General features: G+C 68.1%; 44 protein-coding genes and 3 pseudogenes. 24 read left to right on the forward strand and 23 right to left on the reverse strand.

The window, feature by feature from the left end; all coding sequences use genetic code 11:
• Positions 1–87: 87 nt before the first annotated feature.
• A complete protein-coding gene (locus ABTZ94_RS11565) occupies positions 88–315 on the reverse strand; it encodes a hypothetical protein (RefSeq protein WP_351199928.1) in 228 nt (75 codons plus the stop codon).
• Entirely contained in the window at positions 312–524 is a 213-nt protein-coding gene (locus ABTZ94_RS11570) for a helix-turn-helix domain-containing protein (protein ID WP_351199930.1), read from the reverse strand. Before ABTZ94_RS11570 ends, ABTZ94_RS11565 begins: the two co-directional genes overlap by 4 nt.
• A gap of 339 nt (positions 525–863) precedes the next feature.
• On the opposite strand from ABTZ94_RS11570, the gene ABTZ94_RS11575 reads away from it, so the two are divergent.
• The 5 genes from ABTZ94_RS11575 to ABTZ94_RS11595 all read left to right on the forward strand — a co-directional run bounded on the left by ABTZ94_RS11575 (position 864) and on the right by ABTZ94_RS11595 (position 5,832).
• On the forward strand, positions 864–1,280 hold the full coding sequence (locus tag ABTZ94_RS11575; RefSeq protein WP_351199932.1) for a helix-turn-helix domain-containing protein: 417 nt from the start codon (positions 864–866) through the stop codon (positions 1,278–1,280).
• 16 nt (positions 1,281–1,296) lie between these two features.
• Complete coding sequence (locus ABTZ94_RS11580) at positions 1,297–1,689, forward strand: hypothetical protein (protein ID WP_351199934.1); 393 nt, start codon at positions 1,297–1,299, stop codon at positions 1,687–1,689.
• Positions 1,686–3,308: a recombinase family protein gene (locus ABTZ94_RS11585; protein ID WP_351199936.1), complete on the forward strand. Its 1,623-nt coding sequence runs from the start codon at positions 1,686–1,688 to the stop codon at positions 3,306–3,308. Before ABTZ94_RS11580 ends, ABTZ94_RS11585 begins: the two co-directional genes overlap by 4 nt.
• Positions 3,309–3,806: 498 nt before the next feature.
• Complete coding sequence (locus ABTZ94_RS11590; protein ID WP_351199938.1) at positions 3,807–4,643, forward strand: hypothetical protein; 837 nt, start codon at positions 3,807–3,809, stop codon at positions 4,641–4,643.
• Positions 4,644–4,719: 76 nt separating this feature from the next.
• Positions 4,720–5,832, forward strand: coding sequence for an XRE family transcriptional regulator (locus tag ABTZ94_RS11595; RefSeq protein WP_351199940.1), 1,113 nt, complete (start codon positions 4,720–4,722; stop codon positions 5,830–5,832).
• Between the two features lie 170 nt (positions 5,833–6,002).
• On the opposite strand, the gene ABTZ94_RS11600 is transcribed toward ABTZ94_RS11595, so the two are convergent.
• Together ABTZ94_RS11600 and ABTZ94_RS11605 are read right to left on the reverse strand one after the other, a co-directional pair.
• Complete coding sequence (locus ABTZ94_RS11600) at positions 6,003–6,164, reverse strand: hypothetical protein (RefSeq protein ID WP_351199942.1); 162 nt, start codon at positions 6,162–6,164, stop codon at positions 6,003–6,005.
• A 41-nt stretch (positions 6,165–6,205) separates the two neighbouring features.
• On the reverse strand, positions 6,206–6,364 hold the full coding sequence (locus ABTZ94_RS11605) for a PmrA (RefSeq protein WP_351199944.1): 159 nt from the start codon (positions 6,362–6,364) through the stop codon (positions 6,206–6,208).
• Between the two features lie 187 nt (positions 6,365–6,551).
• Between ABTZ94_RS11605 and ABTZ94_RS11610 the strand changes: the two genes are divergently transcribed.
• The 4 genes from ABTZ94_RS11610 (at position 6,552) to ABTZ94_RS11625 (ending at position 10,518) form a co-directional block, all read left to right on the forward strand.
• Positions 6,552–7,247 carry a HEAT repeat domain-containing protein gene (locus tag ABTZ94_RS11610; protein WP_351199946.1) on the forward strand — a complete coding sequence of 232 codons (696 nt, stop codon included), beginning with the start codon at positions 6,552–6,554 and terminating at the stop codon, positions 7,245–7,247.
• Positions 7,248–7,601: 354 nt separating this feature from the next.
• Entirely contained in the window at positions 7,602–8,732 is a 1,131-nt protein-coding gene (locus tag ABTZ94_RS11615) for a tyrosine-type recombinase/integrase (protein ID WP_351199948.1), read from the forward strand.
• Positions 8,732–9,058 carry a helix-turn-helix domain-containing protein gene (locus ABTZ94_RS11620; protein ID WP_351199950.1) on the forward strand — a complete coding sequence of 109 codons (327 nt, stop codon included), beginning with the start codon at positions 8,732–8,734 and terminating at the stop codon, positions 9,056–9,058. The genes ABTZ94_RS11615 and ABTZ94_RS11620 overlap by 1 nt, the downstream gene beginning before the upstream one ends.
• Positions 9,055–10,518 (forward strand): site-specific integrase, encoded by a 1,464-nt coding sequence (locus tag ABTZ94_RS11625; protein ID WP_351199952.1) that lies wholly within the window; start codon positions 9,055–9,057, stop codon positions 10,516–10,518. Before ABTZ94_RS11620 ends, ABTZ94_RS11625 begins: the two co-directional genes overlap by 4 nt.
• Positions 10,519–11,222: 704 nt before the next feature.
• On the opposite strand, the gene ABTZ94_RS11630 is transcribed toward ABTZ94_RS11625, so the two are convergent.
• Together ABTZ94_RS11630 and ABTZ94_RS11635 are read right to left on the reverse strand one after the other, a co-directional pair.
• Positions 11,223–12,482, reverse strand: coding sequence for an IS701 family transposase (locus tag ABTZ94_RS11630; RefSeq protein WP_351199954.1), 1,260 nt, complete (start codon positions 12,480–12,482; stop codon positions 11,223–11,225).
• A gap of 86 nt (positions 12,483–12,568) precedes the next feature.
• A complete protein-coding gene (locus ABTZ94_RS11635) occupies positions 12,569–12,724 on the reverse strand; it encodes a hypothetical protein (RefSeq protein ID WP_351199956.1) in 156 nt (51 codons plus the stop codon).
• Between the two features lie 136 nt (positions 12,725–12,860).
• On the opposite strand from ABTZ94_RS11635, the gene ABTZ94_RS11640 reads away from it, so the two are divergent.
• Both ABTZ94_RS11640 and ABTZ94_RS11645 read left to right on the forward strand, forming a co-directional pair.
• Positions 12,861–13,289, forward strand: coding sequence for a hypothetical protein (locus ABTZ94_RS11640; RefSeq protein ID WP_351199958.1), 429 nt, complete (start codon positions 12,861–12,863; stop codon positions 13,287–13,289).
• 160 nt (positions 13,290–13,449) lie between these two features.
• Positions 13,450–16,050 carry a DEAD/DEAH box helicase family protein gene (locus tag ABTZ94_RS11645; protein ID WP_351199960.1) on the forward strand — a complete coding sequence of 867 codons (2,601 nt, stop codon included), beginning with the start codon at positions 13,450–13,452 and terminating at the stop codon, positions 16,048–16,050.
• A gap of 30 nt (positions 16,051–16,080) precedes the next feature.
• Here ABTZ94_RS11645 and ABTZ94_RS37810 read toward each other — a convergent pair.
• The 5 genes and pseudogenes from ABTZ94_RS37810 to ABTZ94_RS11665 all read right to left on the reverse strand — a co-directional run.
• Positions 16,081–16,224: pseudogene (locus tag ABTZ94_RS37810) on the reverse strand (hypothetical protein); the annotation flags it as partial.
• 50 nt (positions 16,225–16,274) lie between these two features.
• Positions 16,275–16,694, reverse strand: coding sequence for a hypothetical protein (locus tag ABTZ94_RS11650; protein ID WP_351199962.1), 420 nt, complete (start codon positions 16,692–16,694; stop codon positions 16,275–16,277).
• Positions 16,691–18,769: a hypothetical protein gene (locus ABTZ94_RS11655; protein ID WP_351199964.1), complete on the reverse strand. Its 2,079-nt coding sequence runs from the start codon at positions 18,767–18,769 to the stop codon at positions 16,691–16,693. The genes ABTZ94_RS11650 and ABTZ94_RS11655 overlap by 4 nt, the downstream gene beginning before the upstream one ends.
• Positions 18,766–20,661 carry a hypothetical protein gene (locus tag ABTZ94_RS11660; protein WP_351199966.1) on the reverse strand — a complete coding sequence of 632 codons (1,896 nt, stop codon included), beginning with the start codon at positions 20,659–20,661 and terminating at the stop codon, positions 18,766–18,768. Before ABTZ94_RS11660 ends, ABTZ94_RS11655 begins: the two co-directional genes overlap by 4 nt.
• Complete coding sequence (locus ABTZ94_RS11665) at positions 20,645–22,105, reverse strand: tyrosine-type recombinase/integrase (RefSeq protein ID WP_351199968.1); 1,461 nt, start codon at positions 22,103–22,105, stop codon at positions 20,645–20,647. Before ABTZ94_RS11665 ends, ABTZ94_RS11660 begins: the two co-directional genes overlap by 17 nt.
• Positions 22,106–22,350: 245 nt before the next feature.
• On the opposite strand from ABTZ94_RS11665, the gene ABTZ94_RS11675 reads away from it, so the two are divergent.
• The 8 genes and pseudogenes from ABTZ94_RS11675 to ABTZ94_RS11710 all read left to right on the forward strand — a co-directional run bounded on the left by ABTZ94_RS11675 (position 22,351) and on the right by ABTZ94_RS11710 (position 31,846).
• Entirely contained in the window at positions 22,351–23,829 is a 1,479-nt protein-coding gene (locus ABTZ94_RS11675) for a site-specific integrase (protein WP_351199970.1), read from the forward strand.
• Positions 23,819–25,756 carry a hypothetical protein gene (locus ABTZ94_RS11680; protein WP_351199972.1) on the forward strand — a complete coding sequence of 646 codons (1,938 nt, stop codon included), beginning with the start codon at positions 23,819–23,821 and terminating at the stop codon, positions 25,754–25,756. The genes ABTZ94_RS11675 and ABTZ94_RS11680 overlap by 11 nt, the downstream gene beginning before the upstream one ends.
• Entirely contained in the window at positions 25,753–27,891 is a 2,139-nt protein-coding gene (locus ABTZ94_RS11685; RefSeq protein ID WP_351199973.1) for a site-specific integrase, read from the forward strand. Before ABTZ94_RS11680 ends, ABTZ94_RS11685 begins: the two co-directional genes overlap by 4 nt.
• Entirely contained in the window at positions 27,888–28,310 is a 423-nt protein-coding gene (locus ABTZ94_RS11690; RefSeq protein WP_351199975.1) for a hypothetical protein, read from the forward strand. The genes ABTZ94_RS11685 and ABTZ94_RS11690 overlap by 4 nt, the downstream gene beginning before the upstream one ends.
• A gap of 14 nt (positions 28,311–28,324) precedes the next feature.
• Positions 28,325–28,840, forward strand: a pseudogene (locus ABTZ94_RS11695) (magnesium chelatase subunit ChlI family protein); the annotation flags it as partial.
• On the forward strand, positions 28,837–30,081 hold the full coding sequence (dprA, locus tag ABTZ94_RS11700; protein ID WP_502967226.1) for a DNA-processing protein DprA: 1,245 nt from the start codon (positions 28,837–28,839) through the stop codon (positions 30,079–30,081). The pseudogene ABTZ94_RS11695 and the gene dprA, both read left to right, overlap by 4 nt.
• A gap of 242 nt (positions 30,082–30,323) precedes the next feature.
• Complete coding sequence (gene whiG, locus ABTZ94_RS11705) at positions 30,324–31,160, forward strand: RNA polymerase sigma factor WhiG (protein WP_093899085.1); 837 nt, start codon at positions 30,324–30,326, stop codon at positions 31,158–31,160.
• A gap of 119 nt (positions 31,161–31,279) precedes the next feature.
• Entirely contained in the window at positions 31,280–31,846 is a 567-nt protein-coding gene (locus tag ABTZ94_RS11710) for a TetR/AcrR family transcriptional regulator (RefSeq protein WP_351200008.1), read from the forward strand.
• Positions 31,847–32,061: 215 nt separating this feature from the next.
• On the opposite strand, the pseudogene ABTZ94_RS37815 reads toward ABTZ94_RS11710, so the two are convergent.
• Positions 32,062–32,544: pseudogene (locus tag ABTZ94_RS37815) on the reverse strand (M23 family metallopeptidase); the annotation flags it as partial.
• Between the two features lie 277 nt (positions 32,545–32,821).
• Between ABTZ94_RS37815 and rpsB the strand changes: the two are divergent.
• The 5 genes from rpsB (at position 32,822) to ABTZ94_RS11740 (ending at position 37,443) form a co-directional block, all read left to right on the forward strand.
• Positions 32,822–33,745, forward strand: coding sequence for a 30S ribosomal protein S2 (gene rpsB, locus ABTZ94_RS11720; protein ID WP_351199979.1), 924 nt, complete (start codon positions 32,822–32,824; stop codon positions 33,743–33,745).
• A 102-nt stretch (positions 33,746–33,847) separates the two neighbouring features.
• Positions 33,848–34,684 (forward strand): translation elongation factor Ts, encoded by an 837-nt coding sequence (gene tsf / locus ABTZ94_RS11725; RefSeq protein ID WP_351199981.1) that lies wholly within the window; start codon positions 33,848–33,850, stop codon positions 34,682–34,684.
• 159 nt (positions 34,685–34,843) lie between these two features.
• Positions 34,844–35,620 (forward strand): UMP kinase, encoded by a 777-nt coding sequence (gene pyrH / locus ABTZ94_RS11730; RefSeq protein WP_351199983.1) that lies wholly within the window; start codon positions 34,844–34,846, stop codon positions 35,618–35,620.
• A gap of 180 nt (positions 35,621–35,800) precedes the next feature.
• Positions 35,801–36,358, forward strand: coding sequence for a ribosome recycling factor (gene frr / locus ABTZ94_RS11735; protein ID WP_266783436.1), 558 nt, complete (start codon positions 35,801–35,803; stop codon positions 36,356–36,358).
• The gene (locus ABTZ94_RS11740; RefSeq protein WP_351199986.1) at positions 36,358–37,443 is read left to right on the forward strand and encodes a phosphatidate cytidylyltransferase; all 1,086 of its coding nucleotides are present in this window, start codon (positions 36,358–36,360) and stop codon (positions 37,441–37,443) included. Before frr ends, ABTZ94_RS11740 begins: the two co-directional genes overlap by 1 nt.
• Before the next feature lie 191 nt (positions 37,444–37,634).
• Here ABTZ94_RS11740 and ABTZ94_RS11745 read toward each other — a convergent pair whose 3' ends face one another.
• The 11 genes from ABTZ94_RS11745 to ABTZ94_RS11795 form a co-directional block, all read right to left on the reverse strand.
• Positions 37,635–38,891: a tyrosine-type recombinase/integrase gene (locus ABTZ94_RS11745; protein ID WP_351199988.1), complete on the reverse strand. Its 1,257-nt coding sequence runs from the start codon at positions 38,889–38,891 to the stop codon at positions 37,635–37,637.
• A gap of 78 nt (positions 38,892–38,969) precedes the next feature.
• On the reverse strand, positions 38,970–39,191 hold the full coding sequence (locus ABTZ94_RS11750) for a helix-turn-helix transcriptional regulator (RefSeq protein WP_351199990.1): 222 nt from the start codon (positions 39,189–39,191) through the stop codon (positions 38,970–38,972).
• Between the two features lie 170 nt (positions 39,192–39,361).
• Entirely contained in the window at positions 39,362–40,609 is a 1,248-nt protein-coding gene (locus ABTZ94_RS11755) for a DUF3631 domain-containing protein (protein WP_351199992.1), read from the reverse strand.
• Positions 40,606–40,956 carry a hypothetical protein gene (locus tag ABTZ94_RS11760; RefSeq protein WP_351199993.1) on the reverse strand — a complete coding sequence of 117 codons (351 nt, stop codon included), beginning with the start codon at positions 40,954–40,956 and terminating at the stop codon, positions 40,606–40,608. The genes ABTZ94_RS11755 and ABTZ94_RS11760 overlap by 4 nt, the downstream gene beginning before the upstream one ends.
• Positions 40,953–41,858 carry a bifunctional DNA primase/polymerase gene (locus tag ABTZ94_RS11765; protein ID WP_351199995.1) on the reverse strand — a complete coding sequence of 302 codons (906 nt, stop codon included), beginning with the start codon at positions 41,856–41,858 and terminating at the stop codon, positions 40,953–40,955. Before ABTZ94_RS11765 ends, ABTZ94_RS11760 begins: the two co-directional genes overlap by 4 nt.
• 87 nt (positions 41,859–41,945) lie before the next feature.
• The gene (locus tag ABTZ94_RS11770; protein WP_351199997.1) at positions 41,946–42,077 is read right to left on the reverse strand and encodes a hypothetical protein; all 132 of its coding nucleotides are present in this window, start codon (positions 42,075–42,077) and stop codon (positions 41,946–41,948) included.
• Positions 42,078–42,092: 15 nt separating this feature from the next.
• Positions 42,093–42,266: a hypothetical protein gene (locus tag ABTZ94_RS11775; protein WP_351199999.1), complete on the reverse strand. Its 174-nt coding sequence runs from the start codon at positions 42,264–42,266 to the stop codon at positions 42,093–42,095.
• A 10-nt stretch (positions 42,267–42,276) separates the two neighbouring features.
• Complete coding sequence (locus tag ABTZ94_RS11780; RefSeq protein WP_351200001.1) at positions 42,277–42,831, reverse strand: hypothetical protein; 555 nt, start codon at positions 42,829–42,831, stop codon at positions 42,277–42,279.
• Positions 42,832–42,850: 19 nt separating this feature from the next.
• On the reverse strand, positions 42,851–43,045 hold the full coding sequence (locus ABTZ94_RS11785) for a hypothetical protein (protein WP_351200003.1): 195 nt from the start codon (positions 43,043–43,045) through the stop codon (positions 42,851–42,853).
• 257 nt (positions 43,046–43,302) lie between these two features.
• Positions 43,303–45,471 (reverse strand): hypothetical protein, encoded by a 2,169-nt coding sequence (locus ABTZ94_RS11790; protein ID WP_351200005.1) that lies wholly within the window; start codon positions 45,469–45,471, stop codon positions 43,303–43,305.
• A gap of 109 nt (positions 45,472–45,580) precedes the next feature.
• Positions 45,581–47,638, reverse strand: a complete 2,058-nt coding sequence (locus ABTZ94_RS11795; protein WP_351200006.1) for a hypothetical protein — start codon at positions 47,636–47,638, stop codon at positions 45,581–45,583.
• Positions 47,639–47,821: the final 183 nt, after the last annotated feature.

Below are 47,821 nucleotides of genomic sequence, written 5' to 3' on the forward strand. Positions count from 1 at the left end.
GAGTACGGTTCATGACGGGACCTCTCGTGCCGTGTACGGGGGTGTCTCTCGCCGCCCCGGTCGCACCCGGGGCGGCTTTTTCGTGGGTCAGGCGGCGTGAGCGGCCGGGGCCCTCGGCGTCGTGACCTGCTCGACGCGGGCCGCGCGGCGGAGCCGGCGCAGGGTCAGTTCGATTTCGTCGGCGCTCTGGAACGAGCCGACGGCGGCCTGCTCGGCGGCCTCCCGGATCGGCAGGGCGTCGCGGCGGGCCCGGGCGCGGTCGAGGACACGGCGCGCGTTGGCGGCGGCCTGCTCGCGGGTGATCACGGTGTTCATGCGGCGGCGTCCTCTCGCATCAGGGCGGCGGTGGTGAGTCCGTACGTCCGCTCGATCGCAGCGAGGCCGGACGGCCCGGGGGCGTTGCGGCCGGTGGCCCACCGGTAGACGGCGAGGTACGGCACGCCCATACGCCGCGCCATGTCGGCGGGCGTCTGGTCGCCCTTGGCCTGCGCGGCGGCGACCAGGGCGGCGGGGGCGAAAGACATGACGGTTCCTTTCACGACACGATCGGGGTCGATCTCTGTCGTGAAAGAAACGTACCAGAAGATTTCACACGTGAAATCGGTTCGCAGGGCAACCATTTTTGGGCATGCCGGGTCGCAGAATCGGGCGGAACCGCCCCGGACCTGGGCAGCGTCCTGTCGGACAGTGTTGATCTCGTTACGGGAGTGACAGGAAGGAAGCCCGGGCCCTATGCTCGGATCGAAGGTTTGTTCGAAGCGGAACGGGCCTGGCGTCGCTGCATGAAGGAACGGGGGAGGGGTGGACTATGCCAAAACCCGGTACCAGTCGTGCGGATCTTTCACGCGCGATATCTTTCACGCATGACACAAGATGCGCCGAAGCAGCACACGCCCGAAACCTTTGCCGCGTGGCTCCGAGAGATGATGACCAGGCTCGGATACCCGGAACGAGGCGGACAGAAGAAGTTCGCCCAAGACGCGGGCCTCAGTGCCCCGACCGTTTCGCGCCTCCTGCGCGCTGACGGGCTCCCAGACACGCGGACCCTCGAAGCGCTGGCGGTAGCCCTACGGGTCGGACTCCCGGAAATCCTGGTTCGGGCCGGCGTGGTCAAGCAGGAAGACCTCGCCAACCTGCGACCTATCAACCCCAACCCCATTACGTCGAGAGAGGCCGCGGCCGAACTCGGCATCACAAGTCCCGAAGGTATCGAGGCGTTCGAACGGATGGTGAACGGGCTTCGAGCAGTCGAGACGGACGAGCGCAGCGCCAACGGATAGCAAGGAGCCGCACCACATGCACATCACGCGCGATCAGGCCGCCGCAGCAGTCGCCTACGCCGTATTCGTCATCGGCCTTGTCCTGCTCGCGGTCGCGTCCGCCAAGGGCGACCGGCCACGCATGGCGGACATCGGCGCCGGCGTCGCCCTCGCGGGACTGCCGTTCGTGATCCTGGCCCGGGTGCGGCGCCAACACCACATGACCACAGAAGACAAGGAAGCCATCCGCCGAGAGGGTTACCGGCTTGGACTCGACCACGCCGCCCGTGGCCTGCTTATCCCCCCGCCGCAGCCGAGCGACGGCGCGAGCGCCACCCCCGGCGCCGCGACCGTGCACCGCCTGTACTCAGTACCGCAGGCCAACGACCGGACTGCGGAACACCACGGAGGGGAACGAAAGGCACGTTGAACGCCACAGCCATAGAAGAAGAGGAGTGGATCGCGTACCTACGCGTTTCCACATGGCGGGAGGACAAGATTTCCCTTGACCTCCAGCGCGCAGCAATACAGGCATGGGAGCGCCGAGACTCCCGGCGGCGCGTCGTCGAGTGGGTCGAGGATCCCGACGTATCCGGCCGCAACTTCAAGCGCAAGATCATGGGTTCCATTCGCCGCGTGGAGGGCGGCGGCATTCGCGGAATCGTCGTATGGAAGTTCTCCCGGTTCGGTCGCAACGACGTGGGTATCGCAGTCAACCTCGCCAGGGTCGAGCGCGCCGGCGGAGACCTCGCGTCGGCAACCGAGGACGTCGACGCCCGGACCGCAGTAGGACGGTTCAACCGACGTATCTTGTTCGACCTCGCCACGTTCGAGAGCGACCGGGCAGGCGAGCAGTGGAAGGAAACGCACCAGTGGCGCCGCGCGCACGGCCTACCGGCGACTGGCGGCAAGCGGCTCGGTTACATCTGGTATCCCCGGCGCATCCCTCACCCCACGTTGCGCGGTGAGTGGACGTTGCAGGAGGAGCGGTACGAGGTCGACGAAGCCGCGCGCGAGCACATCGAGACCCTGTTCGCGCGCAAGCTCGGCGACGGTCAGCCGCGCCCCGACGGGTACGGCCAACTCGCCGGGTGGCTGTCGAACCTGGGGTACCGCACTGCGGACGGCAACCCGTGGCGCGACGACAGCCTGCGGCGCTACATGCGCGGCGGATTCGCTGCCGGAATGCTACGAGTGCACGACCCGACTTGCCGGTGCGAGTACACGGCCAACGGGGGCAACTGCAAGCGATGGATCCATATTGACGGCGCGCACGAAGCGATCATCACACCGGAAGTGTGGGAACGGTTCGAGGCGCACGCCACGGAGCGACACACCATGGCGCCCCGGGTCCGAAACCCTTCGTACCCCCTTACCGGATTGGTGCGCTGCGGCGGTTGTCGTAAGGGTGCCGCCGCGACATCGGCCCGGCGTCGTGGCGGGCAGGTTCTCGGTTACGCGTATGCGTGCGGGCAGTCGCGGCACGCTCTGTGTGACAGCCCGGTATGGGTGCAGCGTGCTCTCGTCGAGGACGACGTGCACCTGTGGCTCGCCCGGGAAGTCGCCGCAGTGGTGGACGCGGCCCCGTCGTCACCCGTCGACCTGTCCGTCGACGACGACAGGAAGCAGGTCCGACTCGCACGTGACCGGGCACGTCTGGAGGCGGAGCACACCCGCATCACGGGCGCTCTGTCGAACCTCGCCGTAGACCGGGCCATGAACCCGGACGCTTTCACCGACGGTGTGTTCGAGCAGGCGCGCGACAAGCTGCTCGGACAGAAGAAGGCCGTGGCGGAGGCGCTCGAAGCTGCGTCCGTTGCCGAGGTTGCCCCGGACCGGTCCAAGCTCATCCCCATTGCGGCCGGCCTGCTGGCGGAATGGGACACGCTCGTCGCTGCGGAGAAGAACGCGATTCTTCGCTCTCTCATCCGGCGAGTCGTATGTACGCGCACCGCGCAGGGCGTGCGCGGCCTTGAGAACTCAGGCAAGACCAAGATCACGGTTCACGCCCTTTGGGATCCGGACCCGTGGGACGTCGACGCCGCCTAAAACCACGTCTTCACTGGACGTAGCCACTTGTTTTACAGGTCCCGTCCCTGGACGAGGCACCGGAATTCTCCATGCGCGCGCTGGACGCGCTGCGACAGCCAGGTTTCTCCAGACTTCGTCATGTCTCATGAGACATCGGGCGGTCAGACGGGCACGTTGGACGGCTGCGTCGCTCGCCGTGCATGCTCTGTCGGTGGACCGCGAAAAGATCATTTGGTGCGGTGTTTGGCTGGCGAGCGATGCGCGCGACCAACCTGTGTCAGGCCAAACCTCCGTGTTGTGCGAGGCCAGCGAACGCTAGGGTGGAGTCCGGTCTGCAGCGGATTCCACGGCGCTGGCCGTATCACCAAGCAGGACGCGAGGTATGAGTTCACCGATGTGAGGTCCTTGCCGCACCGCACCTTCCAGACGGCGCCCTCCGTCGCTTGATCAGAGGCGCAACATGCAGCTTGATTTGATTTTCACGCAGGAACGGCGGCCTTCTGCTATGTTCTCCACGTGGATATGACTCTGCGACAAGCCATGACAGACCTGCGCCGAGACGGCGTGCTTGGGATCGTTGAGGAAGTCACTCAGCAGGTCTATGAAACCAACGCTGACCGCTTCGAGCCCAAGTTCGGTGACGACGCAGGCACGTTTGGGCAGCAGACCTGGCGGAACATCGCCAACCTGGTTCATCTGCGCCTGGTGCAGGCTGGAATCCCGGCTCGCATCGTGGCGGGTGGAGCAGTCGAGATCACCAGTGGGCCGTGGGTGGTGCGCTTCTACAAGTTTCGCTTCACTACGTCTGACAAGGTCCCGGCGGCGCTGGAGAAGGTCCGCTGGGACGGAAGCGGTCCGCGGCTGCGTGGAGCTGTGGCCAACAGCTCCGCTGGCATTCAGCTCGCCCTGAGCGAGGCGTCCGAATGGGACTCGGCGTTTGCCCCGGCGATCACGCAGGGGCATGTCCGTATCATGCATACGGGCGACCCCGAGACTGGTGGCTGCGTCATCGAGCTGGGCCTTCCTCGAGACAACCGGGCGGGTGGGTCTCCTTGGCTCGATGGGACGGCGGAACTGCATAACGGCTTGCAGGTGTCACTGCCAGCCCCCAGAACACATGAGAAGACCGACGAGACCGAGGAAGTCGGTAAGGCCGCAACCTCCCCGGGACAGACCGGCACTTTGCGGCCGACCGGCACGGACGAGCAAGCACGCGACGATGAAGGGTTCCCGGAAGAAAGCGGTTCGAAGGAACAGCCGAACTTCACGGACCTCGACGAGTCCAAGATCAATCTGAAGCGTCGCCGGAAGAGTCCGGACGAGCAGCCGAAGACGCAAAACACAGAAGACTGAGACTCTAAAGATGTCCACGACGCACCATCGTCAGCGAGAGGCCGAGTTCGCATCACGCGCGTTCGACCCTCAATCCTTGACTACTGCACGGCAGTTGCGTGGCCTGCGTAAGAACGAATTGGCCAAGCAAGTGGGACTCACGCCTGCGGCAGTGAGCCAGTACGAACTTGCACAGAGTCGGCCGTCGGCTTCTGCCGTTGCTCAGCTTGCCATGGCGCTAGGCGTGCCGGCCGCTTTCTTCGCGAGCGGGCACCCCCACCCAGCCATGCCGAGCGCTGCCCACTTTCGCAGCCTCCGCGCAACCACTCAGCTTCAACGGGATCAAGCTCTAGCATTTGGGAAGATCGCTTGGCAGTTGGTGACTACGGTTGAGAAGTACGTCGAACTCCCGACCGTCGTACTGCCGCGACTGCCGATGCCTCCGGACCCGGCGCGCTCAGACGTTGCGTCCGCCGCTCAGGAAGCTCGTTCTGCCCTCGGCGTGCAGAGCGGCCCCGTGCCACACGTCACCCGACTCCTGGAAGCACACGGCGTCGTAGTCATGGAACTTCCGCCAGCCTCAGAACGGGTCGACGCCTTCTCTCATTGGTATGGCAGCCGACCGCTCATCTTCCGCAACCCTCTTAAAAATGACCTATCCCGTTCCCGCTTCGACGTCGCTCACGAAGTAGGGCACTTGATTATGCATCTAGATGCCGAACCAGGCAGCAGGATTGTAGAAAATCAGGCCCACGACTTCGCTGCCGAATTTTTGATGCCTCGCACCGAGATTGCCGATGAACTGCCCAGACGCCTCGACTGGGAGACGCTCTACTCCCTGAAACGTAGATGGGGCACCTCGCTAAAGGCTCTTGTTTACCGCGCGCACTCGATTGGCGTATTTCGCGACACTACCTACAAGAGAGCAATGATGACGCTCTCTCAACATGGAGACCCGGAACCCTGCGATCTCGGCCCGCGCGAATCCCCTGCGCTCCTTGAGTCGGCTGTTCGCCTATGCGAGGAAACCGGTGTGGCATTTACCGAAATCGTTGCACGATCCGGCCTGCCTGCCGAACTGGCCGACCAAGTGTACGCCACAGCCACAATGACGCGTCCTCGGATTAACCTAGGGCCTGCTTCTGACACCGAAGAACCACCCAGTTCCGCTGATAAGGCAACTGGATTCCTTCAACTTGTTGAAGGGTGAGTTAAGATGGCGGCCATTGCGCCACACGGGTGTTCGGACGTGCGTTACAAGGGGCCAGAGCAATTTCATTCGTCCCCGCTGACGGTCTCCCAACCCCGGAGCGGGGCGGGAGACCGTGACTTAATCCCGCGAGGAAACGGGATGTATCGGCCGTATGATAATGCCGGAATTTAGAAAAGCGCGAATTCGGCTCTGAGCGGGACCTGCTCGGCCAGGACGACGGAGAACTTCGCCAGAGCCTCGGCGTAGGCGCCCTCGAAGGGGTGCTGGTCTCGAAGGTGCCAGTGGGCAAAAGTCAGCCCCTTCAGGGGTGTGACCGAGATACGCGCCAAAGGGGCAACGGGATGATCTTGAAGCCCTGATCCGCTCGGACTTACGTGCGGCGGCGTGCAGCAGGGTCGCGTTCGGCAACGTGCCGGGCGACCGAGTCGACGCCGGGCCGTGCGTATCGCTCCAGGGAGCGGACGGAGGCGGGGCGGGAGCGGGCCAGCAGCATCAGGGTGGAGGTGCCGTCCTCGGCGTCGTGGGTCAAAGTGTTGTGGCGGAGCCGGTGGAGGGTCCAGCCGTCCAGGACCTCGATGTCCTCGGGTGAGGCGAGGGGTTGGCGAGCAGCCGGGTGTTCTCCTCGAAGATTTCCTCAGCGCGGCGGTAGGAGAGACAGTTTCGCCCCTGCTGACTGCAGGAGAGTGCAACTCATCGGAAACCTAAGGAAGTGCAGCATGGGAGTCGATGACGCCGAGGCAGCGACGGACGACGAGCTGTTCCAGAGAGCGCTGTTCGAGGTCAGCACGGAGGAGACAGACGACGACCCCCTTCCGGCGCTGGTGGCGTTGCATCACCGGCCGACCTCCCATGTTTTTGAACGCGCGGTTCGTCTGCTGGCACACGAATCGCCGGATGAGCGAGAGCTGGGAGCACGGATTCTGCGCGAGTTGGGCCACGACGATGGAACGGGTCACCGGCCGTTCACCACGAAGACCATCAAGGCCATCCTGGCGGAGATGCCCGACGAGCCGGACCCTTGGGTTCTGGGATGGATGATCTCCGCACTGGGTTACCACTATGCCCAGGAGGCCCTCGATCTGGTACTCAGTTACCAGGCGCACACAGCACAGCCCGTCCGGTTCTCGGTAGCTGACGCGCTTCCTGCGCTGGCCGACGAGGAACACACCGAGGCCAGAGTTGTCGAGGCTCTCCTGACGCTGTCCGAGGACGAGAACGACTCAGTGCGCTGGTATGCCTTGTATGCGCTGTTCAACGAGACGGTCGGAATCACCGACGCGCAAAAGACAGCGTGGGCTAACACTCTGACCGAAAGAGGCAGCACGGAACGACGTGCCGAGCTGCGCAAGATCGCTACAACCCTCGACGACCATGCTGATAGCACCTTGCGAAATGCTCTCGAACAGGCATAGCGCAGAAGCCTGACCAGAAGTCGCGACCACCACCAACGACACTGCGCCGAATGGGTGACGGGCGACGAGCACTCACGGCTTCAAGATCATCCCGTTGCCCCTTTGCCGCGTATCTCGGAACCGACGCGAATCGCATCTGATGCGAACTGGAGGCATGCTGCGCCGTGTTGGCCGGACGGGCATCGGGAAGCCGCTGATCAGTGGATAGAGGCCCCGCCGTATGCCTGCCCAGACGGTAGTCGAAGGGCCGGGGTCGTGTCGTTCTGCTTCACTCGATCGGATGGCTGACCTGCCGTTCCTCTCCGGGCTTCGCATCTGATGCGAGATTCTCGCGTCAGATGCGACCTACGGAGCGTGACGGATTTGGTGGGCAAGGACGGGACAGCACCGGGGGCCGTGCGGCTGCAGCTGGCCGACGGGGTGCCGCTGCTGCGGCCGGAGGAGCAGGTCTTCGAGGCGATGCTGGACGGCTGGCGCAACCAGCAACTGGCGCGGAACCTCGCGCTGTCGACCATCAACGGCCGTGAGCGGAAGGTGCGGGCATTCGCCACGCACGCGGACGCCTTCCCTTGGAACTGGTCCTCACCGCTGGCGGACGAGTGGTTCGGCGATCTTCGGGCGGTCCGTGGCTGCGTCCGCTCGACACTGCGCGGCTATCAGGAGGCGGTGCGGCTGTTCTGCGACTACGCCACCGACCCTGCTTATGACTGGGCGGCTGAGTGCGAGCGGCGGTTTGGCACCCATCCGATCCAGGTGTGTCACGAGTGGAACACCGCCGTGCACATGCAGGAGTGCGAGGCGGAGTCCCCGAAGCGGGCCTTCACCCGGGACGAGTTGCAGGCGTTTTTCGACCACGCCGACGACGAGGTGAGCCGGGTCCGCGGTCGCGGCCGCAAGGGCTGGCTGCCCGCCTTCCGCGACGCGATGCTGTTCAAGACCGCGTACGCCTACGGGCTGCGACGCAACGAGACGCGGATGCTGGACACCGCCGACTTCGGCCGCAACCCAGAAGGGGCGGAGTTCGGCGAGTACGGCGTCTGCTACGTCCGCCACGGCAAGGCCAAGAAGGGCTCGCCCCCAAAGCGCCGCAGCGTGCTGACCGTCTTCGACTGGTCGGCCGAGATCCTCGACCAGTGGGTCCGTGAGGTCAGGCCCGCCATGCGGCACGCGGACGGGCCCGCTCTGTGGCCGTCCGAACGCGGCCGGCGGGTCGGCTTGCAACGGCTGGACTCCCGCTTCGCCGCCTACCGCGACGACCTCGGCCTGGATGCGGTCCTGGACCTCCACTCGCTGCGAAGGTCGTACGTCACCCACCTGATCGAGGACGGCTGGGACCCGCTGTTCGTCCAGCAGCAGGCTGGGCACGACCACGCGTCCACCACCTCCATCTACACCTGCGTGTCCTCCGACTTCCGCACCCGCACCCTGCGGCGGGCCCTGGACGCCACCATCGAGGCCGCGCTCAAGCCCGCGAGGAGGGCCTGATGAAACGCCAGGTCAGCTACCAGTGGCGGTTGCGTGAGCGGATGGCCGCCGCCGGGATGTTCACCACCAGCGAGCTCGCCCCGCCGCTCGCCGAGCGCGGAATCAACCTCTCCCTCTCCCAGGTCCACCGACTGGTCACCGGCACCCCCGAGCGGCTGTCCCTGCCGGTGCTGGCCGCACTCTGCGACATCTTCGAGTGCACCCCGGCCGACCTGATCGCCACCAAGGCGGAGAACACCACCATCCGCAAGGTCGCCACCGGCGACGCGGTCGTCGACCTGTCGGCGGTCCGTCCCAAGCGGGCCCGCATCCGGCCCGAAGGATGAGCCGCACCCGCGTCCGCGCCGAGGACCTGTTCTGTGCGCGATGCCATCGGGCGGTGCGGCTGGGGACCCACCACTGGCCCGAGGGTTACCTCTGCTCGGGCTGTTTCACCCGGGCCCTGGAGACCTACGGGACCTGCACCGGCTGCGCCGTCGAACGGCTGACCCCGGGCCTCGCACCGGACGGCGGCAAGCTCTGCACCGACTGCGCCGGCGGCCTCGGCGACTTCACCTGTGAACGGTGCGGCCAGGAGGCACGGCGCTACCGCCGCGGAGTCTGCGGCCGATGCGTCCTGGCGGAGCGCCTCCACGAACTCCTCGACGACAGCACCGGCAGCATCCGGCCCGAACTCCTCCCGCTGTTCGACACGCTCCGGCAGATGAAACGTCCCTGGGGCGGGCTGACCTGGACCAGCCATCCCCACGTCCAGCGGAACCTGCGGGCTCTGGCTCGCGGCCAAGTCCCGCTCAGCCATGAGGGGTTGAGCCAGCTCACACCCTGGCGGTCGGTCGCCTACCTGCGCGATCTGCTCATGCAGAGCGGCGTCCTGCCACCGGCCGACCGTCAGTTGCTGCTGTTCCAGCGGTGGCTCGCCGAGAAGCTGCCGACCGTCAGCGAACCCGAGCACCGCAAGCTCCTGGAGCTCTTCGCCGCCTGGCACATCCAACGCCGTCTCCGCACCCTGGCCGGCCGTGGCCCGCTCACCGGCAAGCAGATCCAGCAGGCCCGAAGCGAGCTCCACCTCGCGATCGCCTTCCTCGGCCACCTCGCCGAGCGCGGACGGACCCTCGCCGATTGCACCCAGACCGATGTCGACACCTGGTACGCAGGCGGCTACACCGCCCGGCGCCTCACCCACGCCTTCCTCCGCTGGGCCATGCGCTCCAAGCAGATGCCCGCCGTCACCGTCCCCCACCGCTCGACGAGCAACCCCGCTCCGATCGCCCAGCATCAGCGGCTCGCGCTGCTGCGACAGCTCGTGACCCACGACGACGTCCCGCTCCAGGACCGCGTGGCTGCCATGCTCGTCCTCCTCTACGCGCAGCCGCTCACACGGATTGCACGGCTCGGCACCGACGACGTCCAGCACGAGGACGGCGAAGTCCTCGTCCGGCTCGGCGACCCGCCGTCACCCGTCCCGGCCCCGTTCGCCGGGATGCTGCTGGACTACCTGGGGCAGCGGCCGAACACCATGACCGCGACCAACCCCGACGCCCGATGGCTCTTCCCCGGCCGCCGGGCCGGACAGCCTATGACCCCGAGCACTCTGGAACTTCGGCTCCGCCACCTGGGCTTCCCGACCCAGCGAGGACGCACAGCGGCGATCCGCCACCTCGCCCTCCAGGCCCCGGCCCCGGTGGTCGCCCGGATGCTCGGCTACAACCACGACACCACAGCCCGCCTTGCCGAAGAGGCCGGAGGAACATGGCGCCACTATGTCCCCGGCGACCACTCACGGTGACCCCGAGCCCTCAGCAGACGAGGAATACGCGACAGCCGATTACGCGAGGTCGCCAGTTTCACACCCCCTTCAGCCCCTCCGGTTCTGCAAACCACGCAGCTGCAGTCCCGTGACCAGCTATTTCGGCCGACGGTCCGCAGCAATGGTGAGGCACTCAGGGGCGTCCGAGAGCCCGGAAGGTCCAGCCGGCTTCACGCCATGTGTCCGCTTTTTTGGGCCACCGAGTACGGGCCGGTGACGATGATAATCTCCGCCTCCTTCGCTCCCTCTGCGTCGCTATGACGTAGTTGACGTTCTGAAGGGCAGCGCCGTTGGAGGTGCCGGCCACCCGCGGGCGGTCGCTCTACTTGCTATCGGACCCGGCATAGATCAGCGCCTCACCGGTCCAGGTGCTGTGGTCAGCATCGCGGCCGTCGTAGCTGAGCTGGAACGTGAGGCGGGCGCCGCTCCTAGCCCTTCAGTCGTAGATCAGTGTCGTCGCTGTAGTTTGCCCGGTCCTGTTCGGCGGGGGCCGCGGAGTGCCGGGGGCGGCTGAGCGGCTGTGGTTGCGTCGACGGTGACAGGCACGGGCGAGGGCCTGGTGGCAGCGGCGCCAGCGTGACCAGTGCAGTCCGTGCCGGATCCGCTCCTTCGGTGCGGGCTGAGGGGCCATCACCTCAAGGAGTCGACGGACCTCGTAGGCGGTATAGGCGATCGGGGCGGTGTCATCGAGGCTGGTGGGACCACGGAATTCCCCCTCTCTGCCCCGGTGGCCCGCCGGGCCGGGGAGTGGCCTGTTCGCGTGCTGCGGCGGCCTGGGCGACCAGAAAGGCGGCGGCCAGTTGCGCCAGGGTGATGTGCCGGTACCAGCCGTGGAAGGAGCGCACCTCGTAGTCGGCCATCCCGGCCGCCGACTTGGCCAGCTTGATCGCCTCCTCCACCCGCCAGCGCGCTCCGGGCACCAGAACCAGCTCCTGCACCTCGGTCTCCTGCGGGCCCCAGGCCAGGTAGTAATCCCGCTTGTCGGGTTCGGTCGGGCGGCGGCGGACGATCACCCACCGGGCCCAGGCCCCTTCCCCGACCTCCGAGTCGGGGTCCGGGATGCGGCGCACCCACCACTGCCAGGCACGGGACTCCAGTTGGCTCGGGCCGGCCGCGAGTTCGACCCAGTCCTGATCGCCCGCGACGCGTTCGACCAGGCGGGCCAGGTGCCGCCAGCCCGGGCGCGGCAGCACCGTCTGGTCGGCCGGCACGTTGACGGCGTACGGCAGGCGGTTCCGCTCCAGGAAAGCGCGAAAGGCCCCGTCGCGGCCGTAGACCTCGTCTGCGGCCACCCACACCCGCCCGGTCGGGAGGTCGGGCAGGATCCGGTCGATCATCCGCTCGGCCAGCCTGGGCTTGGTGGCAAAGCCCAGCTCATCAGGGATGTGTGCAGCCCGACAGCGCGCCCGGTCCTCACACCACTCCTTGGGCAGGTACAACTCCCGGTCCACCAGCGCCTGCCCGGCCCCGGTCGCCCAGGCAGCCATCACGCCGACCTGGCAGGGGAAGACCCCTCCCAACGTGCCGGTGTACTGCCGGGCCACCCCGGCCGAGGACCGGCCCTTCTTCGCGAACCCGGTCTCATCGACCACCAGCACCCCGCACCCGTCCGGTCCGGCCCCCACCCCGCCGTCCGCCAGCGAGGCGATGACGTAGCGGCGCACGAAGTCCCGCAGCCCGTCCGCGTCCCACCGAGCCCGGTCCAGCAGGTGCTGCTGCCCCCACGGCGTCAGCTCCCCGCTGTACTCCGACAGTTGCCAGCCGTTCTTGCGGGACAGGGGAGCCAGCAACCCGCGGATGCACGCCCCAGCACGGTGCCGTAAATCTGCTCGCGGGAAGACCCCGCCGACCTCCAGCAGCAGCAACTCCAGCTGGTCAGAGAACTCTTCAGCCCGCTCCTGGTCCGTGACCAGCAGCGGCACGTCCAACAACTGTGCCTGCATGTCTGCCAGTTACCCGCCCCAGCTGATCGACGAACTGCAGCACACATGCTGATCTACGACTGAAGGGCTAGGCGGCGCCAGGAGCGTCAGGCCGAATCCGGCGCCGTCCTTGGACGTCGTTTCCTTGTGGCGACGATCATCGCGGTGAACATGCAGGCGCCGCCCGCGGAGACGTAGTGGCCGGAGCCGGACGTGCCGTCTGCGCCGCCGACGTTGCTGGGCCTCGGGGTCCACTGGGTCATGACAAGGTCCTCCTGAATCGCAACCCCCTGCGGGTGTGGCAGGTACGCGCACTGTGAGGGGTCCCGCCGCGTACAGCGTGCGGCGGAGGCGTTGATCAGGCCGCCGCGGTCGCGCCGTTCCGATAAATTGCCGGGTATGACTAGCCGGTTCGACGCCCAGTTCGGCGGCACCCTGCACTCTGCGCGCGAGATCCTGCCGGAGAGTTCCGTGCTCCGCCTGGAGGACAAACTTCGCCAAATCCACGCCGAGCGGCCCGATCTGGGTGTCCAGGAGGTCGTGAGCATGGCCTTGGACGTCTTTCAAGGAGACGCGATTGATGCCCGGATCTCCATGGAGGAAGCCGGTAAGCGGGTCGATGAAGCGGCTGCCACCGAAGCTGCCTACTCGGCGGCCATGCAACGCATCGCAGAGCGCTCGGGCGACTTGGACGCTCTCGAAGCCCAGTTCCCCGGGCGGGCCACAATGGCCGAGGTGCTCGCCTGCGTTGGCATCTCGTGGGCCGACCTCGGGCTGAGCGAACAGGACGGCATCTTCGTCGAAGAACTTCGCCGAGGCATGGAGTAAGACGGCGCCGTGAACCCTGCTCGACAACGGAGGCGGCCTCGGGCATGCGCCCCGTTTGGTGACCAGATGATTCCAACGCCCAGCCCTTGAACGGGAAATGGAGCATCCGAGTCACCGCCCAGCACCGTAGTGTTCTCACCTCACGAGCGAGGAGCGAGCGGTGGCATACGCAGCGAAGCCGGACTTCGAACAGAATCTCGCAGATTTCGGATCGGCGAGGTTCACTGAGCTTCGGCCTGGTCAGCGCCAAGTCCTAGCGACATACGCGGAGCAGCACCTCGACACTAGAGACCTGGCCATTGAAATGCCCACCGGCGAGGGCAAGACACTGCTGGCGTTGCTGATCGCCGATCATGCCCTCTCACGCGGGTGGTCAGTGGCCTACCTGACCGGCACCCGGCAACTCGCCGAGCGGGTTGAAGAGGAAGCCGAAGTACTGGGACTGGATGTCGTCCGCTTTGCCTCAAGGGATTACGGCGGCGCCAAACTCGACGACTACCACCAGGCCCAGGCCGTCGGTGTGATGAACTACTGGGTCTACTTCAACAGCAGCCCCATCCCGAAGCCCGCCGACCTGGTCATCTTCGATGACGCCCATCTCGCCGAGCAGCCCCTCAGCGGGCTGCAGACCTTGCGCATCCCCGACAAGCTTGGTCCCGCTCGCCAGCTCTACCAGACGATCTGCGAGCTGGTGGTGGCGCACACCGACGCATATCCCGGCCTGCGGGCGATGCTCGACGGCACTGCCCAGCCCGGCACTCCACCCGAACTGCTGTCCTTCCGGGACTGGGACGCGATCGCAGGTCCGACGCGTGACGCAATTGAGGCGTCACCACTCGTCACGGAACACGAGCGCAAGGACGAGGTGCGGTACGTCTGGCCCACCGTCCGCGACCACCTCACCCAATGCGGCATCCTCATCGGTCCCTCTGGCATCGAGATCCGCCCGTACCATCCTCCGACTGCCCTCAACACCCAGTACAGCCGAGCCAAGCAGCGCATCTACCTGTCGGCCACGCTTGGCTCGATGGACGACCTCCAGCGGCGAGTCGGTGGCGAGCCGATCACCCGCCTGACTACCGCCACGCCGCTGCCGTCTGGCGCGACGGGCGAGCGACTGTTGGTACTTAACCCCAGCGCCGAGCACCCCTTCGGCCCGAACGTCCTCGGCTGGGCCCTCGCCCAAACCTATGCGGCCGGCGGCCGAGCAGCCTGGTTGTGTGCCAGCCACGCGGAGGCCGACACCCTTCAGGAGACCCTCAGGGCCTCCGGGCAGCAGGTCTACCGTCTTCGTCCCGGCGATGACTCGATGGTCGAGACCTGGAGCGGCGTCGCAAGCGGCCACCTGATCACTGCAGGCCGGTACGACGGGCTCGACCTCGCGGGCGACCTCTGCAGGTTGGTCATCATCACCACGGTCCCGCAGGCCAGCAGCGAGTTCGAACGGTTTGTCGTTGCCTACCTTGGCGACGCCAGCTTCATGCGCCACCGCGTCGGCCAACGAGTCACCCAGGCGCTGGGCCGCGCCAACCGCGAACAGACTGACCGCTCCCTCTACCTCGGACTGGACCCGAGCTTCGCCCAGATGCTTGCCGACCCGGCAGTCCGTAAGTCGATTCCCGCAGGCACCGAACCCACCGTCCGCGCTGCCCTGGAGATCTATGATCAAGGCTGGGAGGGCTCCCTGCGGGCCTGCGCCAGCTTCTGGCAACCAGCAGCCCAGCCCTCCGCAGTTGCCGAAGCCGCCGCCCAAACGGGTCCTCGTCGCAGGCCCCGGCCTGGCCGTAACGCCGGCGGGAACAGCGACGTCTCCAGCGCCGACGCCGAGGTCTCCGCAGCGACCGACCTCTGGCTCGGCGACCACGCGAGAGCGGCCCAGAAAGCGGGCGAAGCAGCCACCCAACTCGCCATGGCCGGAGAAACCGAGCACGCAGCGTTCTGGCGCTACGTGGAGGCCCACGCCCACTTCGACCGAGGGCGCCCTCAAGACCGAGTCGCCGCGCGCACAGCTCTGGAGGACGCCATCGCCGGTGGGCCCCGGACCACCTGGTTCCGCCGCCTGGCACGCACCGTCGCCGACCTGGAAGGCTACAAACACACTGCTGATGACACCGACCGGTTCTTCCTCGTGTGGGACGAGTGGCGGCGTGAAGCAGGTGTTCGACTCGACCGTGTCCTGACCGAAGGGCGCGCCCTGCTCAACGGTAGCCACGATCAGCAATGCGAAGGATTGACCAGACTTGCCCGCCTCGTAGGTGCCATCGGCGAACGCCCTCCGAGGAAGGAACAGAGTGCTACGGACTGTCGCTGGACGTGGTCCACGGTCAAGCGGGCCGAGCGCCGCGTTTGGGAGGTCAAGACCGTCCCAGAGGGTGAGCCCCATCCGCTCAACCGCGGCGACGTGAACCAGCTGCTCGGGCAAATCGAGGTCGAGACCAGGCGCTCTGCGAAGACCCGCATCTTCGGCTGCTTGCTCACCCCGGCGACCACCACCCAGGACGACGCAGCCGAAGCGGCTCACGACAAGATCGTGCTGGTCAACCACGGCGCGGCGGTGAGGCTCTACGACGTGCTGGCCGACCGGCTCCGCCAGTACGACGCACTCTGCGGTGGCAACAACGCTGAAGCGCGTGGTGCAGCCCGTACGAAGATCGAATCGCTCTTGCCACAAGAAGACCGCTGGCTGGGCAAGCTGCTCGCTCCCTCGCGTGGGCGACTCATCACTGCAGATGACGTAGGCGCCATCTTCCCGTCGACGTGAAGGTCCCCCCGCGAGTCGGACAGCGGGTGTTTACGCTGCCGGGGCGAGGTTCTGCCTGAGCAGGGATCTCGTTTCGAGCGGGGTGACGTATCCGTGGTCGGGGTGCCGGCGGAGCCGGCTGCGGTTGTATTCGACCTCGATATACCGGAAGACGTCGGCCCGGGCGGCCTCGCGGGTCTCCCAGACGGTCGTCCTTGACGTGTCTCATGAGACACACCGGTGGTTCACTCGCGGGCGGCGTGGGACCGGCCGAGGGGAATGATCGTGGCGGTCCGGTTCGCCTGCTGTTCCCGCAAGGCCGCGGTCTCCGCGAGGAGGGTCGCGATCACCGTTGCGGCGGCGTCGACTTGATCTTGTAGGTGGCGGCACTCCTGACGGCTTTCGCGGAGCTTTTTGCGGGCCTCGGCTAGTTCGTCCAGGTGTTGGCGGCGTTGGGCTTCTGCAGGGGACTCGGAAACATGGTTGTCCCACTCGGCAAGGACCGTGGTGGCACGGTTCATCGTGGCGCGGCTGACGCCAGCCTCGCGCCAGAGATTGTTCTTGGTGAGCTTGCCGTCGGTGCGCTGAGGTGTTCCTGCGAATAGCCGTGCCATGGCTTCGCGCAGCGTCTGCTCGGTCTTTGGCGAGACGGTCGGGGCGGTCACTGGCTGGCCTTCTTGATCACGAGGTCGGTGTCGCGGAGCTGTTCGGCGAGGCTGGCCCGGTGGTTCGGCGCGATCGTGTCTGATTCGAGCAGTCTGGCCAGAGATGATCGCTCAGCCTTCCAGATGGGCAAGTGCTCCGGGCCGATCATGCTGTTGCCGCATCGAGAGGGGCGGCAGCGCTCGTTAAGCGGCCCCCGGTGTCCGGGAGGGATCACGGTGTCCTCAAGACACTTCGCGCCCTCGGGGTCGTCGTCGTTCATGGTGCAGTGGTTGAGCTTGCCGAAGCGGATCGAGAAACGGGTGCGGCGGAGCAGTCCGTGTTCAACGCGAATGTCGCCGCGTCGGGCCTGACCGGTCTCGCGGAGCTGTTCAGCCTTCTTGCGGACGGCGGCGAATGCCTCGCGCATGCGGTCGGCGCCAGGCCCGAAGCCGATAGTCTCGCCCCGGCTGTCGGCGTCGAACAGTTCCCGCAGCCGCTCAAAGCGTCGCTCGGCGAGGGCCTCGTCGAAATACTCCGCCCAGCGTGGATCCTTCGCCATGTAGCCCTGGGTGGTGCGGTTGGCCAGGGCCCGGGTGGCGGCGTGCTTGAGCTGCATGCCGACCGCGATCTCCGAGCCGGGGAAGTCGTGAGTGAGCATGGCCATGGTCCTGCGGAACATGTGCGGGGTGACGTTTTCGACCGGGATCTCGTCCAAGCCGGTGAGGTGGCGGGTGCGGTTAACCCTGGCGATGAAGTCGGTGATCGCCTGCTTGCTCTCGAACATCTCGCCCGCGCAGTTCGGCCGGACGCCGGCGAAGGCAAGCTCGTCGTGCATGGACAACTGGGTGGCCGTGTCGATGGCCGTGGCTGCAGGTCGGATGAGCCACCAGTACTTGGCGGGCAGGTCCGCGTCGCCCTTGCGCTTGATCGACTTCACCGCCGGGGTGCCGAAGTACTCAACGACGGACCCCTTGAGGACCTCGCGGATTTCGCTGTCGCGCATCATCGAGACCGCCGCAACGAAGATGTAGCAGGCATTGCGCAGAGCGACGCATTCGATCCACAGGTCTCGTGGCTGCAGGGCTGCGTGCCAGGGGCCGCGGCTGCCGTCCGGGCGGTCCACTTCGGTAAGGAATCCAAGACCGGGCTGGGTGCGGCCCTCGGCGACGAGTTGCTCGACCTTCGCCCGACGGGCGAGGCCGGTGGATGAGGCGGCCTTGAAGAATTGCTGCTTATTCGGCCAGAAGTCGATCATGTGGCTCAGCAAGGACCAGTTGATCACTCCCTGGGACGTCCCGGTGCGATGTAGAGGGACGCGGTTGTCCGGGTTGCTCAGCCAGCGCGCAAAGAGGTGTTCGGCTTCGGGGACGCTCATCCGGCGGGCACGGGCGTGTACCGACTGCCAGTAGGCGCGGGCCCGGAGAATGTCCGGGCCGAACACGCTGATGTAGGTCCAGGCCGCACGGAGCAGTGGGAACCAGACCTCGGGTGCGATCGCGCGAGTCTTGAGCTGGTCGGTCTCGGGGAGTTCAAGAACCTGGGCGGCGGCAAGGCCCGGCCATGGGTCGCGTCGGAGCCCACCGCAGGCCAGGGCGCCACGGAACTGGTGCAGGGCCTTGATGAGTACGACGTGATCGACGGCGCTGCTGACTTCGGTGACTTCGCAGCGGTAGTCGATGTAGGCCTTGAAGTCGGCGTCACTCCATTCGGTGATGTCCGCAGGCAGTCCGTGCTCGGTCTTGAACGTCGTCATGGACCGCAGGTAGCCGACGCGGAGGCGGACGGTACTGACGGTCAGTGAGTCGGCCGGCAGGTGGATGCCGCGGGCCAGGATGGCGGGGTGGCGCGGGTTGAACCAGATCATGGCCAGCTCGCGTGCCATGAGGTTCCACTCCGGGCTCATCCCGTGCAGAAGAACCCGCATGTTCGCCTTGCCCTGGTTCGCAGGCCGTTTGAGTACGCCGTTGAAGTCCAAGCGGTCGATGGTGCTGAACAGCGGCGATTGGCCGCCGTCCAACAGCGGTTGGGACTGAATCACCGGCTCGTCGTCACGGAAGATCGAGCTGCGTTGCGGCAGGGGCTGGGGGCCGGTCATGCGTCGAACTCCACGTGTGAGGCGAGCGGAAGCTGCAAGGTGAGACCGTCGTCGGTGATCTGCTGACGAGCCAGGGCGATCTCGGCGTCGGTGCGGGCGTCGATCGCCGCGCGGACGTTGACGCGGCTCTGCCCCCAGAGTGCGTGGAAGTGCGCCGGTGACAGCCGCAGCTGGAGCTGTTCCAGATGGGCGGCGAACAGCAGCAGCTGGGGCAGGTTGGAAGGCAGGATGAATGCGTTGCGGCATTCCAGGCAGCGGGTCGGCGCGACCGGACAGAGCTGCCCGGTCCGCCCGTAGGGCGAGTCGAAGGGGTTCTTGCAGCTGGAAACCCCCATGTCGAGCTGGCCGGCCCGTAGCCGTTCGACATCATCAGCGGACAGCCCCAAGCTGGCAGCAGATCCCGGCTCCTGGAGCGACTGTTCGGCTTCCGTACTCAGGACGACCGGGCCGTTCAGGGCCCGGTCGAACCAGCGCTGCTGGGCGGTGGTGATGACGTTGCCCGCGATTACCCGCAAGGTGGTGCCGTGCGCGTAGTGGTTGTGGAAGGTCTCCACGGAGTGGTCATCGGCGATGTCGCTGACCCGGCCCTTGAAGGCGATGGCCTTCTCGACCTTGCCGGACTTGCGCATCCGTCGGATGTCGACCAGCCCAGACACTGACACATTGTGGTCGGCCATCCAGCTGGTGAGCGTCGCCTCCTGCATGCATCCGTCGAACGGTCGGATGGTCAGGGAGTAGGTCGAGATGGCGCCCTTGAGGAACAGCGGGACGGGGGTGATAGCGGCCCGCTCGGCCAGCGGCCGGGTCAGGCCCAGCAGCCCCTGGATGATCTCGGCGGCGTCCAGGCGGGGCTTGCTGGGGTGCAGGACGGCAGCGGTGTTCTGGAGGCTGAAGGCCTGGCGCATCTCGGCGCGGGCCCGCCCCTTGGAGAAGTCGATCATCACACTGCGGGGGCCGAATTCGACATCGTCCTCGTTGAGCGCGGATACCTCTTCGGAGGCCCGCCCGGTCGCGGCCATCAGCAAGATTCGGTAGCTGTGCAGGTCGAGGTTATGGGGGTAGAGCTGGCGGACGAGATAGCGCAGCAGCCGCCGCTTGCCCACGTTCATCGGGGTATCGGCCGGCAGCAGATCATGCAGGGCCGACGGCATGTCCGCCCACCGCGGCAGGCGTTCGGCGATCTCCTCGCACGACCAGGCGTCGTGGAAGATCGCCCAGAGCAGGTTGGCCGGGACGAACCAGCCACCGTCGGCCGGGTCCGTCCCGCTCTCGGCCAGGGCCCGCCCGTTGCGAATCCTCGTCTCGGTCGCGAGCCGGTCGGCCCAGGCCGCCCGGACGAGTTTCTGCTTGTCCGGGCGGGTGAACTCATCGAGCTCCTCGGTCTGGCCGCGGCGCAAGCCGAGCGAGCCCGTGACCCAGCCGTGCAGATAACCGGCGACCTTGCGGTCCGGATGCTCGATGCGTCGGGCGATCAGGGACCGCAGCCGGCCCGCGCTCCAGCCCGGCTCCCGCGACCCCGTCTTGTAGCGCGACGGCAACAGCCGCAGCCACTCGGTCACCGCGAAATGCATATCCGGCTCGCCCAGGGCCAGCGACGCTTTCGCCGCCCGGGGAACGGTGGCGTCGACGTGCTCACAGAAAGCGACCACCGTCCGGCGGTAACCGCGGACCCCGCCGAGGGAGAACGTGGCCGATGTCATCAACTCCAACCATTCGTCTGCGAGTTCGGCGGCCACGGTGGTGCAGGTGAAGGACTGCGGGTCGATCGAGACGACTGCCTTGTCCCCGTTGCCCTCCGCGGCGACCACCTCACGGATCCCGATCCGTCCGGGCTCGGGCGCCCGGGGCTTCGGCGCGGGAAAACTCTTCTTGTACTCACCCCTGCGAGGCATGGCCGTGCTCCTCAAGATCCAGCAGATGACGGGCGATGGTGACGTAGGAGGCGCCGCCGGCGGCCGTCCACTCACGGAAGGCGTCGTCGACCTCCCGCATCGGGTCCTTCAGGTAGCGGATGTACCGGTAGGTCGTGGATGGCCGGGCGTGACCGAGCCTGCGCTGAACTGTCAGCAGAGGGTTGCCGACCATGTGGTCCAGCAGCGTCGACATCGGAAGTTCCTGAGCTTGGATGTCGTTGAGGGCCTCGCGCGTGAGGAAGATCAGCAGTCGCAGGGCGAACGTGTGACGTAGGTCGTGGTAGAGCCAGCACTGGCGCGGCAGTTGCGGGGCGGCCTCCTCGGCGGCCCACATCTGCATCCGGTCCCAGGCCCGCCAGCGGACCCGGTCCCAGCCGGAGAAGGTGAGCATCCGCCCGCCCCGGCCGATGAACACCGCCAGCGGGTCCAGGCCGTCGCCGGTCTCCAGCACGGCGATGCGGCGCAGGTCCGGGGCCATGTCCTTGATCGAGCGGACGACCGTGCGGCCCTCCAGAATCCCGCGGACCTTTGTGCCGTCGGCCTCCAGACGCTGGACCACGAACAGGTCCCGATGGCGGCGCCGCAGCGTGCGTTGTGCCCTGGCCACGATCTCCGGACGCTCGATCAGCAGGTAAGGGTCGAGCAGTTCCATCGGGTCCCTCGGGACGTAGACCGTGCGCGGCCGCTTGTACTTTGCGCAGGCAGCGAGCTCGACGTCCGCCGTCGGAGGCCGCTGCCCGTTCTCCAGACCGAGCTCGGGCAGCAGCAGCGTGGCCCACTCCTGAATCCGCATCCCGGTCATCAGCGCGAGCTCACTGGAGGCTCGGTTGCGGTGCGGCCACCAGCCCCCGAACGACTCGTCCAAACTGGCGTCCGGCGTCAGACCGCCGAACCCCACGTCCCGCAGGAACAGGTACTGCTCAAGCTCCATGTGGCGAACACGCAGGTCACGACTGATCCCGCTGCCCAGCGACTCCCGCTTCCCAGCCGAGCGCCAGGGCCGATGTGCGATATAGCCCTTGTCCTTTAAGAATTTGTAGAAGGTGCCGATCGCTGCCGAGTCACGGTCAAACGACACCTCCTCGACCGTCTCCTCGGCCTGCTCGAGTCGCCACAGACGGAACTCCTTGATGTCCGTCTCCGTGACCGACAGCAGGTCCAGGCCCCGGGCCATGAGGAAGTGGAGCAGCGTCAAGAGCGTGTACGCGTACGACCTCATCGTCTTCGCGTCCATGCGGTCCAGAGCCATCGACCGGAACCACGTCGACAACGGCTCCACCGGGCGCATCGCCCCGTCGAGCAAGACCGGCGTACCGGCCGGAAGGCGCCGACGCTCAAACAGCTCGGCCAGTTCGGCGTACGGCAAGCCGGCCACCTCTCCGACCTTCCACACCTTCCGCTTGTTCGTGAAGTACAGCTGCACTCACCACTCCGACCACCGATGTCCATCCCGAAGGACCTGCCGATCGGCTAACCAGACAGTCACTCAAATGGCTACGGGCGGGCTGGAGGAGTCACTCAGATGAGACACATTCAGAGTGTCTGGAGAACCGCTGGAGTCGGGGCATGTGGTGGTGGCACGCAGCGCCGGAGTGGTGCGGCTGCCCGCCAGATTTCTTATGGTCCTGTCTTATGCGGGTTCGGACTTGTCCTTGTTACGTTCTCGCGGTGCTGAAGAGAGAGACGGGAGTGCTGGGGTGGCGGGTGTTCTTCACCCGCCGTGGTCTGCCCCGGCCGAAGACCGGATGCGATGTGCTGGCCGAGCTCGGCGATCTGGACGAGTGGCTGGACGAACGACGAATAGGCGACGGATCGCCCTACCTGCTTGACCCTCTGGGCCGGTACGACGTGGATCTGAACGACTACTTCGTGACCGAGCTGGCCAACGAGCCGGTGACCACGCAGGAGGCCGCGGCCTACGATCTGAAGCGGTTCCTGAAGTTCCTGTGGGACAACCGGGGCCGTCGGAGCTGGAAGGTGGCCACGGCGGAGGACCGGGCGGTGTTCAAGCACTGGCGGGTGACCGACATTGCGGGGCCGCGGGTGGAGCTGACCACCTGGGACCGTGAGGTCGCGACGGTCAACCAGTTCTACCTCTGGGCCGTCCGCAAGGGACACGCGGCCTGGAACCCGTTTCTCCAGCGCACGTCCCGCAGTCGTGATCCTCGCCGGGCGACGGATGCGGAGACCCCGGCCGAGGCATCGCACGAGGGCCCGCGAAACGACATCGAGTGGCTGCCGCCGGCCCTTTACCGGCAGTGGCGGGATGTCGGGGTGCGGGGCTTCACAGTCGAGGGCCTGCCGGATCGGTCGTTTAGGGGACGGTTCGCCTCGCGGAACGCGGCCTACACCGATACGAAGATCCGCACCGGACTGCGGCTGTCTGAGCAGACGAGTCTGAGCTTGTTCGAACTCCCGGAGATGGTGCCGGGCCTGCTGAACCAGCGTTCGTGGCTACCGAAGGCGATCGCGAAGGGCGGCTCCGCCCGCCGCGTCTACTTCCCGGCGTCCGCGCTGAAGGACGTGTGGGACTACGTCGACACCGACCGGGCGGAGGCCGTGGAGGCCGCCCGGGACGAGGGCGCCTACGAACGGATACGGAACCCGCTGATCGTCACCGACCGGCGGCGGCCGTTCGTCGTCGTCGACGGCAAGCGCCTGCCCATTGCGAAGCTGAAGCACGGCGAACGCCGTCGGGTGCTGATGGACACGCCGCAGGGGCTGGAGCCGGCGGCTTTGTGGCTCAACCAGTACGGCCTGCCGAGCAAGCCGTCGGCCTGGCAGGAGGTGTTCAAGACCGCCAACAAGCGGTGCGACCGGCTCGGGTTGAGGCTGCGATGCCTCCCCCATGTCCTGCGTCACAGCTTTGCCGTGATCACCTTGGAACAGCTCTGGCGGGGCCACATCCAGGAGCTGGCGGCGATGACACCGCGGCAGCGCGAGACCTACCAGATGGTCTTCGGAGACCCGCTGAACTGGGTGCGGATGAGACTCGGCCACTCCTCCATCGAGGTCACGCAGGTCTATCTGCACACCTTGCAGGAGCTGGAGATGGAGACCCGGATGGCGTTGGTCCCCTCCGGCTGGGAGCCGACCGGCGTCCACCCCGAGGACCTGGAGGAGAAGGCGAGGAACGATGCCGCCTGAGATCCCTGCACAGCGGCCCCGGACCGGTCGGGGGCAGGTCGCGGCTCAGCCGGAGGGCTTCTACCAGCCGGAGACGGTCCGCGCGGAGGCCGGGCCGATCGTGGAGTTCTTCGGCGAGGACGGCCGCCGGGCCAGCTACGACTTCGCCAAGCTGCCCTGCCCTCGCATGCACACGGACCTGGCCGCTGCCTGGAACCGCCGGATCGGCGCGAGCGGGGGCCTACGGACCCGTGGCGCCGCGGACAGTGCCTGGTCGGCCGTCATCCGCCTGATCAGGTGGCTGGGCAAGCTGAACCGTCCTCCGGCGACGCTGGCCGGGCTCACCGTCTCGCACCTGCGGCGCTTCGACCAGCACCGGCGCATGACCATTGCCGAGTTCTCGGCCATCACCGAGATGGCACAGATCCGCGAGCTGCTGAAGGAAGTACAGCCGACGAGTCTGCTGCGTGAGGAGGTGCGCGAGTACCTGGAACAGCCCGGACACCTCTACGGCAGGTGGAAAGCGATCAAGACCAGGCCAGAAGTCCCGGGCTACTCGGACCGCGAGTTCGCTGCGATCATGTCTGCCGCCCGCGCGGACGTGGTGGCCATCCGCCAGCGGCTGCGGATCTCGCAGCGGCTGGTCGAGCAGTTCGAGTCCGCCCCGGACACCCTCAGCGACGCCGACCGGCGACAGGGGGCCGAGCTGGCCCGGATGCTGCGGACCGGCGAGGTCCCAGCGCCGAAGAAGGACCGGATCAAGGGCAGCAACGTCCCGGACCTGGCCTCGCAGAGGGACCTTGCGGGAGAGGTTTTCCTCACCACGCAAGATGTCCTCCCGTTGCTGGTGCTCGGGGTCGGACTCTCGGGACGCAACTCCGAGACGATCAAGGAACTGGCGGTCGATCACCGGGTTCTCCAGGGCCGGGCGGTCGCGGTGAACCTGCTCAAACGGCGCCGGGGCAAGGCCCGCACCCGCGAGACGATCCACTGGGAGACCGGTTCGGAGAGCTCGCAGCTTCACACGCCTGGCGGGTGGTTCCGGCTGCTGCACGACCTGGCCGCGACCAGCCGGGCCTTCAGCCGCTCGGAACGGGTGTGGTCGATCTGGACGGGCGACACCGCTGGCGGCCCGGAAGATTTCCGCGCCGCCAGAAAGATCGCCAAGGGACACATCGACCCGTTCGCCATCCGGCTCGGACGGAATCTGGAAATGAGCCTGTGGGCCGCCCGGCACGGGCTGACCGCCGATGCTCCCGCCGAGTCTGAGGAGGACGTTGAGCCCGAGCCGCTGAAACTGACCCTGGGGCGGCTGAAGACGACGGTCGAGGTCCGCACCACCCGGGCCGTCGGCGGTCACCTGCCGTCGGCGTCGCGGACCAACACCCCGGACGTGTCGTTCCTGCACTACCTCCGCAACGATCCACGGATCAGGGACTGGGCCGACCGTGTTCTGACCGAGGCACTGGAGGACGCAGAGCAGTCCGCCCATGCCTTCCGCGGATGGATCATGGACGAGCACACCGCCAAGGAGGCTCAGCGTGATCCGCAGGCCGCGGCCGCGGCGCTGGGCACCACGGCGGACAAGCTCACCAGCGCGGCCGCCGGCGAGCTGGACACCTTGGTGACCTCTTGCCTGGACTTCGAGCACAGTCCGCAGAGCGCGGGCGGCCTCTGCGACGTGTCGTTTCTGACCTGCCTGCGCTGTCCCAACGCGCTGGTGGCCGAGCGGCACCTGCCGAAGCTGTTCGCTCTCCTGAACTGGCTTCAGGACGAACTCGACGTCCGCAGCGTCGACGACTGGATCGGCCGACACGGCATCACCTGGCTGATCATCACGCGGCTGATCCTGCCCAAGTTCACCCCTGCCCAACAGGAGCGGGCCCGCCGAGAGGCGCCGGGCGCCCTGCCAACCGAACTGCTTGATGGACTGAGGGAACCGTCGTGACCGACCAGATCACTGACCGAGTACACGCGCACGTGCTCAACCCGCGGGAGTCGACCGTCGCTGCGGACGCCTTCGTCCTGGCAGGGCGCCCCCTGCTGCCCGGAGTGCGGCTCGCGGACACCTCACGGTTCAGCGACGACATCTGGCGCATGAAGCATGCCCAGATGCAACGGCAGCAGACCGAGCTCGTCATGAACTTCGGGCGGATTCCGGCACGGTTCCGGCAGGTGGCCAAGGAAGCGATCTACACGCTGATGGCCGGTGACCTGCCGCCGGGCTGCGAGGCGATCCGCACCATCGTGACGATCCGTGGCTACTGGGCCGACCTGCTGACTGTCCTCACCTGGATGAAGGACCGCGGAATCCCCACCGTCACAGCGATCACCAGTGCCGACGTCGAGGCATTCGCCCAGTATGCCGACGGCCTGCGGGTTTCCCAGGACACCAAGGACTCCTACCACCGGGCCCTGCGGCTGCTGTGGTTGTGCCGGACGAAGATCAGCGATCCGCTGGCGTTTGATCCCGCTGTCGTCATCGCCGGACTCCAGCAGGGGAAGTCACGTTCCGCGACGCGGCGGGCCCGGGAGAATGCCACCGACCGCATCCCTGAGCAGGTGTTCTCTCCCTACCTGGTCTGGGCTCTGCGCTGGATCAACGACTTCGCGGACGACGTTGTCGAGGCCCACGACGAGTGGCGGCAGCTGAACCGCTGGTCGATGCCCAGCCGGCGTCGGCGTCGGCAAAAACCCATCGGGCGTCATGAGTCGAGCAGGCTGCTGGGCCGGGTCCTGAACCGCTACCGGGCCGAGGGCCGCCCTCTGCCGGGCTGGCAGGGCGACGTCAACCGTTGCCACCTTGCCCGCGAGTGCAAGGTCGAGCGGACGAGTCTGGCCGACAACTTCCAGGGCGGAAAGATGATCCGCGAAGCCGCCGCCGAGCTCGGCATCGCCGACGCGACCTACCTGCGGACGCCGGTCCGCGGACTGCTGGACGGCAAGCCCTGGCGCGGGCCGATCGAATACGTCGAAGTCGAGCCCCTCACCCGCATGTTGCAGACCGCCTGCTACATCGTGATCGCCTTCCTCTCCGGCCTTCGCGACAGCGAGGTCAAACACATCAAGCGCGGCTGCGTCTCCGTCTGGCGCGACGCGGACGGCCACATTGTCCGCCGACGTCTGACCAGCCTGGCGTTCAAAGGCGAAAGCGACGAGACGGGAGTGGAAGCGACCTGGATCATCAATGCCTCCGCCCAACGCGCCGTCGAGGTCCTCGAACGGCTCCAACCGGCGCGGCGGCCCTACCTCTTCGCGTTGCTGCCGCCCTCCCGCGGCTACATCGCGCAGGGCGAGAAGAACGAAGCGCGAACGACGAGTGCCACGAACGCGGACCTGATCGCCTTCAGGAAGTGGATCAACAACTACTGCCAGCAGACCGGCCGAGATGAGACCATTCCGCTGGTCAACAAGCAGGAGTGGAAGGTCACCACCAGTCACTTCCGCAGAACGCTGGCCTGGTTCATCGCCCGACGCCCCGGCGGCGTGATCGCCGGCGCGCTGCAATTTCGCCATCTCCGCGTTCAAATGTTCGAAGGCTATGCGGGGACCTCCGACTCGGGGTTCCGCGACGAGGTCGAGGCCGAGGACGCCATCGCCCGCGGCGAGAAGCTCGGCGACCTGATCGTCAGCCACGAGTTCCACAGCCTGCGCGGACCGGCCGCAGCCGAGGCCGAGAGCCGGCTCGCCGAGTTCGAGCGAAACGTTCAGTTCCACGGCAAGGTCTTCAACGACGAGAAGCGGCTCCGGCGGCACATGAATCGGCACGACCCGAACATCTATCCCGGTGAGTACGTCACCTGCGTCCACAACCCCGACCGGGCTCTCTGCCGCCGAAGCGACGGGGCGGAAGGCCCCTCGCTACCTGATTGTCAGCCTTTGCGCTGCCGCAACGTCGCACTCACGAGTGGCAACGTCACCCGCATGCGGGAGGCCCTGGCCGCCTACGACCAGAAGCTCGCGCGGGGCGAGCACCTTGCCCCCTTGATCCGCCACCGCCTGAGCGCCCGACGCCAGGAGATCGTCGACTTCCTCGCCGCCACCGCCGACATGAGCGACCACCCCGACCAGGAGGCATCATGAACCGCCTGCTGCCCACGGACGAGCAGGTCCGCGCGGCGATCGAGGCAGAACTCGGCGAGAGCCAGGCCCTCGGCCGGCGAGCCACGGTGAGCAACGTCGAGAAGCAGCTCGGTGTCACGCACGCAACCTTCTACCGGAATTACCCCGACCAGATCGAGTGGTTCAAGTCCCAGCTCGATGCCCTGCGCGAGACGAAGACCACCGCCAAGGACAGTTCGAAGCGCGAGGACGACCTGGCCCGGCTCCGCCGGGAGAACACCGACCTCCGCAAGCAACTGAGGATCTATGCCGAAGCGATCCGCCAGCTGACCCTGGACAAGGCAGAGCTGGAGGATGAACACCAGGCCCTCACGGGGGTCACCCGCCTCGACGAGCGCCGTCGTCAGCAACAGGCAGCAGCGGACAACGGACACGAATGAAAGACCCTCATAAGCTGGCCGCCAATCCCTGCCCCTGCGGCCGGCACACCCTCAGCGGTGCAGGTTGCGAATGCGCGCCCTCGACGGTCCGGCGCTATCAGGCGAGACTCTCCGGGCCACTGCTCGACCGGGTGGATCTGAGAGTGGTTGTCGACCCGGTCAGGCGCGAGGACCTGATGGGGCAGGGCGGCAGGTGTGAGTCGACGGCCACCGTCGCGGCCAGGGTCAGGGAGGCCAGGGCTCGGGCGGCGGACCGGTTGGCCGGCACCGCGTGGACCACCAACAGCGAGGTGCCCGGCCATGAGTTGCGGACCCGGCTGGTCGTGGCACCGGGCGCGCTCATGGAGGCCGAACGGGACATGGACCGGGGCATGCTCACCGCACGGGGCCTGGACCGGGTGCTCAGGGTGGCGTGGACGGTCGCCGATCTGCGCGGTGCCGACCGCCCGGACGCCTCCGACATTGCGGTGGCGCTGGAACTGCGGACCGGGATCCCACGGGGCGCCTTGACGAAGGCCGGAGCGTCATGACTCCGCGGGCGGACCCTGGGCAGGGGCGGGAACACGGGTGCGTTTCGGGGCGGGACTCGGAGCGGAACGCGGGGCCGGGGGTGGCGGTGAGCGATCGGGAACGGCTGGCGCGGGCCGCGCTGACCCGCATCCTGGAACCGGGGGACGAGCGCGGCGGCCGTTGGCTGCGCGAGTGCGGTGCCGTCGAACTGATACGGCGGATCACCACCAGGGACGGGGCCGCGGAGCGGCTGAGCGGAATGACTCCGAAACGTCTGGACGGATACCGGTTACGGGCCGAGAGCGTCGAGCCCGAGCGGGACCTGGCGGCGGTCGCCGCGCTCGGCGGGCGGTTCGTCTGCCCCGGCGACCGGGAATGGCCCAGCCAGCTCGACGACCTGGCCGACGCCAGGCCGACCGGCCTCTGGGTGCGGGGGCCGCGCGACCTGAGGCTCTGGGCGCTGCGCTCGGTCGCCGTGGTCGGCGCCCGCGCCTGCACATCGTACGGATCCCATATGGCGGCGAGCCTCGGCGCGGGGCTCGCGGAGCTGGGGTGGGTGGTCGTGTCGGGAGCGGCGTTCGGGGTGGACGGGGCAGCGCATCGTGGCGCGCTCGCCGTTGACGGGGCGACGATGGCGGTCCTGGCCTGCGGCGTGGACGTCGCCTACCCCCGGGGACATGCCGAGCTGATCGGACGCATGGCCGAACAAGGGCTCGTCGTCGGCGAATTACCACCGTCCGATCATCCGACCCGCAGCAGATTCATTCTTCGGAACCGGGTCATCGCCGCGTTGACGCGCGGGACGGTCGTGGTCGAGGCCGAATACCGCAGCGGTTCGCTGGCCACCGCACGCAGCGCGCAGCGGCTCGGCCGCTTCACGATGGGCGTGCCGGGCCCCGCCACCAGCGGGCTGTCAGCAGGAGTCCATGAACTCCTCCGCGGGGAGGGCATTCTGGTGACGGACGCCGCGGAAGTCGCCGAACTGGTGGGGGACATCGGTGAACTCGCTCCCGCCAGACTCGGCCCCGTACACCCGAGGGACCTGCTCGACGCGGTGTCCGCCAGGGTTCTCGACGCGCTGCCGTCCCGCGGCGCCGCCGGCGGGCGCGACGTGGCCCGCGCCGCGGGAACCGGCACCGACGAAGCGCTCGGCAGACTGTACGAACTGCACTCACTGGGGTTCGTCGAACGCGAAGGCGATGGATGGCGGTTGACGCCGAGACCTACATGCAATGACGACGCGCGGCGAGGCGGTACTTGACCTGGAGCATTCGGGTGAAAAGGTAATGCCGATGACCTCGGCGGATCCTTCAGCGACTCCTCCGGGGCCGGCGCACGTGGCGACGGCCCCGGACCTCAGCCATGTTCGATCGGCTGGAATCGCACAGCGCCGATCCGCTGTCCTACGCGGACCGCGACGTCTCAGTCACGCTACGCTCACAAGGAATCCGACTCAGACACAAGTCCCCCAGCACTTCACAGCAGAACGGCTCAAGGCACCACATGCCCCAGCACACCTCCGGGTCTGACCGTGCGGCAGTACCACCGGCTGCGCGTGGCACTGTGCGCCCCCCTGCCCCCTCCTCGCTCGACGAGTTGTGGCGTTCATACAAGTCCACGGGCGACGAGCGGCTGCGGGAGCAGCTGATCCTGCACTACTCGCCGTTGGTGAAGTACGTCGCGGGCCGGGTGAGTGTGGGCCTGCCTTCCAACGTCGAGCAGGCGGACTTCGTCTCCTCAGGGGTGTTCGGACTGATCGACGCGATCGAGAAGTTCGACATCGAGCGCGCGATCAAGTTCGAGACGTACGCGATCACCCGCATCCGTGGCGCGATGATCGACGAACTCCGGGCACTGGATTGGATCCCACGCTCGGTGCGCCAGAAAGCGCGGGCCGTGGAACGCGCCTATGCCACGCTGGAGGCGCAGTTGCGACGCACGCCTTCCGAGCCGGAGGTCGCTGCGGAGATGGGCATCGCGCTGGAGGAACTGCACGCGGTTTTCAGCCAGTTGTCGCTGGCGAACGTGGTCGCGCTGGAGGAGCTGCTTCATGTCGGCGGCGAGGGCGGTGACCGGCTGAGCCTGATGGACACACTGGAGGACACCGCCGCCGACAATCCGGTGGAAGTCGCAGAGGACCGTGAGCTCAGACGACTGCTCGCCCGGGCGATCAATACGCTTCCGGAGCGCGAGAAGACGGTCGTCACGCTCTACTACTACGAGGGCCTCACCCTCGCCGAAATCGGCAATGTGCTCGGAGTGACCGAGAGCCGTGTGAGTCAGATCCACACCAAATCGGTGCTGCAACTGCGCGCGAAACTGGCCGATGCCGGACGCTGATCCCACCGGTGGCCGATGCCGTGGCCATGGCTGCTTCGGCCACCGATCGGGGCCGCACGCGCCCTCTCGAACACCGGTCGCCGTAGAGTGGAAGCGTGCCCAGGATTCGAGCGGCCTCGGTGGCCGAGCACCGGACCATGCAGCGCGGCGCCCTCCTGGACGCCGCCCGCTCCTTGCTGTCCGAGGGCGGTACGGAGGCGTTGACTTTCCCCGCCCTCGCCGAACGTACGGGCCTCGCCCGGTCCTCCGTCTATGAGTACTTCCGCTCCCGTGCGGCCGTCGTCGAAGAGCTCTGCGCCGTCGACTTCCCCGTCTGGGCGGCCGAGGTCGAGAACGCGATGGAGCAGGCCACCACACCCGAGGGAAAGATCGAGGCCTACGTACGACGGCAGCTCGACCTCGTCGGGGACCGCCGCCACCGGGCGGTCGTCGCGATCTCGGCGAGCGAGCTGGACGCGGGCGCGCGCGAGAAGATCCGGGCCGCGCACGGCGGGCTGATCGCCATGATCGTCGAGGCGCTCGGCGACCTCGGCCACGGGCAGCCGAGGCTGGCGGCGATGCTGCTGCAGGGTTCGGTGGACGCCGCGGTGCGGCGTATCGAACTCGGCGTGGCGGAGGAGGCGGCCGTGATCGCGGACACGGCCGTCGCCATGGTCCTGCGAGGCGTACAGGGCGTACAGGACTGACGTCGGGGCCGCGCGGCGGCAACGGCGAGCAGAACGCCGGGGGCGGCGAGTCCGTCCCCGGCCCCCTCGGTCGAGGGCCGGGGGTCCGGCACGCCGAACACCGGCAGCAGCCGGGACGGCCCCCGACGCAGCAGCTTTGGCGGCAGCAGCGACAGCGGATCCAGATATGCGTCACCGCGTCGCAGTCCCCAGTGCAGACAGCCCGATGCGCAGTGGAAGGGCCCCGCCTCCACGACCCCCACGACCTGTCCTGCCGTCACCTTCTCTTCCTTCGCGACCAGCGCACGCACCGGCTCGTACGTGGTCCGCAACGGCGGATCGCCGGTACCGGCCACTTCGATCGCCACCACCCCGCGCCCCGCCACACGCCCTGCGAACGAGACCCGGCCCGAGGCCGCGGCGAGCACCGCCGTGCCCGGCTTCGCGGCGAGATCCACCCCGCGGTGGCCCCGCCCGTAGGCGTTGGCCGGCGGCTCCCATCCCCGTACGACCGCAGGCCGCCCGGCAAGCGGCCACAGCCGGGCGCCGTCCGACCGGGGCGCCGGTGACGGAACAGGTACGGGCGCGGATTCTTCGGCTGCCGCGACCGGCGCGCCGCACAGCGCCGCGAGAAGGGCCACCACCCCCACGAGCACGGCCTTGCGGAGGGGGAGTCTGTGCCAGAAAAGGGAAACGGTCGGATCCGGTGTGCGTCGCATGGCAGAACCGTCCCGTACCGCTCGCAACCGCGGGGATCATGAACCGGATCTGTGGACTACCGACCGGTTGTGGACAGCGCCGTCACCCGGCACCCGACCTGTCCCGTACACTTCCTATGGCGATCCGGGTCACCGGGTCGACTTCGCACGCCCCGCCATCTCCCTCTCTGCGGATGGTGGCCGCGCTCCTCGGTCCCTTGTGGCACGGCGCGTCGGGGCGTCAGGCGCGACAGCAATCCTGCGGTCGCGACAACCGAGCACCTCAAGGAGTACGGCCATGGCCGTCGTCACGATGCGGGAGCTGCTGGAAAGCGGCGTCCACTTCGGTCACCAGACCCGTCGCTGGAACCCGAAGATGAAGCGCTTCATCTTCACCGAGCGCAACGGCATCTACATCATCGACCTGCTCCAGTCGCTGTCGTACATCGACCGCGCCTACGAGTTCGTCAAGGAGACCGTCGCGCACGGCGGCTCCATCATGTTCGTGGGTACGAAGAAGCAGGCCCAGGAGGCCATCGCCGAGCAGGCGACGCGCGTCGGCATGCCGTACGTCAACCAGCGTTGGCTCGGTGGCATGCTCACCAACTTCTCCACCGTCTACAAGCGCCTTCAGCGTCTGAAGGAGCTCGAGCTCATCGACTTCGAGGACGTGGCCGCCTCCGGCCTCACCAAGAAGGAGCTCCTGGTTCTCTCCCGCGAGAAGGCCAAGCTGGAGAAGACCCTCGGTGGTATCCGCGAGATGCAGAAGGTGCCGAGCGCCGTCTGGATCGTCGACACCAAGAAGGAGCACATCGCCGTCGGTGAGGCGCGCAAGCTCCACATCCCGGTCGTCGCGATCCTCGACACCAACTGCGACCCCGACGAGGTCGACTACAAGATTCCGGGCAACGACGACGCGATCCGCTCCGTCACCCTGCTCACCCGCGTGATCGCCGACGCCGTCGCCGAGGGCCTCATCGCCCGTTCCGGTGCCGCCACCGGTGACTCGAAGCCGGGCGAGAAGGCCGCCGGCGAGCCGCTCGCCGAGTGGGAGCGCGACCTGCTCGAGGGCGACAAGAAGGCCGACGCCGAGGTGCAGACCTCCGCCGAGACCGAGAAGGTCGCGGACGCCGCCGAGACGCCGGCCGAGGCCGCTGCCGAGGTCCCCGCTGCCGAGGTCCCCGCTGCCGAGGCTCCGGCCGCGGACGCCGAGCAGGCCTGACACCTCCGTCACGGCTGAATGACGGCGGGGGCCGGTGCCACGAGCGCCGCCCCCGCCGTTCACCCGTAGATCTTTCAGACTTCGAGAGAGAAACACAGACTCATGGCGAACTACACCGCCGCTGACGTCAAGAAGCTCCGCGAGCTGACCGGCGCCGGCATGATGGACTGCAAGAAGGCGCTCGACGAGGCCGAGGGCAACGTCGACAAGGCCGTCGAGGCGCTCCGTATCAAGGGTCAGAAGGGCGTCGCCAAGCGCGAGGGCCGTTCTGCCGAGAACGGTGCCGTCGTCTCCCTCATCTCCGAGGACAAGACCTCCGGCGTTCTGCTCGAGCTGAAGTGCGAGACGGACTTCGTCGCCAAGGGCGAGAAGTTCCTGGCCGTCGCCAACGCGCTCGCCGCGCACGTCGCCGCGACCTCGCCGGCCGACCTGGCCACGCTGCTCGCCTCCGAGATCGAGGCCGGCAAGACCGTCCAGGCGTACGTCGACGAGGCCAACGCCAACCTCGGCGAGAAGATCGTCCTGGACCGCTTCGCGCAGTTCACCGGCGGTTACGTGGCTGCGTACATGCACCGCACCATGCCTGACCTCCCGCCGCAGGTCGGTGTCCTGGTCGAGCTCGACAAGGAGAGCGCCGAGGCTGCCAAGGACGTCGCGCAGCACATCGCCGCCTTCGCCCCGAAGTACCTCAACCGCGACGAGGTTCCGGCCGAGACGGTCGAGAACGAGCGTCGTGTCGCCGAGGCCACCTCTCGCGAGGAGGGCAAGCCCGAGGCCGCCCTTCCGAAGATCGTCGAGGGTCGCGTCAACGGCTTCTTCAAGGACGTCGTCGTCCTGGAGCAGGCGTTCGCCAAGGACAACAAGAAGTCCGTCCAGAAGGTTCTGGACGAGGCCGGTGTCACCCTGAAGCGCTTCTCGCGCATCAAGGTCGGCATCTGAGTCCGTCCGCGAAAAACGGTGGACCCCGATAGGGTCTGGTGCAGTCGTCGGCCGCACACATGCCGTACGACCGCAGAATTGACGAGGAGGCCATTGCCGCGGAGGGACACCAGACCCACCGGCAATGGCCTTCTTCGTATGTGCACGAGGAGAATCTCCATGAACAAGGGCGCGGACGCCGCAACAGGTGACCACAAGCGCGACGACGGCAAGGTACCCGGACGCTTCATGCTGAAGCTGTCCGGAGAGGCGTTCGCCGGCGGCGGGGGTCTCGGTGTCGACCCCGACGTCGTGCACGCCATCGCCCGGGAAATCGCGGCAGTCGTCCGCGACGGCGCGGAAATCGCGGTCGTCATCGGCGGCGGCAACTTCTTCCGCGGCGCCGAACTCCAGCAGCGCGGCATGGACCGGGCCCGCTCCGACTACATGGGCATGCTCGGCACGGTCATGAACTGCCTGGCGCTCCAGGACTTCCTGGAGAAGGAGGGCATCGACTCCCGCGTCCAGACCGCCATCACCATGGGGCAGGTCGCGGAGCCGTACATCCCGCTGCGCGCCGTGCGCCACCTGGAGAAGGGCCGCGTCGTCATCTTCGGCGCAGGCATGGGGATGCCGTACTTCTCCACTGACACCACTGCCGCCCAGCGCGCCCTGGAGATCGACGCCCAGGGTCTGCTGATGGGCAAGAACGGGGTGGACGGGGTCTACGACTCCGACCCGAAGATCAATCCTGACGCGGTGAAGTTCGACGCCCTTGAGTACAGCGAGGTGCTCGCCCGCGATCTCAAGATCGCCGACGCCACCGCCATCACGCTCTGCCGTGACAACCAGCTGCCGATCCTTGTCTTCGAGCTGACCACCATGGGCAATATCGCCCGCGCGGTCAAGGGTGAGAAGATCGGCACGCTCGTGAGTGACCAGGGCACCCGGGCCTGAGAACCGGGGGGCCTTCCCGGGAAGTCATGGGAAGGTCCGGGGTCTGCCGGGAACACCCCGGGACAGGTCCCGAAGGATGGACAACGGCCTGCCGGTCGGACACCGTGCAGGTGAGGACGCGACGCAGGACCCGCCGGGCCCGAGCACGCCGGGCCGACTCAAGACACGCAGGAGCACGTGGTGATCGAAGAAACCCTCCTTGAGGCCGAGGAGAAGATGGAGAAGGCCGTCGTCGTCGCGAAGGAGGACTTCGCCGCGATCCGTACCGGCCGTGCGCACCCGGCGATGTTCAACAAGATCGTCGCCGACTACTACGGCGCGCTGACCCCGATCAACCAGCTCGCCTCGTTCTCGGTGCCCGAGCCGCGCATGGCCGTTGTGACGCCGTTCGACAAGAGCGCGCTGCGCAACATCGAGCAGGCCATCCGCGACTCGGACCTCGGCGTCAACCCGAGCAACGACGGCAATATCATCCGGGTGACCTTCCCGGACCTCACCGAGGAGCGTCGCCGCGACTACATCAAGGTCGCGAAGACGAAGGCCGAGGACTCCAAGATCTCCATCCGGGCCGTGCGCCGCAAGGCCAAGGAGATCCTGGACAAGCTGGTCAAGGACAAGGAGTCCGGCGAGGACGAGGTGCGTCGCGCCGAGAAGGAGCTCGACGACACCACCGCGAAGTACGTCGCACAGGTTGACGAGCTGCTCAAGCACAAGGAAGCCGAGCTGCTCGAAGTCTGATGAACGACTCTTCCTGGGGCGCCCCGCAGGAAGCCGGCCGCTGGGGTACGCCCGAGACGCAGGCCGCCCCGGCGGCTCCTGCATACGATGTGCATGACGCCCAGCAAACTCGGCCCATGCCCATCGTGCCGGACGTTCCCGACGCAGGTAGAGACGCTGACGACCGTGATGACCGGGACCAGGGGACCGCACGCCTGAGCGGCGGCCCCCTGTTTCGTGACGAGAAGCCGCAGGAGCCCATGTCCACCGCGCCCCCGCCCCCGCAGAAAAAACGTGCGGGCCGTGATCTGCGATCCGCAATAGGGGTCGGTGTGGGGCTCGGCGCCGTCATCGTTGCCTCGCTGTTCATCGTGAAGGCCGTCTTCGTCGGTGTGATCGCCGTCGCCGTCGTCGTGGGCCTGTGGGAGCTCACCTCCCGGCTGGAGGAGCGCAAGGGCATCAAGGCGCCGCTCATCCCGCTGGCGGTCGGTGGCGCGGCGATGGTGGTGGCCGGATACGTGCGGGGCGCCGAGGGTGCCTGGGCGGCGATGGCGCTGACCGCACTCGCGGTGCTCGTCTGGCGGATGACCGAGCCTCCTGAGGGCTACCTCAAGGACGTCACGGCCGGCGTGTTCGCCGCGTTCTACGTACCGTTCCTGGCCACCTTCGTCGCCATGCTCCTGACCGCGGACGACGGGCCGCAGCGGGTGCTCACCTTCCTGCTGCTGACCGTGGTCAGCGACACGGGTGCGTACGCCGTCGGCTGGCGCTTCGGCAAGCACAAGCTCGCGCCGCGCATCAGCCCCGGAAAGACCCGCGAGGGCCTGTTCGGGGCCGTCGCCTTCGCGATGGTCTCCGGTGCGTTGTGCATGCAGTTCCTGATCGACGGCGGTTCCTGGTGGCAGGGACTGCTGCTGGGGCTCGCGGTCGCGGTCAGTGCCACTCTCGGTGACCTGGGCGAGTCGATGATCAAGCGGGACCTCGGGATCAAGGACATGGGCACTCTGCTGCCGGGCCACGGCGGCATCATGGACCGGCTGGACTCGCTGCTGCCGACCGCCCCGGTGGTCTGGTTGCTGCTGGTGCTGTTTGTGGGTTCCGGCTGAGCCTCGGGACGGGCTGCCATCCTGACCTGGGCTTTTACGAGTGAGGGTCCGTTGTCCACAGGGCGGCGGGCCCTCACTGTTCTGTCTGCGACACTGGATGAACCATGCCTAAGCCCGGAGAACTGGCGGCGATCCGGCATTGAGCGGCCCCTGACCAGCGCGTTTAGCGCTCGTCAGGGGCCGCTCGCGTGCTACTGGGCCGTCCCTGGGCCGTCGGACCCCTCGGAGGCGGGGAAGAACAGCCCGTCAATGGCGTTCCGGGTCCGCTCCTGGCTCGATGGCATGAGGTGCGCGTACACCCGCAGCGTGAGCGCGGGGTCGGTGTGCCCCAGGTACTGGCTGACGGCCTTGATGCTCTCGCCGGCGTCCAGTAGCACCGAAGCGTAGAAGTGCCTCAGTGCGTGCATCCCGTGTTCACGGGCCGAGTCGTACTTGCCGCCCCGCGCGCCCGGGATGAGACCGGCCAGCGCGAGGGCGGGTTTCCACTCCTGGATGTTGAAATTGCTCCGCCAGACGACACCGTTCGCGGTGTTCGTGAACAGGAGGCGGGCCGTCACCTTCGGACCGTCCGGCTTTCGCCACGGCAAGGTGACGTCGACCGGCTTGCAGGCGTCCATATGCACCCGCAGTGCCTCTGCCACCGAGGACGGCAGAGGCACGTCGCGCTCCTTGTTGCACTTCGGCGGCGCGAATACGGCCTTTCCCTGGATGAGCTTCACCTGCCGGACGACCCTGAGAATGCCCCCATCGAAGTCGAGCGCGTCCTCAGCGAGTCCTACGATCTCCCCCTGTCGCAACCCGCACCCCGCCCCGGTGTCCACCATGGTCCGGTAGCGCGCAGGCAGTGCCCTGCGCACTGCCTGGACCTGAGAGGGAAGCCACGGAGTGACCCGTCGACGCTCGACCGACGGCGGGCGCACGGACTTCGCGGAGCACGGGTTGCGAGGCAGTAGACCGTCATCCACGGCCGCGCTCAGCACGGCTCGAACGTCGCCGTAGATGTTGCGCGCGTACGCGCCGCTCACGCCCGGGTTGCCCTCAAGGGCGCTCACCAGGTCGCGCAGGTGTTCCGGCCGGAAGGAGTCGAGCGGGCGCGACCCGAGGATGGGGAAGGCGTGCAGGCGTAGACGCTGCTCGGTGACGATCTGGCTGGACAGATCCGCGCTGTGCGCCTTGAGCCACTTTTCGGCGTACCCCTTGAACGTCACCCGGGCCGCGCGGGGATCGATGTACTGGCCCCGCGACATGTCGGAGGCGACGTTGGCGAGCCAGTTTTCGGCGAGCCGCTTTTGGCGGTCCGGGAAGGACTTCGACTTCTCGGTGCCATCGGGGCCGACGTAGCGGGCGCGGTAGCGGAGTCCGAGCCCGTACCGGTCGGTCTTTACTCGGATGGATTTGCCGTCGATGGTCTCGGTCTTGAACCAGCGGTCTTGGATGTGGCCGGCCAACGTGTGCTCCTGAGTGGTACGCAGTAGGGGCGCGACCGGTGTCGGTCACGCCCCTACTGCTGATGATGGGTTGGTGGGTTACGCCGCGCTGTGCTCGGTCAGACTTTCGGCCCAGGCCCGGACTTTGGCCGGGTCGTAGCGCACGTGCTTGCCGATGCGGAATCCGGGCGGGCCAGTGTGCTTCTTCCGCCAGGCATAGACCGTCTCCAGCGGGACGGAGAAGAGCGTGGCAATGTCGTCCGGCGTCAGGTAGCGGTCGGGGAGTCCAGCGCGGAGCGTCTTCGTGATGGCATCTGCCATTCGGTCTCTCCTGATTCCGAGACAGGGGGCTCCGCCCCCTCTGGGGGATCCGCCACGTCCGCCACACCGCCACACCGCAGGTCAGGGGCCCGAGTTTGTGGCGGATAGCGATTGTGTGGCGGATAGGTGCCGCCACACACAGGGGTGCGGCGGCACCTGATGACGCTGGTTCAGCCCGCGACCGGGAAGAGCGGCGTGGCGGTTTCCGCAGACATGTGGCGGATAGGTGTGGCGGTATCCGCCACGGATTCACCCCCGCTGACCTGCGGTGTGGCGGACGTGGCGGACGTGGCGGATTCCTCAGGGGGCGGGGGGCAGTACCGGATCCAGGCGTCCGTGAGGTCTTCTGCGTAGTAGCCCTTGGGGAAGCCGGACGGGGTGCGGATGCCACGCGGCTTGATGGGCTTGTTGGCGGGGGTGACGTACTGGGCGAGCAGCCGGGCGAGGGTGCGGGAGTTGACCGGCTTGTCGTCCAGGTCCCCCCACGGGCCGTCGTCCATGGCCAGGAGGCATTCGAGGATGACGGCGGTGGGCATGCGGTCTGCACCGCAGAAGACCCGGTCTCGCAGATCTGTGAGCAGCCGGACTCCGAGGGATGCTTCGTCGTTGTCGTGCGCGGTGTTGATCAGCTCAAGGCAGGCGGTCCGGCCGCGGGCGGGCCAGTCGCCCCCGGCGGCGTCGGCGACGGCGAGCAGGGGCTCCCATACGTCGGCCGGCCGGTCGGTGACTCCGTCGGGCATCTCGGGCCAGGCGTCCGCGACCTGGTCGCGGATGGTGTCGGCCCACGCGGCGAGCCGCTCGCGCAGTTCGTGGCCCTGCTTCTCGTGGATGCGCTGCCGGTAGGGCTCCACCTTCTCGTTCGGGGCGCGCTTGCGCATACGGACGATGACCGAGCGGGTCAGCACCGTGTCCGGCAGGGAGCCGAGCCCAGCCATGGCGACCGCGCAGTACGAGCCGAAGACCTGCGCGTTCTGGTTGGACCCCTCACCCACGCACCGCAGGGCACCGCCGATACGCCGGTACCCGGCGTTCAGGAACCCGCGCAGCGCCTCGTCCGCACCGGCCTTCGGGCCAAAGATGGTGTCCACCTCGTCGAAGAGCACGGTGGGCAGCCCAGCGGCGGAGTCGACCAGCCGGTACAGGGCATTCGCGGATGCCGAGACCGTGCTGACCGGCCGTGGGGTGAGGAGTTCCACGATCTCCAGCGCCCGGGACTTCCCCGACCCCGGTTCCGGGGACAGGAACGCGATCCGGGGCGTGGTCTCGAAGCACTCCACCAGGTGCGCGTGTGCGTCCCACAGGGCAACCGCCACGTAGGCGGCCTCGGTCGGGAAGACATTGAACCGGCGGTGGAACTGCTCCACCTCGTTGAGCAGCGCCGCACCGTCGATGGGCGGGGTGGGCGGTGTCGCGGTCATGTGGCGATCCTTTCCTCGGTGGTGCGCAGCGGGCAGCGGGTGCGGTGGCGGTTGTGGTCGTCGATCAGGGCGAGGGCTTTGCGGTGGCCTGCGGCGAAGAGGTTGCGTCCGCATTCGCAGGTGCTCGTCGCGGTGGGCACGGCGCCGCGGGGTGCGCTGATGGCGAGCCAGGCGATCGGGTACCGCCCGTCCCCGGTCTGCGGGTCAGGACGAACAGATGAAGGGACGCCTTCGGCGACGTCCTTCGGCGCACCACTGCCGGGTGCGGCGGGGGCCGGTTCGGCGGTCCTGGAGTCGGTCGGCGGTGGGGGGAGGCTTTTCAGGTGGGGGCGGCGTGGGGCGCTCATGCGGCGGTCCCCCTCGGCCGGCAGGTTCGGATGGACCAGTTGAGGGCGCTGCGGATTGTGGTGTGGCACTCGGCCGCCGGGAGTCCGGTTGACTCGCCCGCCTCCTGAAAAGCCTGCTCCACCTTGTGGCGGGGGAGGTCGCCCCACGCGACGAAGCGGCCCACGGCGCGGGCGCTCCTGAGTAGCTGTTCGTTGCGGCCGCCTTCGGTGGTGGCGCGGACGGTTGCGGTCTCGCGCTCCAGGGCGACGTCTGCGGCCCGGTTGCCGAACCGGGGTGCCTGAATGCGTACAGGCTGTGCGGGGGCCGGGGCGGCGGTGAGGGCCTGTAGCAGCCACGTGGGCAGGTCGGCTACGGGGGCGGGGTCGGTGACCTCGTAGGCGTGGCCGTTGACGACGGAGCCGGGGGCGACGACGTATCCGCCCCATGCGCGGGTGTCGATGAGCGGTCCGAGCAGCCCTGCGGTGTTGGTGAGCCGGATGCCGGGCGGGGCGGTGAAGTACAGGTGCTTTCCACCGCTCGCAGTCCGCACCCGGTAGGTGGCGGGGGCGGCCTGTCCGGCGCGCTCGCAGAGCGCCTCAAAGGTCGTCACGCCGGAAGGCGTGCCCTTACTGCTGTTGAGCTTGGGCATGTCGAGGTCGACGACGACCAGCCTGGACGGGCCGGTCGCGATCCCGACGTTGAACGAGCCTGCGGACCAAGCCCGTTGGATGCGGTCGGGGTCGGTGGTCGCGCGCTGTTCCCACTTGCGGTGACCAGCCGTGCAGTCTCCGATGCCATGGCAAGAGGCTTCACCGTGAAGGGCGGGCGGCTTGCCACCGGGCCGTAACGGGAACACCGCCCAGCCGCGGGTGGCGGCATCGAGCGCTGCGGACAGCAGCGCGGGACGTGCTTCATGGGTCATGCTGGATGTCTCCAGTTCTCGTGAGTGAGCTGCTGGACAAGGGCGGCCCCGGTTCATTGGCGTGAGAGGGGGCCGCCCTTGGCGTAGCTACTCGCAGGTGCAGTCGGTGAACTCGGCGCTGCCGTCCGCGCCGCATCCGCAGCAGTGCGCGTACGGGTAGGGCTCGGAGTCGTCACCGGGGTCGCACAGGTCGCAGTCGATGAAGTCGTCGTCGTACATGGGTCCCTTCCGGGGTCAGTTGTGGAAGCGGTTGGATTCGGGGTGCTGGTCGCACCAGGCTTCGGCGCAGACCTTGTGGACGGGTTCGCGGTCGTGGGAGCGCATCGGGGTCGGCCTGCCGCAGAGCACGCAGGGCAGGTCGCGGTGGGGGTCGAAGTGCCTGCTGTCGCGCCAGTCGAGCAGGGGCATGACCGGCTGCTCAGCCGTGGAAGTGGCTGCGCTTGAACACAGCCCGCCGGATGTTCACGGTGGTTCCGGCCGGGCCGGTGCTGCGGTGGGTACGGCGGCCGGTGAGGAAGAGTGCGGCCAGGACGGCGAGGACCGCGATGGACATGACGGCCTGTCCGAGGGCGGCGAGGATGTCGTCGATGGCGGCGAGGCCGGGGGCGGCGGCGCCGATGCCGTATCCGGCGAGCGCGATGAAGCCGCCGGAGGACAGGGCGAGCGCGCTGTACTTCCACACCCATCCCGGCACCCCGCTCGTGGTCGGGGACTGCTGCGGGGCGGGGGCCGTGCGGCCGGTGAAGGCGGCAGGCACGGGGTCCGGGGCGCTGGTCGGGGCCGGGTGGCCGGTGCGGGTCTCCTCTTCGCGGCGGATAAGGGACCAGACGCGGGCCATGTACAGCTCGTCGGAGAGGAGTTCGCGTGCTTCGGCCGGGTCGATCGGCGTGCGGCCGGTGACGGACGTCTGCTGCCGGGGCGCGTCGGTCGAGGTGGTCCAGTCGGTGGGGATGAAGTCGGCGTTGATGGTCATGGCGGGCTCCTTCGGCCTGTCAGGCGGTGATGTGGGCGAGGGCGGTGGCGATGCTGCTGAGCACCTGGCGGATGGCCGGCGCGATGCCGGTGGAGGCGACGAAGAAGCCGAGCAGAGCGGCGGCGAGGCCGGGGCCGAAGCGGAGGTAGCCGGTACGCAGCAGGATCAGGACGGTGATCAGGAGCAGGACGACGGCGGAAACGGTCAGAGCCATGGGGCGTCCTCACTTCGATTTTGGTCACGGAACGTGGCAGCAAGCGGGGTGGAATGTGGGGCCCCCACACCCCGCCCACGACAGCGCCTCAGAGGGGCGTTGGAGGGGCTGAGAACCCGGTTTCGGGGGCGCATTCTGTGGGGCCCCCACACCCACCACATGCAGGTCAGAGACCCCCACAGCCGTGTGGGGCCCCCACAGGGCTGTGGGGGTCTGTGGGGGGCTTGCCTGTGGGGCCCCCACAGACCCCGGTCCGGTTACTGTCCGTCGCGCAGGTTGTAGGCGCGGATGGCGTCGGCGAGGGTCTCGGCGAGGTATCCGAGCCTGGGCTCGTTGTCCTTTCCGGCGCGGACGGTGCCCTTGCCGGGACGCTCGATGCTCACCTCACGCAGCACCTTCCCCAGCTCCGATCCCAGGACGGAAGGTTCCACTTCGAGGAGGGCGGCGAGGTCGGCGGTGTGCATGCGGCCCCCTGCGGCCACGACCGCGTTGTGGGCGTCGGCGAGGAGCTGGGGGACGGGGTTGGGCCGGTTTTCGGAGATGCCGGCCTGCTGGATGACGCGGCCGAAGTCGGCCTGGATGACCGTGGCGTCGTCCCCGCCGCTCGGCGCGGTCTGGCTGGGTGTGGTGCGGGCGGCGTTGAGCATGGTCGACAGCAGGTCGCTGCCCACCCGCGGCTGCTGCCCGGCCGGTGTGCCGATGGTGTTGGCGACGATGCGGGGGGCGGGGGCGTTGTCGTCTTCGGGGTCGGCAGCTCCGGTGATCGGGATGCCGGTGAGCTGGTTGATCGGGGGGTAGAGGGTGTCCATGCTGGTGTAGGGGATGGTGGTCGGGGCGAGCTTGTTGGCCTTGTAGAGGCGGGGCAGGATGCGGCCCCACCGGCTCTCGTAGTACTCGCCGGGCTCGGTGTCGAGGAAGACCTCTTCGAGCTGCGGCCGGCGGTCGGCATAGACGGCGCTCAGGGCCCTGATCTGCTTGGGCTTGATCCGATACGCCTTGAACGCCGTCGGGTCGGACACCACGTCCTCCTCGTCGGGGGAGGAGTAGAACCCGCAGCCCCTGTACGGCGCGGACTTGGGGTTGATGCGGGCCCCGCCGGTCGGGAACAGGTGCGACAGCTCTTCGGGGTCGGAGACGCGCATCCCGACCCTCACCCTGGACTGCTTCTTCATGGCGGCGGTGATGACGTCCTGGGTGGCGCGCAGCCCGCAGATCACCACCCGGACCCGCACCGCCCGGCCCGTGTTGACGATGGTGTCCAGCTTCCGCAGCAGGGCCGGGGGCAGTTCGGCGATCTCGTCGACGACGACCAGGACCTCGGGGAGGTCGTGGGTGACGGTGAGCTTGTCGTCCTCGGTCAGCTTGTCCTGGTGCCCGGTCTTGCGGGCGCCGATCCCGGCGATGACGGTGTCGCAGAGGATGTGGGCTTCTTCGACGGTGTCGGCGGTCCAGTCGATCAGCGGCACCGTCGCGGTCCCGTCGACCGCCCAGGCGTGCAGCCATGGCAGCGAGATACCGGCGCCGGTGACGTCGATGTGCATGACCACCGTGTTGTTGGTGCGCAGGGCACCGGCGTTGGCGACGTTGATGGTGTTGGTCTTGCCGGATCCGGTCTGGCCGACGACCAGGGCGCATTCGTCGACGACGGCGATCCGGGCTTCTTCGGCGTCGGGCTTGAGGCCGAGCGGGATGCCGTCGTAGATGCTGGTGACGGTGGTCTCGTCCGGGGTGTCGGGAAGGTTGAGGTCCTTGGCGAGGACATCGACGGCGGTGACGCGGATGAGGGTCTGCCCGTAGACCTCGCCGTCGAGGATCTGGATGCCGCCGCCCTTGGGCAGCCGCAGGTCCACGGCCAGCTTCCGCACCGCGTCGCTGGGGAGCTCCGGGGTATCGGACGGCATGCGGACACGGACGGTGTACCCGACGTCGCCCTTCCACGGCCGGACACCTTCGACCTCGTGGCCCTCCAGGCGGAAGAGGCGGGCGAGGCGGTCGTGCCATTCACCGGCCTGCTTGTTCGCCCACTTCTGCAGCCGCCTCTGGTGGCGTTCGGTGCGGGCGGTTTCCTCAGCTTGGACCAGGCCGCGGGCCAGGGTCATCCCGGCCACCGTCCCGGCCGCCCACCATCCGGCGGACGACCAGGTCAGGGCGGTGTGATCGGCCAGCGCGGAGGCGGTCCAGCCTCCGGCGGCGAGCCAGGCCGCGCACCGGGCGACGGTGTGGCCGGCGGGCCGGTGCTGGTAGAGGTCGGCCCCGGCCTGGGCGACGGCCCCAACCCCGGCGACGAGCAGGGCGTGGGAGGCGGGCAGGTCGGTGATCGTGCCGACGGTCGCGACGGTGTAGGCACCACCCGCGACCAGAGCGGCAGACGTGGCGGGAGAGTGGGACCAGCTCCAGTCCAGGGCCGGAGCATCAGACGTAGCCATCAAGGGCTCCTTCAGGAACAGCGAGCAAGGGCAGGGGGGAAGTGCCGTGGGGCCGCGCCCCGGATCCGGTGCGCGGCCCCACAGCTGGGGTGAGCTGTGGTTTCTTCGGTCAGACGTCCCACATGGCCTCGGACTCCTCGCCGTTGCGAGGGGCCTCGTGGCGGGAGATGTCCGGGGCGTGCAGGCGCCGGAAGTTCGGCATCAGCTCCTGCGCGGCGGACGCGGCGTTCATCAGGAGCTGGTGCACGTCCGCGATCGCGTCCACGACGGCCTTGTCGACGGGGTAGCGGTCGTTGGAGCGGACCTGGAGGAGGTTGATCGCGGCGGCGATGTTCTCGATCCCGTCCGGGATGCCCTCGTACTCGGCGGCGACCTGGTTCATGTGGCCGGGCTCGTAGCGGGAGTAGACGTGCGCGACATCCTGCGCGACCGCGACGAACTGGGAGGGCTGGCGCTGGTCGTACCCGCCGTCCTGGCGGCGTTCGAGGATGTTCCACATGTGCTCGCCCGGCCTCGGCTCCTCGTAGCGGCGCAGGTCGTTCTCGTGGACCTTCGCGAACAGCGGCCCGATCTCCTGCGCCTTTTGAACGGCCTGGTGGAGCAGGGCGTAGACCTGGGCGACCAGATCGGCCATCGTGGCGTCGGCCGGGTACTTGTCGGCGGTGTTGACCGCGAGCTGCCGCACCGCCTCGGCCACCGAGGTCACACCCTCGGGCAGACCCCAGTACTCGGCGGCGACGGCGAGCATCATCGGCGGGTCATAGGTGGCGTACGCGTCGCGCACAGCCTCGGTCTCCTGCTTGAACACGGACACGAGGTTCCCTCCGAAGTGGTCGGTGCCGAACTCGTCGGCAGCGGGGCGGATGTGGCCCGGCTCGTCGAAGTCGGTCAGGACGTCCGGGCATGTGGCCTTGTTCCAGCTGTCCTTGGCGCGGCGCATCAGGCGGCGGTGCACGGCGGTGGCCGCGAGCGCGGACCAGCGGGTGAACCGGACACCCCAGCGGGCCCCGTTGCGGGGCGCCAGGCGCAGGAGCCGCAAGACACCACCTGCCGTCGCCGCGAGCGTGCGCAGCAGCAGGCCGGGGATCAGGACCACGGCCCCGACCGCACCCGCCGCGACCTTCGCCACGGCACTGCGCAGCACGTACCGGGCCCCGGCCTTGGCCTTCTTGGCCAGGGCGCGGCGGGCGGACCGGATCCGCTCTCGCAGCGCCTGACCGGCCGGGGACTCCGCGGCCTGGCGGGCCAGACGGCGGGTCAGGGCGACGCCGCGCATCGCGGACCGGGCAGCCCTGCGCGTCCACGCCCTGACCGTCGACCGGCCGCGCCCGCCACTCTTGGCGTCGGGGGAGTTGGTGCTGTTCGGGCCCTTGTCGAGCGGTCCGGCCTGGGCGCCGGAGCCGGACGGGCTGGTGCCGCTGCGGCGCTGGGTGAGACGGCGCAGTATGCCGCCCCGCCCACCGGCAGCGTCCCGGCCCCGGGTACCGGTTCCGGACTTCCCGAGCTGCGAGCCCCGGCCGGCAGAACCACCGCCCGTGGGCGCGGTGTTGCCGGTGGTGAAGGGCTTCTTCGGCACGGATGCCCCGTTCCGCGAGGTCGGAGAATGGCGGGCACTGGTGCGAGGGGTGGACGCTCCGGAGCTCACCGCGCCGAGCGTGGAGGAACGGCCACGGCCGCCGGACCGGCCGCCCCGGCCCGTAGATCCCAGGCCCGAACTGCGGCCCCCGGAACGGCCGCTGGTGCGGCCGGTGCCGGTGCTGCCGAGCGTTGAGCGGTGCCCGGAGGAGCGCAGGACCCGCCCGCCACCAGCGCCCCGGTTCTGGGACTTGCGGGCTCGGCGGGCGGCGACACCGGCAGCGACCAGACCGCCCCCGGCGGCGACACCGGCCGCGGTCAGGAACCCGGCCGTCCCGGCCGACGCGTAGAGGGCCGATGCCCCAGTCGAGGCGGCCTCGGCGCCGAACAGGGTCAGCGGCCACGCACGCAGCGAACTGTGCGGCCCTCGCACCGTCGAGGCGGAATCGCTGTCGCCCGGGTGCTGGTTGAGGGTGATCTCGATCGGGAGGGACTGCCCGTCCGGGCCGTCGACCACGGTCACGGCATCAGGCTCGGGCAGTTGGCTGGTTGTGTCGGGCGGGGCTTTCGTGCTCGTCGCAGTGTCAGACACTGGTCGGGCTCCTTCTGGAGTGAAGAGCGGGGATGCCTGGCCGGGCCCTGGAAAGCGGGCCGGGCATCCCTGCGTTGGGAGGGGTCAGGCAGCGAGAGCGGAACCGCTGGGGTTGTCGTGGCAGGCCACGCACATGCCGAGCGACCGGGGGATGCAGTACCCCCGGTCCTGCCGGCAGACCGG

Origin of the sequence: Streptomyces sp. NPDC002785 (assembly GCF_040295565.1) — a bacterium.
Lineage (GTDB): Bacteria > Actinomycetota > Actinomycetes > Streptomycetales > Streptomycetaceae > Streptomyces.

Coding starts and splice junctions, on each gene's coding strand:
- ABTZ94_RS11565 (WP_351199928.1), bottom strand. CDS start 315: ATGAACACCGTGATCACCCGCGAGCAGGCCGCCGCCAACGCGCGCCGT.
- ABTZ94_RS11570 (WP_351199930.1), bottom strand. CDS start 524: ATGTCTTTCGCCCCCGCCGCCCTGGTCGCCGCCGCGCAGGCCAAGGGC.
- ABTZ94_RS11575 (WP_351199932.1), top strand. CDS start 864: ATGACACAAGATGCGCCGAAGCAGCACACGCCCGAAACCTTTGCCGCG.
- ABTZ94_RS11580 (WP_351199934.1), top strand. CDS start 1,297: ATGCACATCACGCGCGATCAGGCCGCCGCAGCAGTCGCCTACGCCGTA.
- ABTZ94_RS11610 (WP_351199946.1), top strand. CDS start 6,552: ATGGGAGTCGATGACGCCGAGGCAGCGACGGACGACGAGCTGTTCCAG.
- ABTZ94_RS11620 (WP_351199950.1), top strand. CDS start 8,732: ATGAAACGCCAGGTCAGCTACCAGTGGCGGTTGCGTGAGCGGATGGCC.
- ABTZ94_RS11625 (WP_351199952.1), top strand. CDS start 9,055: ATGAGCCGCACCCGCGTCCGCGCCGAGGACCTGTTCTGTGCGCGATGC.
- ABTZ94_RS11630 (WP_351199954.1), bottom strand. CDS start 12,482: ATGCAGGCACAGTTGTTGGACGTGCCGCTGCTGGTCACGGACCAGGAG.
- ABTZ94_RS11635 (WP_351199956.1), bottom strand. CDS start 12,724: ATGACCCAGTGGACCCCGAGGCCCAGCAACGTCGGCGGCGCAGACGGC.
- ABTZ94_RS11640 (WP_351199958.1), top strand. CDS start 12,861: ATGACTAGCCGGTTCGACGCCCAGTTCGGCGGCACCCTGCACTCTGCG.
- ABTZ94_RS11655 (WP_351199964.1), bottom strand. CDS start 18,769: ATGACCGGCCCCCAGCCCCTGCCGCAACGCAGCTCGATCTTCCGTGAC.
- ABTZ94_RS11660 (WP_351199966.1), bottom strand. CDS start 20,661: ATGCCTCGCAGGGGTGAGTACAAGAAGAGTTTTCCCGCGCCGAAGCCC.
- ABTZ94_RS11680 (WP_351199972.1), top strand. CDS start 23,819: ATGCCGCCTGAGATCCCTGCACAGCGGCCCCGGACCGGTCGGGGGCAG.
- ABTZ94_RS11690 (WP_351199975.1), top strand. CDS start 27,888: ATGAACCGCCTGCTGCCCACGGACGAGCAGGTCCGCGCGGCGATCGAG.
- dprA (WP_502967226.1), top strand. CDS start 28,837: ATGACTCCGCGGGCGGACCCTGGGCAGGGGCGGGAACACGGGTGCGTT.
- whiG (WP_093899085.1), top strand. CDS start 30,324: ATGCCCCAGCACACCTCCGGGTCTGACCGTGCGGCAGTACCACCGGCT.
- rpsB (WP_351199979.1), top strand. CDS start 32,822: ATGGCCGTCGTCACGATGCGGGAGCTGCTGGAAAGCGGCGTCCACTTC.
- tsf (WP_351199981.1), top strand. CDS start 33,848: ATGGCGAACTACACCGCCGCTGACGTCAAGAAGCTCCGCGAGCTGACC.
- pyrH (WP_351199983.1), top strand. CDS start 34,844: ATGAACAAGGGCGCGGACGCCGCAACAGGTGACCACAAGCGCGACGAC.
- ABTZ94_RS11740 (WP_351199986.1), top strand. CDS start 36,358: ATGAACGACTCTTCCTGGGGCGCCCCGCAGGAAGCCGGCCGCTGGGGT.
- ABTZ94_RS11750 (WP_351199990.1), bottom strand. CDS start 39,191: ATGGCAGATGCCATCACGAAGACGCTCCGCGCTGGACTCCCCGACCGC.
- ABTZ94_RS11755 (WP_351199992.1), bottom strand. CDS start 40,609: ATGACCGCGACACCGCCCACCCCGCCCATCGACGGTGCGGCGCTGCTC.
- ABTZ94_RS11760 (WP_351199993.1), bottom strand. CDS start 40,956: ATGAGCGCCCCACGCCGCCCCCACCTGAAAAGCCTCCCCCCACCGCCG.
- ABTZ94_RS11765 (WP_351199995.1), bottom strand. CDS start 41,858: ATGACCCATGAAGCACGTCCCGCGCTGCTGTCCGCAGCGCTCGATGCC.
- ABTZ94_RS11770 (WP_351199997.1), bottom strand. CDS start 42,077: ATGTACGACGACGACTTCATCGACTGCGACCTGTGCGACCCCGGTGAC.
- ABTZ94_RS11775 (WP_351199999.1), bottom strand. CDS start 42,266: ATGCCCCTGCTCGACTGGCGCGACAGCAGGCACTTCGACCCCCACCGC.
- ABTZ94_RS11780 (WP_351200001.1), bottom strand. CDS start 42,831: ATGACCATCAACGCCGACTTCATCCCCACCGACTGGACCACCTCGACC.
- ABTZ94_RS11785 (WP_351200003.1), bottom strand. CDS start 43,045: ATGGCTCTGACCGTTTCCGCCGTCGTCCTGCTCCTGATCACCGTCCTG.
- ABTZ94_RS11790 (WP_351200005.1), bottom strand. CDS start 45,471: ATGGCTACGTCTGATGCTCCGGCCCTGGACTGGAGCTGGTCCCACTCT.